50 protein-coding genes, 1 other RNA gene and 1 pseudogene (2 of these 52 cut by a window edge) are annotated in these 56,352 nt (G+C 63.6%); 15 read left to right on the forward strand and 37 right to left on the reverse strand.

Features of this window, described 5'->3' with window-relative positions:
• The 17 genes from lpxC to mraZ form a co-directional block, all read right to left on the reverse strand.
• Positions 1-671, reverse strand: the 5' portion of a protein-coding gene (gene lpxC, locus LB541_RS21780; RefSeq protein ID WP_140495231.1) for a UDP-3-O-acyl-N-acetylglucosamine deacetylase. It extends 280 nt beyond the left edge of the window; 671 of the gene's 951 nt are visible here — the first part of the coding sequence; the start codon lies at positions 669-671; the stop codon falls past the left edge of the window.
• A gap of 283 nt (positions 672-954) precedes the next feature.
• A complete protein-coding gene (gene ftsZ, locus LB541_RS21785; protein ID WP_140672397.1) occupies positions 955-2,637 on the reverse strand; it encodes a cell division protein FtsZ in 1,683 nt (560 codons plus the stop codon).
• Between the two features lie 66 nt (positions 2,638-2,703).
• Entirely contained in the window at positions 2,704-4,011 is a 1,308-nt protein-coding gene (ftsA, locus tag LB541_RS21790; protein WP_224619573.1) for a cell division protein FtsA, read from the reverse strand.
• Complete coding sequence (locus LB541_RS21795) at positions 4,008-4,949, reverse strand: cell division protein FtsQ/DivIB (protein WP_224619574.1); 942 nt, start codon at positions 4,947-4,949, stop codon at positions 4,008-4,010. Before LB541_RS21795 ends, ftsA begins: the two co-directional genes overlap by 4 nt.
• Entirely contained in the window at positions 4,937-5,863 is a 927-nt protein-coding gene (locus LB541_RS21800; protein WP_140516593.1) for a D-alanine--D-alanine ligase, read from the reverse strand. Before LB541_RS21800 ends, LB541_RS21795 begins: the two co-directional genes overlap by 13 nt.
• Before the next feature lie 302 nt (positions 5,864-6,165).
• Positions 6,166-7,131, reverse strand: a complete 966-nt coding sequence (gene murB, locus LB541_RS21805; RefSeq protein WP_140495221.1) for a UDP-N-acetylmuramate dehydrogenase — start codon at positions 7,129-7,131, stop codon at positions 6,166-6,168.
• Positions 7,128-8,528 carry a UDP-N-acetylmuramate--L-alanine ligase gene (gene murC, locus LB541_RS21810; protein WP_140495219.1) on the reverse strand — a complete coding sequence of 467 codons (1,401 nt, stop codon included), beginning with the start codon at positions 8,526-8,528 and terminating at the stop codon, positions 7,128-7,130. Before murC ends, murB begins: the two co-directional genes overlap by 4 nt.
• Positions 8,525-9,652, reverse strand: coding sequence for an undecaprenyldiphospho-muramoylpentapeptide beta-N-acetylglucosaminyltransferase (murG, locus tag LB541_RS21815; RefSeq protein ID WP_140557537.1), 1,128 nt, complete (start codon positions 9,650-9,652; stop codon positions 8,525-8,527). Before murG ends, murC begins: the two co-directional genes overlap by 4 nt.
• A gap of 1 nt (position 9,653) precedes the next feature.
• Positions 9,654-10,805, reverse strand: a complete 1,152-nt coding sequence (gene ftsW, locus LB541_RS21820) for a putative lipid II flippase FtsW (protein WP_140648704.1) — start codon at positions 10,803-10,805, stop codon at positions 9,654-9,656.
• Entirely contained in the window at positions 10,805-12,205 is a 1,401-nt protein-coding gene (murD, locus tag LB541_RS21825; protein ID WP_140648703.1) for a UDP-N-acetylmuramoyl-L-alanine--D-glutamate ligase, read from the reverse strand. Before murD ends, ftsW begins: the two co-directional genes overlap by 1 nt.
• A 9-nt stretch (positions 12,206-12,214) precedes the next feature.
• A complete protein-coding gene (gene mraY, locus LB541_RS21830; protein WP_140495211.1) occupies positions 12,215-13,297 on the reverse strand; it encodes a phospho-N-acetylmuramoyl-pentapeptide-transferase in 1,083 nt (360 codons plus the stop codon).
• Positions 13,298-13,321: 24 nt separating this feature from the next.
• Entirely contained in the window at positions 13,322-14,779 is a 1,458-nt protein-coding gene (locus tag LB541_RS21835) for a UDP-N-acetylmuramoylalanyl-D-glutamyl-2,6-diaminopimelate--D-alanyl-D-alanine ligase (protein WP_140685484.1), read from the reverse strand.
• Entirely contained in the window at positions 14,776-16,230 is a 1,455-nt protein-coding gene (locus tag LB541_RS21840) for a UDP-N-acetylmuramoyl-L-alanyl-D-glutamate--2,6-diaminopimelate ligase (protein WP_224619576.1), read from the reverse strand. Before LB541_RS21840 ends, LB541_RS21835 begins: the two co-directional genes overlap by 4 nt.
• 54 nt (positions 16,231-16,284) lie before the next feature.
• Positions 16,285-17,994 carry a peptidoglycan D,D-transpeptidase FtsI family protein gene (locus LB541_RS21845; RefSeq protein WP_140495205.1) on the reverse strand — a complete coding sequence of 570 codons (1,710 nt, stop codon included), beginning with the start codon at positions 17,992-17,994 and terminating at the stop codon, positions 16,285-16,287.
• A complete protein-coding gene (locus tag LB541_RS21850) occupies positions 17,991-18,386 on the reverse strand; it encodes a hypothetical protein (RefSeq protein WP_140495202.1) in 396 nt (131 codons plus the stop codon). The genes LB541_RS21845 and LB541_RS21850 overlap by 4 nt, the downstream gene beginning before the upstream one ends.
• Positions 18,387-18,390: 4 nt before the next feature.
• Complete coding sequence (gene rsmH / locus LB541_RS21855; protein WP_140567380.1) at positions 18,391-19,422, reverse strand: 16S rRNA (cytosine(1402)-N(4))-methyltransferase RsmH; 1,032 nt, start codon at positions 19,420-19,422, stop codon at positions 18,391-18,393.
• Positions 19,419-19,877 (reverse strand): division/cell wall cluster transcriptional repressor MraZ, encoded by a 459-nt coding sequence (gene mraZ / locus LB541_RS21860; protein WP_140495198.1) that lies wholly within the window; start codon positions 19,875-19,877, stop codon positions 19,419-19,421. The genes rsmH and mraZ overlap by 4 nt, the downstream gene beginning before the upstream one ends.
• A 408-nt stretch (positions 19,878-20,285) precedes the next feature.
• On the opposite strand from mraZ, the gene LB541_RS21865 reads away from it, so the two are divergent.
• Positions 20,286-21,401, forward strand: coding sequence for a cystathionine gamma-lyase (locus LB541_RS21865; RefSeq protein ID WP_224619579.1), 1,116 nt, complete (start codon positions 20,286-20,288; stop codon positions 21,399-21,401).
• A 167-nt stretch (positions 21,402-21,568) separates the two neighbouring features.
• Here the strand turns inward: LB541_RS21865 and rnpB are convergent.
• The 5 genes from rnpB to LB541_RS21890 form a co-directional block, all read right to left on the reverse strand.
• An RNA gene (gene rnpB, locus LB541_RS21870) (RNase P RNA component class A) lies at positions 21,569-21,978 on the reverse strand.
• A gap of 65 nt (positions 21,979-22,043) precedes the next feature.
• Complete coding sequence (locus LB541_RS21875; protein ID WP_140580017.1) at positions 22,044-22,760, reverse strand: lytic transglycosylase domain-containing protein; 717 nt, start codon at positions 22,758-22,760, stop codon at positions 22,044-22,046.
• Between the two features lie 211 nt (positions 22,761-22,971).
• A complete protein-coding gene (locus LB541_RS21880; RefSeq protein ID WP_140672400.1) occupies positions 22,972-23,727 on the reverse strand; it encodes an N-acetylmuramoyl-L-alanine amidase in 756 nt (251 codons plus the stop codon).
• Entirely contained in the window at positions 23,724-24,443 is a 720-nt protein-coding gene (locus LB541_RS21885; protein WP_140648697.1) for a J domain-containing protein, read from the reverse strand. The genes LB541_RS21880 and LB541_RS21885 overlap by 4 nt, the downstream gene beginning before the upstream one ends.
• A gap of 152 nt (positions 24,444-24,595) precedes the next feature.
• Positions 24,596-24,805 (reverse strand): hypothetical protein, encoded by a 210-nt coding sequence (locus LB541_RS21890; protein ID WP_140495184.1) that lies wholly within the window; start codon positions 24,803-24,805, stop codon positions 24,596-24,598.
• 235 nt (positions 24,806-25,040) lie between these two features.
• Between LB541_RS21890 and LB541_RS21895 the strand changes: the two genes are divergently transcribed.
• A complete protein-coding gene (locus tag LB541_RS21895; RefSeq protein WP_224619581.1) occupies positions 25,041-26,288 on the forward strand; it encodes a DUF3419 family protein in 1,248 nt (415 codons plus the stop codon).
• A complete protein-coding gene (locus tag LB541_RS21900) occupies positions 26,285-26,950 on the forward strand; it encodes a class I SAM-dependent methyltransferase (RefSeq protein WP_224619584.1) in 666 nt (221 codons plus the stop codon). The genes LB541_RS21895 and LB541_RS21900 overlap by 4 nt, the downstream gene beginning before the upstream one ends.
• A gap of 4 nt (positions 26,951-26,954) precedes the next feature.
• Here LB541_RS21900 and LB541_RS21905 read toward each other — a convergent pair.
• Positions 26,955-28,334, reverse strand: a pseudogene (locus LB541_RS21905) (serine hydrolase domain-containing protein).
• Between the two features lie 316 nt (positions 28,335-28,650).
• Between LB541_RS21905 and LB541_RS21910 the strand changes: the two are divergent.
• Together LB541_RS21910 and LB541_RS21915 are read left to right on the forward strand one after the other, a co-directional pair.
• Complete coding sequence (locus LB541_RS21910; RefSeq protein WP_140516622.1) at positions 28,651-29,445, forward strand: GH25 family lysozyme; 795 nt, start codon at positions 28,651-28,653, stop codon at positions 29,443-29,445.
• Between the two features lie 186 nt (positions 29,446-29,631).
• Positions 29,632-30,810: a lytic murein transglycosylase gene (locus tag LB541_RS21915; RefSeq protein ID WP_224619587.1), complete on the forward strand. Its 1,179-nt coding sequence runs from the start codon at positions 29,632-29,634 to the stop codon at positions 30,808-30,810.
• 108 nt (positions 30,811-30,918) lie between these two features.
• Here LB541_RS21915 and LB541_RS21920 read toward each other — a convergent pair whose 3' ends face one another.
• The gene (locus LB541_RS21920) at positions 30,919-32,139 is read right to left on the reverse strand and encodes an alanine racemase (protein ID WP_140656796.1); all 1,221 of its coding nucleotides are present in this window, start codon (positions 32,137-32,139) and stop codon (positions 30,919-30,921) included.
• A 208-nt stretch (positions 32,140-32,347) separates the two neighbouring features.
• Between LB541_RS21920 and LB541_RS21925 the strand changes: the two genes are divergently transcribed.
• Positions 32,348-33,277: a DMT family transporter gene (locus tag LB541_RS21925; protein ID WP_140567395.1), complete on the forward strand. Its 930-nt coding sequence runs from the start codon at positions 32,348-32,350 to the stop codon at positions 33,275-33,277.
• 372 nt (positions 33,278-33,649) lie between these two features.
• Here the strand turns inward: LB541_RS21925 and metF are convergent, their stop codons facing one another.
• Together metF and LB541_RS21935 are read right to left on the reverse strand one after the other, a co-directional pair.
• Positions 33,650-34,567, reverse strand: a complete 918-nt coding sequence (metF, locus tag LB541_RS21930; protein ID WP_140521221.1) for a methylenetetrahydrofolate reductase [NAD(P)H] — start codon at positions 34,565-34,567, stop codon at positions 33,650-33,652.
• Positions 34,567-35,589, reverse strand: coding sequence for an ArsR/SmtB family transcription factor (locus tag LB541_RS21935; protein ID WP_140495166.1), 1,023 nt, complete (start codon positions 35,587-35,589; stop codon positions 34,567-34,569). The genes metF and LB541_RS21935 overlap by 1 nt, the downstream gene beginning before the upstream one ends.
• A gap of 177 nt (positions 35,590-35,766) precedes the next feature.
• Here LB541_RS21935 and tsaA point away from each other — a divergent pair, with 177 nt between their 5' ends.
• From tsaA to LB541_RS21955, 4 genes are all read left to right on the forward strand, one after another.
• On the forward strand, positions 35,767-36,288 hold the full coding sequence (gene tsaA, locus LB541_RS21940) for a tRNA (N6-threonylcarbamoyladenosine(37)-N6)-methyltransferase TrmO (protein WP_224619589.1): 522 nt from the start codon (positions 35,767-35,769) through the stop codon (positions 36,286-36,288).
• Positions 36,288-36,602, forward strand: coding sequence for a DUF2293 domain-containing protein (locus LB541_RS21945; RefSeq protein WP_140495859.1), 315 nt, complete (start codon positions 36,288-36,290; stop codon positions 36,600-36,602). The genes tsaA and LB541_RS21945 overlap by 1 nt, the downstream gene beginning before the upstream one ends.
• A gap of 131 nt (positions 36,603-36,733) precedes the next feature.
• Complete coding sequence (locus tag LB541_RS21950; RefSeq protein ID WP_140559513.1) at positions 36,734-37,690, forward strand: aminotransferase class IV; 957 nt, start codon at positions 36,734-36,736, stop codon at positions 37,688-37,690.
• 135 nt (positions 37,691-37,825) lie between these two features.
• Positions 37,826-38,665: an SDR family oxidoreductase gene (locus LB541_RS21955; RefSeq protein ID WP_140495160.1), complete on the forward strand. Its 840-nt coding sequence runs from the start codon at positions 37,826-37,828 to the stop codon at positions 38,663-38,665.
• 45 nt (positions 38,666-38,710) lie between these two features.
• Here LB541_RS21955 and LB541_RS21960 read toward each other — a convergent pair whose 3' ends face one another.
• Positions 38,711-39,337, reverse strand: a complete 627-nt coding sequence (locus LB541_RS21960) for an MOSC domain-containing protein (protein WP_140559511.1) — start codon at positions 39,335-39,337, stop codon at positions 38,711-38,713.
• A 180-nt stretch (positions 39,338-39,517) separates the two neighbouring features.
• On the opposite strand from LB541_RS21960, the gene LB541_RS21965 reads away from it, so the two are divergent.
• On the forward strand, positions 39,518-40,084 hold the full coding sequence (locus LB541_RS21965; RefSeq protein WP_140495156.1) for a methyltransferase family protein: 567 nt from the start codon (positions 39,518-39,520) through the stop codon (positions 40,082-40,084).
• Between the two features lie 15 nt (positions 40,085-40,099).
• Here the strand turns inward: LB541_RS21965 and LB541_RS21970 are convergent, their stop codons facing one another.
• The 4 genes from LB541_RS21970 to LB541_RS21985 all read right to left on the reverse strand — a co-directional run bounded on the left by LB541_RS21970 (position 40,100) and on the right by LB541_RS21985 (position 45,171).
• The gene (locus tag LB541_RS21970; protein WP_140521227.1) at positions 40,100-41,221 is read right to left on the reverse strand and encodes a beta-ketoacyl-ACP synthase III; all 1,122 of its coding nucleotides are present in this window, start codon (positions 41,219-41,221) and stop codon (positions 40,100-40,102) included.
• A gap of 221 nt (positions 41,222-41,442) precedes the next feature.
• Positions 41,443-42,258: a trans-aconitate 2-methyltransferase gene (gene tam, locus LB541_RS21975; protein WP_140521228.1), complete on the reverse strand. Its 816-nt coding sequence runs from the start codon at positions 42,256-42,258 to the stop codon at positions 41,443-41,445.
• An 82-nt stretch (positions 42,259-42,340) separates the two neighbouring features.
• The gene (ettA, locus tag LB541_RS21980) at positions 42,341-43,990 is read right to left on the reverse strand and encodes an energy-dependent translational throttle protein EttA (protein ID WP_140495150.1); all 1,650 of its coding nucleotides are present in this window, start codon (positions 43,988-43,990) and stop codon (positions 42,341-42,343) included.
• A gap of 173 nt (positions 43,991-44,163) precedes the next feature.
• A complete protein-coding gene (locus LB541_RS21985; RefSeq protein ID WP_140623110.1) occupies positions 44,164-45,171 on the reverse strand; it encodes a ribonuclease T2 family protein in 1,008 nt (335 codons plus the stop codon).
• A gap of 187 nt (positions 45,172-45,358) precedes the next feature.
• Between LB541_RS21985 and LB541_RS21990 the strand changes: the two genes are divergently transcribed.
• From LB541_RS21990 to LB541_RS22000, 3 genes are all read left to right on the forward strand, one after another.
• Positions 45,359-46,291, forward strand: a complete 933-nt coding sequence (locus tag LB541_RS21990; RefSeq protein ID WP_140672409.1) for an alpha/beta fold hydrolase — start codon at positions 45,359-45,361, stop codon at positions 46,289-46,291.
• Between the two features lie 80 nt (positions 46,292-46,371).
• Complete coding sequence (locus LB541_RS21995; protein ID WP_140664775.1) at positions 46,372-47,544, forward strand: CaiB/BaiF CoA transferase family protein; 1,173 nt, start codon at positions 46,372-46,374, stop codon at positions 47,542-47,544.
• The gene (locus tag LB541_RS22000; protein WP_224619591.1) at positions 47,541-49,190 is read left to right on the forward strand and encodes a thiamine pyrophosphate-binding protein; all 1,650 of its coding nucleotides are present in this window, start codon (positions 47,541-47,543) and stop codon (positions 49,188-49,190) included. Before LB541_RS21995 ends, LB541_RS22000 begins: the two co-directional genes overlap by 4 nt.
• Before the next feature lie 87 nt (positions 49,191-49,277).
• On the opposite strand, the gene LB541_RS22005 is transcribed toward LB541_RS22000, so the two are convergent.
• The 5 genes from LB541_RS22005 to LB541_RS22025 all read right to left on the reverse strand — a co-directional run bounded on the left by LB541_RS22005 (position 49,278) and on the right by LB541_RS22025 (position 54,110).
• Positions 49,278-49,727 carry a CHRD domain-containing protein gene (locus LB541_RS22005; protein ID WP_140521232.1) on the reverse strand — a complete coding sequence of 150 codons (450 nt, stop codon included), beginning with the start codon at positions 49,725-49,727 and terminating at the stop codon, positions 49,278-49,280.
• A gap of 184 nt (positions 49,728-49,911) precedes the next feature.
• The gene (locus LB541_RS22010) at positions 49,912-50,883 is read right to left on the reverse strand and encodes an ABC transporter substrate-binding protein (protein WP_140521233.1); all 972 of its coding nucleotides are present in this window, start codon (positions 50,881-50,883) and stop codon (positions 49,912-49,914) included.
• A 38-nt stretch (positions 50,884-50,921) separates the two neighbouring features.
• Positions 50,922-52,076 carry an ABC transporter permease gene (locus LB541_RS22015; RefSeq protein WP_140739526.1) on the reverse strand — a complete coding sequence of 385 codons (1,155 nt, stop codon included), beginning with the start codon at positions 52,074-52,076 and terminating at the stop codon, positions 50,922-50,924.
• Positions 52,073-52,951 (reverse strand): ABC transporter permease, encoded by an 879-nt coding sequence (locus LB541_RS22020; protein WP_140495135.1) that lies wholly within the window; start codon positions 52,949-52,951, stop codon positions 52,073-52,075. Before LB541_RS22020 ends, LB541_RS22015 begins: the two co-directional genes overlap by 4 nt.
• A gap of 367 nt (positions 52,952-53,318) precedes the next feature.
• Positions 53,319-54,110: an ABC transporter ATP-binding protein gene (locus LB541_RS22025; RefSeq protein ID WP_140495131.1), complete on the reverse strand. Its 792-nt coding sequence runs from the start codon at positions 54,108-54,110 to the stop codon at positions 53,319-53,321.
• Positions 54,111-54,240: 130 nt separating this feature from the next.
• On the opposite strand from LB541_RS22025, the gene LB541_RS22030 reads away from it, so the two are divergent.
• A complete protein-coding gene (locus LB541_RS22030) occupies positions 54,241-54,645 on the forward strand; it encodes a cupin domain-containing protein (protein WP_140495129.1) in 405 nt (134 codons plus the stop codon).
• 328 nt (positions 54,646-54,973) lie between these two features.
• On the opposite strand, the gene hydA is transcribed toward LB541_RS22030, so the two are convergent.
• Positions 54,974-56,352: the 3' portion of a dihydropyrimidinase gene (gene hydA / locus LB541_RS22035; protein ID WP_140495127.1), read on the reverse strand. It continues 73 nt past the right edge of the window; the window shows 1,379 of its 1,452 coding nt (coding positions 74-1,452); the start codon falls outside the window, past its right edge; the stop codon is at positions 54,974-54,976.

Raw genomic sequence — 56,352 nt, forward strand, 5'->3', positions numbered from 1 at the left:
TCACCGATGACCAGCGAATTCTCAAGCGAGGATCCCAGCGCATAGCCGGCGGCCCACAGCCGCTCGACGTCCTTCATGAAGCCGAAGGTGCGGGCGCGCGCGATGTCGCGGCGGAAAATGTCCGCATTGATGTCGGACGCGAACAGCTGCCGGCCGATCGCCGGGCTTTCGAAATCGATCTCGACCTCGAAGCGAGTGCCGTCATAGGGCCTGAACTCAGCCCAGGAGGCGCCGTTCTCGATGCGGACCGGCTTGACGATCCGGATGTAGCGCCGCTTGACCGACAGCGTTTCGATGCCGGCCTGGTCTATGGCCTCGACGAACGCCATGGCGCTGCCGTCGAGGATAGGGACCTCATGGCCGTCGATCTCGATGATGACATTGTCGATGCCGAGCCCGAACAGCGCCGCCATGATGTGCTCGACCGTGGCGATGTGCTCGCCAGAGGGATCACCGAGCATGGTGCACAGGTCGGTTGCGCCGATCTCGGAAAACAGGGCGCGGAACTCGCGACCTTGCCCGTTCTCACTAAAAAGCTGGAAAACAATGCCGGTGTCGGCATCCGCCGGGAGAAAGCTGATGGAAACTTCCTTGCCGCTGTGAACGCCGGTGCCCGTAAGCGACGCGCGCGTCTTCACTGTCGTCTGATAGTCGTGCAAGACAATCCCCATAAGCCCAAAATGCCTAGGTCCGCTTCTCCAGCCCGAGGGGCGCGGCTCTCTTGTAAAAATCGGCTGGCCAGGTCACTTCCCCCGAAATCCCGGCAAACCGACGACGGTAGGCAGCGAAGATAATGTCCCGTCAGGGATAGTCCAAATCACGGTTTCTTACTCTTTGTAACCGCAACCGACATATGGATAGCCTCTTAAGTGCTTGAATTTGCATTCTTTTAAACGTTAACAGGCAAGCAATTCCTTGCTTGCCTGTTAACAATTGTTACAGCCCGTTAACCGCTCAGTTGGCCTGGCGACGCAGGAACGCCGGAATTTCCAGCTGGTCGTCCTCCTGAGTCGCCCTGGCCTGCGGCGTCAGGCGGCCTTGGTCGTCGAGCTGGCCGCGACGAGGCGCGTAGAGCTGCGCGTCCTGGCTTGCCAGACGGCGCACTTCCGGTGCGGCCTGACGCAGCTTGGGCTCGCGCGGCTGCGCCGGCTGCAGGCGTGCAGGCTCTTCCTCGCGGCGCGTCAGGCCGTTGGTCAGACGCTTCAAGAGCCCCATCGGTCCGCTGTTCTCATGGTCGGCCGGGCGGCTCTTGGCGTCGACCTCGGCCTTCACGACAGGCGGAAAGTCCTCGACGCGCGGCATGCGCTGGGGAGCCATCGCGACCGGCTGCTGGACTTCGCGCAGGATCTCGCGCGGCTGAGGCGCCGGCTGCATCTGCTGGACCACGGGCTGCACCATCGGTTGCGGCTGCGCCGGCGGAGCCTGGAAGATCTTGCTCTGCGGACGGAAATCATCCGCATGGGCAACCGGCGCCGGACGGGCTTGCGCCATCGCCGCGGCGTTTGCTTCGGCCAGTTGGATCGCTTCCGCGACCGGATCGGCGGCGCGCGGCTCGTACGCAGCCTGCTGGACCGGCGCGGGGCGGCTTTCCGCCGCGGCAACGGCCGGGCGGGCGGCCGGCTTCTGCGGCGCGGTGCGGATCGAGATCGGCGCGGCGGCGATTTCGGCCGCCGACTTGTCGATGCCGGTGGCGACAACCGAGACGCGGATGACGCCTTCGAGCTCCTCGTCGAAAGTGGCGCCGAGGATGATGTTGGCGTCCTGGTCGACCTCCTCGCGGATGCGGGTCGCCGCTTCGTCGACTTCGAACAGCGTCAGGTCGCGGCCGCCGGTGATCGAGATCAGCAGGCCCTTGGCGCCCTTCATCGAGGTCTCGTCGAGCAGCGGGTTGGCGATCGCGGCTTCCGCGGCCGCCATCGCGCGGCCCTCGCCCGATGCCTCGCCGGTGCCCATCATCGCCTTGCCCATCTCGCGCATCACCGAACGAACGTCGGCGAAGTCGAGATTGATCAGGCCTTCCTTGACCATCAGGTCGGTGATGCAGGCTACACCCGAATAGAGCACCTGGTCAGCCATGGCGAACGCGTCGGCGAAGGTGGTCTTGTCATTGGCCAGCCGGAACAGGTTCTGGTTAGGGATGACGATCAGCGTGTCGACGCATTTCTGCAATTCCTCGATGCCGAAATCCGCCGTCTTCATGCGGCGCTGGCCTTCGAAATGGAACGGCTTGGTGACGACGCCGACAGTGAGGATGCCCTTCTCGCGGGCGGCGCGCGCCACGACCGGCGCCGCTCCCGTGCCCGTGCCGCCGCCCATGCCCGCGGTGACGAAGCACATATGGGTGTTGGACAGGTGATCGATGATCTCGTCGATGCATTCTTCCGCCGCCGCGCGGCCGACTTCCGGCTGCGATCCGGCGCCGAGCCCCTCGGTGACATGCGCGCCGAGCTGGATCAGCCGGTCGGCTTTCGACATGGTCAGCGCCTGCGCGTCGGTGTTGGCGACAACGAACTCGACGCCGCGCAGACCGGCGGTGATCATGTTGTTGACGGCGTTGCCGCCGCCGCCGCCGACGCCGAACACGGTGATGCGTGGCTTAAGCTCGGTGATGTCCGGCTTTTGCAGATTGATGGTCATTGTCTCCGTCCTTTGCCTTTCCTGCCGCTTCGCCGCCGCGGCCACTTATGGGGCTGTCCCCGTCAATTAGAAACTGTCTCTCAACCACTGACTCATGCGATGCAGTTTTCCGCCTGTTCCAGTCATCCTGAGACCGGAAATTCCTTTCGCCGGATGGCTCTCGAAGCTCGCCATCTGCGGATAGATCAACAAACCGACGGCCGCCGAGAAGGCCGGCCCCTTCGCCGCTTCGGGCAGGCCCGCCACGCCGAGCGGGCGGCCGATGCGCACATTGCGCCCCAGGATGCGGCGCGCCGCTTCCGGCAGGCCGGCAAGCTGGCTGGCGCCGCCGGTCAGCACCACGCGCTTGCCCACCGCATTGCCGTAGCCGGACTTGTTCAGCCGGTCGCGCAAAAGCTCGAGCGTCTCGTCGATGCGGGCGCGCACGATACGCGTCATGACGGAGCGCGGAATCTGGAGCGGCACTTCGCCCTCGTCGCCGATCGGCTGGATCGAGACCAGGTCGCGGTCATCGGCGCTGCCGGGCAACGCCGAACCGTGCATCACCTTCAGCCGTTCGGCGGCATCGAGCGAGGTGGACAGTCCCTTGGCCATGTCCAGCGTGACGTGGTTGCCGCCGATGGCGATGGCGTCGCCATGGACGAACTTGCCTTCCGAAAACACCGAGATCGTCGTCGTGCCGCCGCCCATATCGATGCAGGCGGCGCCCAGTTCCAGCTCGTCGTCGACCAATGCCGCCAGCCCGCTGGCATAGGGCGTCGCCACCATGCGCTCGACCGAAAGATGCGAGCGGTTGATGGAGAGCTCCAGGTTGCGCATCGGAGCGGCGTCGCCGGTCAGCACATGCATGTCGACGCCAAGCGTGTCGCCGACCATGCCGCGCGGATCGCGCACGCCGCGCTCAGCGTCGAGCGAAAAGCCGACGGGGAGCGAATGGACCACCTCGCGCTCCGTGTTCAGCGCCTGCTTGGCGCCGGCACCGAGCACCCGCTTGATGTCGGCCTCGTCGGCCTCATGGCCGCCGAGATTGATGGTTGCCGAGAAAGCTTCGCTCTTCAGCCGGCCGGCGGTCATGTTCACGATCAGCGAATCGACCGTCAGCCCGGCCATGCGCTCGGCGGCGTCGACGGAGAGACGAATGGCATGTTCGGCACGATCGAGATCGATGACGACGCCCGATTTGACGCCCTGCGACTTCTGATGGCCGATGCCGATCACCTGGATGCGGTGCGAGCGTCCGCGCAGCAGCTTGCCGTCATCGCACGGCTTCAGCTTCGCCACCATGCAGCAGACCTTGCTCGAACCGACATCCAGCACCGTCAAGGTGCCGGAGCGGCGCGACGAGGCATCGCCTGAACCGCCAAGCCAGCTCATATCTTCGTCTCCGGCTTGCGCTTCAGCGTTTTCGGTTTCTCGTTGAGCGCGGCTTCGCGCTGGGTCACCGCCTCCGGCGTCAGCTGCACGACCAGCCGGTCCGACAGCCGCATATCGACGGCCGCGATATCGCGCGACAACAGCCCCTTGTCGTGGTCCATGCCGACGAGTTCGGCGAGTGCCTGATCCTCGCCATCCTCGGGGAGCTTGACGGTGATGCCATTGTCCAGCTTCAGGTCCCAGCGCCGATCGCCGACACGGACATAGCCCCTGATGCGGGTCGCGAGATCCGGGTATTTTTCGATCTTCGCCAGGAATTCCGGCGCCTTGGCCGGCGCGCTGGCTCCGATCAGCAATGGCAGCAGCACCTGCTTGCCACCCGAGAACGGCGCGATAACGGCACCGTCTTTTTCGATGACGGAGAGATCGCTGCCCTGCTGCCAAAGCGCGAACGCCTGACGCTCCTCGACGCGCACCTCCAACGTGTGCGGATAGACCTTGCGCACCGCGGCGACCTCGATCCAGGGCAAGGTGGCGATGCGTTCCCGCGCCGCCTCGGCATCGAAGCCGATCAGCGACGTCCAGCCGTCGAGCTCGAGCCTGTCGAGAATATCGATCTCGGACGTCTGGCGATTGCCGACCACCTTGACCTGGTCGACGGCAAAGCCGGTCCGGGCGGTGATGCTCTGGACGATGCCGTCGGCATGACCGCCGAGATAGGCGCCATAGGCGCCGCTCGAAGCAATGAGCACTGCCGACATGATCGCGGCGGAGAAGCGCGGCGCCTGGAATTCGCCCTCGCCCAGACGCGCCAGGATACGCACCGGGCGGCGAAGCACGCGCGGCAGCACGAAATGGTCGAACGACAATGGCAGGCTGAACAGCGCCGGCCCGGCCGCGCCCTTCCCCTTGCCCTGCCCCCACTTCAACGCAGACACGAAGCGTCCTCCACCATCCAACTCAACAGATCGCCGAACGAATGCCCTGCCTGGGCGGCGATTTCAGGCACCAGAGACGTCGGCGTCATGCCCGGCTGAGTATTGACCTCGAGCCATACAACCTCGCCATTTTCGGAGTGACGATCGTCATAACGGAAGTCCGACCGGGAAACGCCCCGACAGCCGACAGCTTGGTGAGCCTTGAGCGCCAGTGTCTGTATTTTTTGGTAAATATTCGGTGAAACTTTTGCGGGGCATTCGTGTTTTGATCCGCCCGCGACATATTTTGAATCATAATCATAGAACGAATGGCCCGTCGGGATGATTTCGCAGACGCCAAGCGCCACGTCGCCCATGACGGCACAGGTCAGCTCGCGCCCATGGATGTAGCGCTCGACCATGACGGCATCGCCATATTTCCACTCGGACGAGCCGATGACCTGCGGCGGATGCGACTGCCCCTCATGCACGATCACGACGCCGAAGCTTGACCCCTCATTGACCGGCTTCACCACATAGGGCGGCTTCATCGGATGGTTGTTCTGAATGGCGAAGCGATTGGCGACCTTCGATTCGGCGACGGGAACGCCGGCCAATTTCACGACTTTCTTCGACTGCTCCTTGTTCATCGCAAGCGCCGAGGCGAGCACGCCGGAATGGGTGTAGGGAATGCCGAGATATTCGAGAATGCCCTGAATGGTGCCGTCCTCGCCAAAAGGACCATGCAGCGCATTGAAGGCGACATCGGGCCTGAGATCGGCAAGCACGGAGCCGACGTCGCGCCCAACGTCGACGCGCGTGACTTGATAGCCTTCCGTCTCAAGCACATCGGCACAGGCCTTCCCCGAAGACAGGGACACGGGCCGCTCGGACGAGAAACCACCCAGCAGGACGGCCACATGCTTGTTTTTCATTCCCCGTCATCCCCTCTCACGGCGGATCAAAAACCAAGATTTCCGCAACATTGAGTCCGAGTCTCCCGGCAGGTTGCCCCCCCAGACGGAAAACGCGGGAAACGCGTCGAACGACTCAAATCAGGAAACGCTTTGGAGCAGAGAATCAGAGAGTTGATTCACTGGCAAGTGCTTATGATTCCGAGAGATTCACTTTCTGAGAAAATGGAGGCGAAAACCGTGCTGTTGAGTCTTTGGAGCAACGGTCGCGCGGTCATTCCTGACCCGTTGAAGTTCATGCATCACATGAACTTCAACCGCGGCTAGAGCAGCTGTCCAAGAAACTCCTGCACGGCGTGTCCGGGGCGGAAGTCCCCGATGCGCTTGATCTCCCAGTGCAGCCGGATGCCGGAATGTTCGAGCACCCGCGTGCGCACCGTTTCGCCGAGATATTCGAGTTCGTAGCCGGTCGCTGTCCCGGTGTTGATCATGAAATTGCAGTGCATGGGCGACATCTGCGCGCCGCCGATCAGCAGGCCGCGGCACCCGGCCTTGTCGATCTCTTTCCAGGCTGAGGTGCCTTCAGGATTCTTGAAGGTCGAGCCACCGGTCTTCTCGCGGATCGGCTGCACCGTCTCGCGATGGTTCTGCACCGCGTCCATCGCCGCCTTGATCACTGCCTTGTCCTCGGCAAAGCCCTCGAAAATCGCCGAGGTGAAGATCAGCCCGGACGGTGCCGACGAGTGCCGGTAGGCATAGCCCATATCGGCATTGCTCAGCGTCTGGACGTTGCCTTTGCGGTCGAGCGCACGCACCTCGACGACGCGCTCGCGCGTCTCGACGCCATTGGCGCCGGCGTTCATCCTCAGCGCCCCGCCGATGGCGCCCGGTATGCCGTGGTAGAAATGGAAGCCGCCGATGCCGGCTTCCAGCGCCACCGCGGCGATGCGCTTGTCGGGCGTGGCCGCGCCAGCCTTGATCGATGTCGGCGAAACAATTTCGGTTTCACCGAACCCCTTGGCCGACAGCCTTATGACGAAACCCGGAATACCCCCATCGCGCACAAGCAAGTTCGAGCCGACGCCGACTATGGTCAGCGGTATCTCTTCGGGAACCGCTTTCAGGAAAGCAGCGAGATCCGCCTCGTCCGCTGGCTGAAAGAGCGCCTCGGCCAGTCCTCCGGCGCGGAACCAGGTGATCTTGTCCATCTCGGCATTCGGCGTGATGCGGCCGCGCAGGCCGGCAAGCCGGCCGCCAAGTCTGTCGATCAGCGCCTGGCCCTGCATCATGAGACGGCCAGCTCCTTGGGCAGCGCATAGGCCCATTGCGTGATGTTGCCGGCGCCGAGGAAGACGACGAAGTCGCCGGGCCTGGCCAGATCACGGACAACAGGCGCTATTGCTTCCGGACCCTCGATGTAGCGCGCGTCGCGATGGCCCCCGGCGCGGATGCGCGACACCAGCGCATCCGAGGTCACGCCTTCGATCGGCTCCTCGCCGGCGGCGTAGACCGGCGCCACCATCACCGTGTCGGCGTCGTTGAAGCAGGCGGAGAACTCATTGAACAGATCATGCAGCCGGGTAAAACGGTGCGGCTGGGCAATGGCGATGACGCGGCCCTTGGTGGCGCTGCGCGCGGCTTTCAGCACCGCAGCGATCTCGACCGGATGGTGGCCGTAATCGTCGAACACTTCGACGCCATTCCAGGAGCCGGTTTGGGTGAAGCGACGCTTGACGCCGGCGAAGGACGACAGGCCTTTCTTGATCGCCTCGGCCGACAGACCGAGCTCATGCGCCACCGCGATCGCCGCCGTCGCATTGGAAACGTTGTGGCGGCCGGGCATCGGCAGGCGCAGATCCGATATCGTCGTCTGGCCGCGTCCCTTGCGGTCGCGGATCACCACGTCGAATTCCGAGGTCGCGCCGGCCATGCGATGGTTGGTGAAGCGCACGTCGGCCTGCGCGTTCTCGCCATAGGTGATGACGCGGCGATCCTCGATTCGGCCGACCAGCGCCTGCACCTCCGGGTGGTCGGTGCACATGACGCCGAAGCCGTAGAACGGCACGTTCTCGACGAACTGGCGGAAGGCTTCGCGCACCTTCTCGAAACTGCCGTAGTGATCGAGATGTTCGGGATCGATATTGGTGACGACGGCGATATCGGCCGGCAGCTTGAGGAAGGTCCCGTCGCTCTCGTCGGCTTCGACCACCATCCACTCGCCGTCCCCCATGCGCGCATTGGTGCCATAGGCGTTGATGATGCCGCCATTGATGACGGTCGGGTCGAGCCCGCCGGCTTCGAGCAGCGTCGCTACCATCGAGGTCGTCGTCGTCTTGCCGTGCGTGCCGCCGATCGCCACTGCCTGGCGGAAGCGCATCAGTTCGGCCAGCATTTCGGCGCGGCGCACGATCGGCAGCAATTTCTCCCGTGCCGCCTTCAGTTCGGGGTTGGATTTCTTGATAGCCGTCGAGACAACCACCACTTCGGCATCGCCGAGGTTTTCTTCCCTGTGGCCGACAAAGCATTCGATCCCCTTGTCGCGCAGCCGCTGCACATTGGCGCTGTCGGCCTGGTCGGACCCCTGCACCTTGTAGCCGAGATTGTGCAGCACTTCGGCGATGCCGCTCATGCCGATGCCGCCAATGCCGATGAAATGCACGAGGCCTATGGTCTGCGGCATCTTCATGCGTGCGTTCCCTTCTTAAAATCCGAAACGGTTTTGCGGGACGCAATAGCCTCTGTGAGATCGGCGAGCAACCGTGCGGCATCCGGTTTGCCGACCGACTTCGCCGCGGCAGCCATTGCCGTGAGCCGTTCGGGCTCGGCCATCAGGGCGCCGATCAACGCCGCGATGCGCTCGGGCGAAAGTGAGGATTGCGGCTCCACCTCGCCACCGCCGGCGGCCGCAAGAGCGGCTGCGTTCGCGGCCTGGTCGTGATCGAGCGCATAGGGATAGGGCACCAGCAGCGCCGGTCGCCCGATGACGGCGATTTCCGAGACGGTCGACGCGCCGGAGCGCGACATCACCAGCTGTGCGGCCGCTATGCGCGCCGCCATATCGCTGAAGAAGGGCGAGACCTCGACACCGACGCCAAGCGCTGCATAGGCCGCCTTCACCCGCCCGACATCATCGGCCCGAGCCTGCTGCGTGATCACCAGCCGCTTGCGCAGGGCGTCGGGGAGCAAGGCAACGGCCGCCGGCACCGCATCGGAGAAGAACTGCGCGCCTTGGCTGCCGCCGAACACCAGCAGGCGGAAGGGATCGTTCCCGGCCGAGGCGGCGTAGGCGGTCTTTGCGGCTTCGAGCACCTGTGGGCGGACCGGATTGCCTGTCGTCACCGTCTTGGCGCCGACGGCGCTTTCGTCTTGCGGCAGGAAGCCACCGGCAATCGCATCGACGCGGCTGGCCAGCGCCCGGTTGGCGCGTCCCATCACAGCGTTCTGCTCGTGGATCAGCGTCGGTACCTTGCGCCGCGTCGCGGCGTAGAGCGGCGGCAAGGTCGGATATCCGCCAAAGCCGACCACGGTATCGGGCTTGATCCTGCCGATGATGGCGGACGCCTGGCGCACGCCGCGCCAGATTTTCCAGAAAGCACCAAGCAGGGCAACAGGATTTTTCGAGCCCAGCGTCGCGGACTGGATCGGGTGGATGGCGGCGGCCGGGAAGTGGCCGGCAAAGCGCTCAGCACGGTCGTCGGTCGCCAGATGCACCGTCCAGCCACGCGCGTTCAACTCATGCGCCAGCGCCTCGGCCGGAAACAGATGTCCGCCGGTTCCGCCCGCCGAGAGAAGGATAACACCTCTGGCCATGTCACCCCGCCGGCATGGCGCGCTGCGGCAAGGTAAAGCCAACCTGCTTGCGCTTTTCCGGCCGCTTGCGCGTCAGCGCCAGCACCATTCCCATCGAGATGGCGATGGCAATCTGCGAAGAGCCGCCATAGGAGATGAACGGCAGCGTCATGCCCTTGGCAGGCACCAGTTGCAGGTTGACGCACATGTTGATGACTGCCTGCAGGCCAAACACGGTGACGAGGCCGCCGACCGCATAGCGGGTGAAATCGTCATGCTCCTTCAGCGCCGTGTTGAGGCCGCGCAGCACGATGAAGGCGAAGATGGACATGATGAAGAAACACATGATCAGTCCGAATTCCTCGCCCGCGACCGAAAAGACGAAGTCGGCATGGCTGTCGGGGATGACCCGCTTGACGGTGCCCTCGCCCGGTCCGACGCCGAACCAGCCGCCATTGATCAATGCGTCGCGGCCCATATCGACCTGGAACGTGTCGCCTTCGCCAGTGAGGAACTTGTCGATACGCAGGGCGACGTGCGGAAATACCGTATAGGCGGCAAAGACGCCACCGACGCCGGCGGCACCCAGCACGACGATCCACAGCCATGGCAGCCCCGCCATGAAGAACATGATCCCCCAGGTGCCGGTCGTCAGCATGGTCTGGCCGAGGTCCGGCTGCGCCACCAGCAGCGACACGACCAGCACCAAGAGCAACATGGCGAAGAGATTGCCCGGAATGTCGGGCTGGCGCTTGTGTTCGGCGAACAGCCAGGCGCACATGATGACAAAGGCGGGTTTCAAAAACTCCGAGGGCTGGATCGACAGGCCGGCAAGCGACACCCAGCGCCGCGCGCCTTTCACCTCGACGCCGATGTAGAGCACCGCCACCATCAGTACCAGCATCAGGCACAGCATAATCAGCGCCATGCGCCGGATCTCTCTGGAATCGAGGAAGGACACCGCCAGCATCACGCCGAGCGCCGGCACGGTGAAGATGATCTGCCTGGTCGCGAAGTGAAAACTGTCGAGGCCGATGCGTTCGGCGACCGCGGGACTTGCGGCGAAGGACAAGACTATGCCCAGCCCCATCAGCGATAGGAACGCCGCCAGGAACCAGCGATCGATGGTCCACCACCAGGTCGCAACCGGGCTTTTGTCGAGACGGCTCTGCATTATCGTGCCCCTCCGATGGGTTTGACGCCCTCGATAGCATTCGCAGCTTGCCTGAAGGCTTCGCCGCGGACCTCGAAATTCTTGAACTGGTCGAAACTGGCGCAGGCCGGCGACAACAGCACCACCGCCTCGCCGCCATCGTCCTTGGCCGCATCATGCGCGGCATGCTCGACCGCGGCTGCAAGCGTGCCCGATATCTCATACGGCACCGCCTCGCCCAGCGTCGCCGAAAAGGCCGGCGCTGCCTCGCCGATCAGATAGGCCTTGGCGATACGCGGGAAGAAGCCGCGCAGCGGCTCGATGCCGCCTTCCTTGGGCAGGCCGCCGGCGATCCAGTAGATGCGTGGAAAGCTCGACAGCGCGGGTGCCGCCGCATCGGCGTTGGTCGCCTTGGAATCGTTGACGAACAGCACGTGGTCCTTGCGGCCGACCTGCTCCATGCGATGCGCCAGGCCCGGAAAGCTTTCCAGTCCGGACTGGATCTCGCCGAGGTCGAGCCCGACCTTGAGGCAGGCGGCCACCGCGGCAAGCGCGTTTTGCGCATTGTGCTGCCCGCGCAGCGAGCCGATGCCTTCGAGGAAGGCGACCCGGCTGTAGCGGCCATGCACCGCTTCCATCAAATTGGTGCCATCGGCGAAATAGCCGTCGGTCAGCGGCAGCCGCTTCGAAATGCGGATGACGTGCCGCCCCGCCCGCTCCAGCCGTTCGGCAATCTGCGCACACCAGGAATCGTCGATGCCGACGATCGCGGTCTCGCTGCCGGCAACCAGCCGCTCCTTGATCGAAGCGTAATGCTGCATGGTGCCGTGACGGTCGAGGTGATCCGGCGTCAAATTGAGCAGGATGCCGGCCGTCGGATTGATCGATGGTGCGAGGTCGATCTGGTAGGACGAGCATTCGACGACATAGTGCCGGTCGGGTTGCGGCGGATCGAGCGTCATCACGGCGCGGCCGATATTGCCGCCCATCTGCGTGTCGCGGCCGGAAGCCTTCAATATATGCGCCGTCAGCGCCGTGGTCGTCGACTTGCCGTTGGTGCCGGTGATGGCGATGAATGGGGCTGCTGGCGCGCCGAGTGTCCGCTCGCGGCAGAAAAGCTCGACGTCGCCGATGATCTCGACACCCGAACCGCGCGCCAGTTCCACCGTCCAGTGCGGCTTGGGATGCGTCAGCGGCACGCCGGGCGACAGCACGAAAGCTGAGAAACCGGCCCAGTTGGCGCCACGCAGGTCGGCGGTTGCAATACCCGCTTCGGCCGCCTTGGCGACACTGCCTGGATTATCGTCCCAGGCGAGCACCTCTGCACCGCCCTCGATCAACGCGCGTGCCGTCGCGATCCCCGAGCCGCCGAGCCCGAAGAGCGAAACACGCTTGCCTGCAAAGGATGCGGCGGGAATCACGGGGCGCGCCTATCTGAGCTTGAGGGTGGAAAGGCCGACCAGCGCCAGGATGACGGCGATGATCCAGAAGCGGATCACCACCTGGCTTTCGGTCCAGCCGAGCTTTTCGAAGTGATGATGGATCGGCGCCATCAGGAACACACGCTTGCCGGTCATCTTGAAGTAGCCGACCTGGATGATGACGGACAGGATCTCGACCACGAACAGACCGCCGACGATGACCAGCACGATCTCGTGCTTGGTGGCGACCGCAACGGTGCCGATCAGCCCGCCCATGGCCAGCGAGCCGGTGTCGCCCATGAAGATCGCCGCCGGCGGCGCGTTGAACCAGAGAAAGCCGAGGCCGGCGCCGATGACAGCACCAAGCACAACAGCCAGTTCGCCGGTGCCGGGCACGAAATGGATCTGCAGATACTCGGCGAACACAGCATTGCCGGAGAGATAGGCAATGACGCCGAAGGACGCCGCCGCGATCATGATCGGCACGATCGCCAGGCCATCCAGGCCGTCGGTGAGGTTCACCGCATTGCCCGCTCCCACGATGACGAAGCAGGAGAACGGAACGAAGAACCAGCCGAGATTGATCAGGAATTCCTTGGCAAAGGGGAATGTCAGCGACGAGGAGAACGGCGCCTGGCCATTATGCATGATCGCCCAGGCGGCGATGCCGGCGATGACGAATTCGAGCGCCAGCCGCGCCTTGCCGGAAAAGCCGAGATGCGACTGCTTCGTCACCTTCAGATAGTCGTCGTAGAAACCTATCGAGCCGAAGCCCAGCGTCACCAACAGCACCACCCAGACATAGATGCTCGACAGGTTCGCCCACAGCAACGATGAGCCGATGATGCCGGACAGGATCATCAGTCCGCCCATGGTCGGCGTGCCGGCCTTCTTGAAATGGGTCTGTGGCCCGTCGGCGCGGATCGGTTGGCCCTTGCCCTGGCGCAACCTGAGCGAATTGATGATGGTCGGCCCGAAGATGAAGACGATCAGCGCCGAGGTGATCAGCGCCCCGCCGGTACGGAAGGTGATGTAGCGGAAGACATTGAAGACCGAGATCTTGTCCGCGAAATCGACGAGCAGTGTGAACATGCGCTTTTCGTCCCCGACTTGACCCTAGGTCTGTTTGCCGATTGTCGTTTCAGCCGGGAACTTGCCCAGCAACGCATCGACCAGCTTTGCAAAGCCGATGCCCTTCGACGATTTGATCATCACCACGTCGCCTGGCCTCAGCGCGGCAAGCAGCACCGGCTTCAATTCTTCGGCGCCGGCGCGGTATTCCGTCCTGATCTCGCCCGGCAGCGCTTCCGCCAGCGCCCGCATCTCCGGCCCGCCGAGAAAGACGGTCTGCGTGCCGGTGCCGACGATGAGACCGGCAAGTGCAGCATGCAGCTTGGCCGAATACTCGCCTAGCTCCAGCATATCGCCCAGCACGGCGATGCGGCGGCCTTCGCCCGTCACCGGCGTCGCGTTGAGCAGCGCCATGGCGGCCGCCATCGAGGCGGGGTTGGCGTTGTAGCTTTCGTCGATCAGCGTGATCGGTCCACCGGGGTGGCTTGAAGTCGGGCCGCCGGGATGATGCAGCACATGGCGTTTGCCGCGGCCGCGCTCAGCCGAGAGATCGGCCAGCGCCAGGGCAACCTTGTCGAGATCGGCGCCGACCAGACGGGCCGCGCCGAGGACCGCCAGAATGTTCTGCACCATGTGGCGGCCGGGCGCGCCGATGCGAGCCGTCACCTCGTGACCGCCGATCCTGGCGGCAATGTCGGAATGATCGGCATGGACCTCGCATTTGACCAGTCTGAAGGTTGAGCGCGCGTGCTCGCCGAACCCATAGACATGCTCGACGCCGGCGGCGTGCGCCATCTTGTCGAGAAGCTTGAAACGCGCGTCGTCGCGGTTGAGGATCGCCGCGCCGCCAGGTTCCAGCCCTTCGAAAATTTCGGCCTTCGCCTTGGCGATCTCGTCCAGATTGCGGAAGAAGCCGAGATGCGCCGCCGCGATCATGGTGACGATGGCGACATGCGGCCTTACCATCTTGACCAGCGGCCTGATCTCGTCGGGATGGTTCATGCCGATCTCGAACACGGCATAGTCGCAATCGGCCGGCATGCGCGCCAAGGTGAGCGGCACGCCCCAATGGTTGTTGAACGACTGCGCCGAGGCATGCACCTTGCCGACCGCCGACAGCACGTGGCGCAGCGCTTCCTTGGTGGTCGTCTTGCCCGCCGAACCGGTCACCGCGATGATCTTGGCCTGGGAACGGTCCCGCGATGCGACACCGAGCTTTTCCAGCGCCACCAGCACGTCCTCGACGACGATCATCGGCGCCGTCAGCCGGCCAAGCGACGGCAGCTTGCCTTCGGCCACGACCAGCACCCCGGCTCCGGCCTTGATGGCGGCGGTCGCGAAATCATGGCCGTCCATCGCCTCGCCCTTGATGGCGAAGAAGGCGTCGCCCGGCTGAAGGCTGCGGCTGTCGATCGAAATGCCCGATACGCCGTCCGGCATCGGTCCGATCGGTCGTCCGTCCATGGCGGCGACCAGCGTCTCGGATGTCCACAGCAAATTCATGCGGCACGCTCCAGCAGCGCGGCACGGACTTCTTCGTGGTCGGAGAAATGCAGGGTCTCGGTGCCGATCGTCTGGCCTTCCTCATGACCCTTGCCGGCCACGATCAGCGTGTCCCCGGCATGCAACATGGCAACGGCCTCGTGGATCGCCGCGCGCCGGTCACCGATCTCGATCGCGCCGGGAGCGGCGGCAAGGATCGCGGCCCGGATCGTCTCCGGCACTTCCGAGCGCGGATTGTCGTCGGTGACGATGACGACGTCGGCGAGCCGCGTCGCGATCTCGCCCATGATCGTCCGCTTGCCGCGATCGCGGTCGCCGCCGCAGCCGAACACGACGATGACCCGGCCGGTAGTGAACGGGCGCACCGAGGCAAGCACGTTTTCCAGCGCGTCCGGCTTATGCGCATAATCGACATAGACCGGCGCGCCGTTTGCAGTCGTCCCGACAAGGTCGAGCCGGCCGGGTGCGCCCTTGAGTTTCTCCAATGCCTTCAAGGCCTTGGCGACTGGCGTTCCCGTGGAGATGGCAAGCCCGGCCGAAACCAGCGCGTTGGCTATCTGGAAATCGCCGGCCAGCGGCAGGTCGATCTCGTAGAGCATCCGGTCGGCCTCGACCTCGGCACGTTGGCGGTGGCGCTCATGCTCGACCCGCTTCAGCGTCAGGAAATCGCCGTGGCGGCCGACCGTCAGCACGCCGAGCCTTGCGGCCTTCGCCGCCTGGATGGTTGGCGCCGACCACGGATCGTCGGCGAAGATCACGGCCGGCGCGCCCTTCGGCAGCAGCGCATCAAACAGACGCAGCTTGGCCCGGTGATAGTCCTCGACCGTCGGATGGTAGTCCATGTGGTCGCGGCCGAGATTGGTGAAGCCGCCGGCGGCCAGCCTGACGCCGTCGAGACGGCGCTGGTCGAGACCATGGCTGGAGGCCTCCATGGAGGCATGGGTGACGCCGGCGTCCGCCAGTTCAAGCAACAGCTGATGCAAGGCGACGGGATCTGGCGTCGTCAGCGAGCCATAATCGTTGCGGCCCGGCGCCACCACGCCGGTGGTGCCGATCGAGGCCGCGGCAAAGCCGGCCTGCTCCCAGATCTGCCTGACGAAAGCGGCGACCGAGGTCTTGCCGCTGGTGCCGGTGACGGCCACCATCGTCTGCGGCTGTTTGCCGAAATAACGGGCCGCGCTCAGGGCCAGCGCCAGGCGCGGGTCATCGACGGCCAACACTGGAACCGGCAGTCCCCCAAGGGCGCTGTCCTTGCCCGCGACGATGGCGGCAGCCCCTCGTGCGGCGGCGTCCGCGGCATAGGCGGCGCCATCCGCCTTGCTTCCAGCGAGCGCGAAAAAGACGACGCCGGGTTTTACCTGGCGGGAATCCGAAGAGATGCCGGTAACCTCCAGATCGGCGGAAGCTGTTCCTTCGACTGGCAGGATACCGGTTAGATTTTTGAGCTTCATCGAGTTCCGTTCACCGCAACAAAATAGCGCGCAGTTGCCGGCGCGCCCTAAGAATCATTGATAGGAAACCAGCGTTGCACCATTTTCATGGCTGAAATCTGGCTTCACGCCAAGCATGGCTGCGGAACGCCTGATGATATTGCCGGCCATGACCCCGGCATTCGCGGCCGCGACGTCCGTCATGCCCGGCTTTTCCGGGTGCGGAGCATCGGCAATCGTAAACACGAGATATTGCGGATCGTCCATCGGGAATGCGGCGACGAACGTATTGAAATTCAACTCCTTCGAGTAGCGGCCATTGATGACCTTCTCGGCTGTTCCGGTCTTGCCGCCAACGCGGTAGCCGGGGACCCTGGCATTTCTGGCCGAGCCCTTCTCGGCGTTGAGCATGTAGAGATAACGCATGCCCTCGACCGTTTTGTCGGCTACCACTTTCTTGGCCGCCGCCATCGCGTCCTGCTGGCTGCGGACCAGGAATGTCGGCTCCATCAGATATCCGCCATTGATCAGCGCCGCGCAGCCGACAGCCGCCTGCAACGGCGTCGTCGACACGCCATGACCGAAGGCGATGGTGAACGAGTTGACCTGTTTCCAGACCTTCGGCTCAGTCGGACGGGCAACTTCCGGCAGTTCGGTCTGCATCTTGTCCAAGATGCCAAGACGATGCAGGAATTCGCGGTGCGCCTCGATGCCGACCAGTTCGGCCTCCCTGGCCGATCCGATGTTGGATGAATAGAGGAACACCTCCGGCAACGACAGCACGCGGTTCTTGCCGTGGAAATCGTGAATGGCCTGATGGCCGACCCGGATTGGATGCGAAGCGTCGAAGCGGCTCGCCATCGTCGCCTTGCCGGAATCGAGCGCCATGGCCGATGTGAAGCTCTTGAAGGTCGAGCCCATCTCATAGAGCCCCGCCGACATCCGGTTCAGCCGGTCCTTGTCTTGTGCATTGTAGGGATTGTTCGGATCAAAATCCGGCACCGAGGCCATGGCCACCACTTCGCCGGTCTTGACGTTGAGCACGACGGCGCCCGCGCCCATGGCGCGATAGCGCTCCAGGCCGGCGGCAATCTCGTCGCGCACCACATGCTGGACGCGCAGATCGATCGAGAGCTTCACCGGCTTGAGATCCTTCGCCACCGCCAGGCCCGACGCCTGCAGATCGCTCAGGCCCTGCTCGTCGATATATTTCTCCATGCCGGAGATGCCTTGATTGTCGATATTGGTCAGGCCGACAATGTAGGACGAGGTTTCACCACTGGGGTAGAAACGGCGCTTCTCGGTGCGGAAGCCGAAACCGGGAATGCCGAGCTGCATGATGTCGGCCTGCTGCTTGGGCGTCAGCTGCCGCTGCAGCCAGACGAAGCCGGCGCCGCTCTTCAGCTTATGGTAGGTCTGCTCGTAATCGATCTCCGGCAGCACCGTCGACAGCTTTTCGATCGCCTCGTCGGCGTCGACGATGCGGCGCGGCTCTGCAAACAGCGATGCCGTCTTGATGTCCGTCGCCAGCACCTCGCCGTTGCGGTCGACAATGTCGGGTCGCGAGGCCGTCACCCGGCTCTGCGGGCCGCCCGACATGTCGGGGGTCTGGAAGCCGAGATAGACAAGCCGCCCGGAAATGATCGAGAAGATACCGAAGAACACCGCCATCGTCATGACGATGCGCGCCTTGCCCTTGCCTCCGGTCGCCTTGCGGGCGCCATCGACCACGATTGAACCGTCTTCGCTGGCCCTGGGGCGACGTTTCAGCAGTTTGCCGATCATTGGGCGATGCCTCCGGTCACGATGGGATCCTTGCCGTCCGAGGGTGTGTTGCCGGAATTGTCTGCCATGCCGCCTTGGCGCCCGTTCAGGATGTCCTGGATGTCGAGGGTTTTGGCTGGCAGGTCGCCGAGGCCGACGATCTGGTGCGCGCTGACCGGCTCCAGTTCAAGCTGCGACTTGTAGAGCTCGGCGAGCTTCTGTAGCCGCGATGGCTGGGTGAGCAGGCTCCAGTCGGCCTTGAGCAGGTCGATCGTGTCCTCCTCGTAGCGTATCTCAGCATGGATCTTCTGCACTGCAGCCAATTGGTCCTCGGCCTCGCGCTTGGTTTTGTAGGTCAGGGCCGCCGCCGAGACCATGACGGCGATGAGGACGATGTCGCTGGAACGAAACACGTGCTTACCTCTCCCCCGGCCGCTCGATGCCGGGAAGTTTTGGGCCGGGAAGTTTTGGAAGGCCGAAAATCGAAAAATCGACGGCACGCGCCGGCGCATCGGTGCGGATGGCGGCGCGCAGCCTTGCCGAGCGGGCGCGCGGGTTGGCCGCAGTCTCGGCATCACCCGGCGTCACGCCGCCGCCGGACTTGCTGAAGGTGGCACTGCGTGCCCGTGCCTCCGGCATGTGGCGCGAGCCGCTCGCGGCGTCGGAGCGATCGGCAATGAAGCGCTTGACGATGCGGTCCTCCAGCGAATGGAATGTCACCACGGCAAGTCGTCCGCCCGGCTTCAGCGCCCGCTCGGCGGCGAACAGCGCCTTGGCCAACTCACCGAGCTCGTCATTGACGAAGATGCGCAGCGCCTGAAAGACGCGGGTGGCGGGATGGATCTTGTCCTTCGGCGCCCGGCCGATATGCGTCTCGATGGCGTCGGCAAGCTCCAGCGTGCGCTCGAACGGACGCTTTTCGCGACGCGCTTCGATCATGCGCGCGATGCGCCCGGCGTGGCGCTCCTCCCCGAGGAAGCCGAAGATGCGGGCAAGATCGCCCGGCTTGAAGTTGTTGACGACATCTGCGGCGCTGAGGCCCGCCTGCGCCATGCGCATGTCGAGAGGCCCATCGACGCGGAACGAAAACCCGCGCTCCGCCTGGTCGAGCTGCATCGAGGAAACGCCGATGTCGAGCACGACGCCGTCGGCACTTTCGACATGCTGGTCCAGCATCGAGAATGGCGCCTGCACCAATCGCAGGCGGCCGCCTGATTGGGCTTCGAGATTGCGACCAGCCGCTATGGCATCCGGATCGCGATCAATGGCAACCACGGACGCGCCGGCCGCCAGGATGGCCTTGGTGTAGCCGCCGGCGCCGAACGTGCCGTCGACGATGACGTCCCCTTCCGCTGGCGAGAGCGCCTGCAACACTTCGGCAAGGAGGACCGGAATGTGGCGGGCCGGTCCGCCAACGGCGTTGATATCATCGCCGTGGCCCACCGTCATTCCGGTCGCTCCCCAGGCTTCGTCCCCTGCCGAAGCTGCAAAAGCCGGGCCCGCGCCTGCGCTCCGTAGGCCGCAAGCCGTCCCGGCTCCCAGATCTGAAAGAAATTGCCGCGCCCGACAAAGGCTACTTCCGCCGAAAGGCCGGCATGTTCGCGGATGAAGTCGCTGATCGTGATGCGACCATCCTGGTCCAGCTTCAGGAATGTTCCGTCGCCATGGCAGAAGAACGACATGTCGTCCGCCGTCTGCTGGAACGGATCCTCGAGCGCGATGCGCTGCTCGTAGCGGTCGAGCAGGTCGGGCCCGCCGACATCCATGGCCGGCAGATCCAGGCAACGCAGCGCGTAGAGATCCGAATAGCCGCGTTTCTGAACGACGGCGCGAAAATGCGCAGGAACGGACACCCGCCCCTTCGCATCGATCCTGCTCACCGTGTTCGACAGAAACCGGTCCATCACACGTCACGGCCGCTTGCGCCGCCGCACCCCTCTTCGTCGTGTTGCACGCGCCACCGCTACGCGTTCCCTGCCCTGAACCCGCCTCCGTGACAGGGGCGAAAACCGGCAAACGCGCAGCCGCCGCGGCTGCCCGATTGGCGTACGCTTCACTCTGACGCGGAACGAAGGCTTTGGTATCGATATGGGATATCATGGGGTGTTATGGGCGTCAACGGGAACAGGCTTCACAACATGCAGTCGCGACCGATGGAAGCGGCTTTGAAAACACGTCTCGTCTTTATGGATCATTAAGCCTAACGAAGCGTTTAGAGCCGCTTGGCCCAACCGGACGCGCCTTGTCGCGAGCTGTTGCCGGGCATAGCGTCTCACCACACGTCCAGGGTCACCAAGAGGGTTGGAATGTCGATGTCTGAAACAGCACGGTCGCGCGCCGCGGCTCTTGCCCACCTCCGTCGCAACGCACTTGCCGTCGGCGATTCCATCCCCCTGCCACTCACCATGGCTGCCATCTTTCACGCGCCTGGCGACGCCACCGGTTTCAACCAGTATGGCCGTTTCAGCAATCCGACCTGGGATGCGGTAGAACATATGCTGGCGCATCTGGAAGACGCGCCCTGCGTCGCCTTTCCTTCCGGAATGGCGGCGATTTCGGCGGCATTTTTCGCTGTCCTCAAGACCGGCGACCGCATTCTTCTGCCTTCGGATGGCTATCACACGACAAGGGCACTGGCCGAACGCTTCTTGAAACCACTCGGCATCGCCTACGATGTGAGGCCAACCTCGACCTTCCTCGATGGCGGTTTCGAAGGCTATCGTCTCGCTTTCGTAGAGACGCCCGCTAATCCGGGGCTGGACATATGCGATATCGCGGCGGTGGCTGCGGCCGCACACAAAGCGGGCGCACTGCTTGTCGTTGATAATACGACCATGACGCCTTTCGGCCAGCGCCCGCTCGACCATGGCGCGGATATTGTCATGGCCGCGGACACTAAGGCGCCCAACGGCCACTCCGACGTGCTGTTCGGCCATGTCGCGAGCCGCAACGCCGACATCATCGCCGCGGTGACGGATTGGCGCGAAACGTCCGGCGGCATTCCAGGGCCGTTCGAAGCGTGGCTTGTGCATCGTGGCCTCGAAACGCTCGACGTGCGCTTCGACCGCATGTGCTCCTCGGCGGAAGTGATCGCGCGGCGCCTGCAAGGTCACCCGGCGATCACGGGCCTGCGCTATCCCGGCCTGGAAGGCGATCCTTCGCACAATCTTGCCCGTGCCCAGATGGAACGCTTCGGCTTCCTTGTTTCCTTCGAACTCGCTTCGGAGCAGAAGGCCGAGAATTTCATCAACAACTGCGAATTGATGCAGGCCGCGACATCCTTCGGCGGCGTCCACACCTCCGCCGAGCGGCGTTCGAAGCGCGGCGATGCGGTATCGCCCGGCTTCGTTCGCCTTTCTGTAGGCTGTGAGCCGGTGGAAGAGCTCTGGAAGGCGATAGAGGCGTCGCTGGACAGGATCGGCGGCTGACCGGATCGGTTATGATCCAAGGTCCTCGGCTTCGATATTGCGATGACCGTGCAGCACGCGAAGAATTTCGATCGCGTCCACCGGCGACCAATCAAAAGACCTGAATCGACAGGCGCGCCGGAGGGCGCAACCTGCTGATCTCAAAGAACTTTCTCGGGTAGCTTAAAACTGCCAGCTGGCCTATAAGCCGGGTTCTGTATGGCCCTCGCCCCTTGCGGCGCGAGAACGTGGCGGCCATTCATCTTGGGCGCATATTGCCATGCGCCTCACGCAACCTACCCGGACGGTGAGCCGGAAACAGCCCTCGAGGGTTTCCCCTCGCACCGCCCCTATTCGGTCTTGCTCCCGGTGGGGTTTACCGTGCCGCTCCTGTTGCCAGTCGCGCGGTGGGCTCTTACTCCACCCTTTCACCCTTGCCCCGACCCGGCAAAGCCAAGTCGTGGCGGTTTGCTTTCTGTGGCACTTTCCCTGGGGTCGCCCCCGCCGGCCATTAGCCGGCACCGTGTCTCCATGGAGCCCGGACTTTCCTCACCCGCGGCCTTTCGGCTTTTGCTGGTGCGGCCGCCCGGCCAGCTGGCCAGGCGTATAAAGGGGTTCACGCCACAAAACGCAACCAAAAAAGCCGGTTACGACCGGTTCTTGTCACGCCGGCGACCCGACAGCCGCCAGTTGCACCTTGACCTTGCTGCAATAGGCGGCCGAGACCGGGTTCATTCGGGTGGCGCCGTGGCCGGCATTGTATTTCAGGATCGTGCCGCACGTCGTGCCGCCGCCGAGATCCCGCGCCATGGCAAGATACTTCATGCCGTATTTGATGTTGGTGTCCGGATTGAAGAGCCCATTGGCCGAGCCGCTATAGCCCATCATCCGCGCCGTCGCCGGCTTGATCTGCATCAAGCCGATTTCGCCGGCGCCGCCGACGAGGTTCGGCCGATAGTTGCTCTCGATCTTGATCACGGCGTGAGCGAGCGACGCCGGCACGCCATAGCTTGCGGCGTAACGCGCCACGATGGCCGAATACTGATCGCCACTGGCCACCGCTGCCGTCGAGGCCACTGCTTCCTTGATCCCGATCGATGCCGTCGTCGTTTTATCAACGGCCTTGCGGCCTCGCCTGGTCTTCTGTTTTGTGCTCGGCTTCTTGGCCTTGGTCCAGCTCGCCTTCTCCACTTTCGCGGAAGACCGCTTCGCCGCCCTCACATCCTTGCTGCTTTTGGCCGAAATGGCCTTGCCCTTGGCGGTCGCTGCGACGAGCCCCTGATCGGCCCGTGGGCTCAGCGGCGCGGCGCTCGCCGCCCCGAAGGCAAAAGTCATTACGCCGGCAGCAAGAGCTGCCGTTACAACGGTCAATTTCTGCATGTGATCCTGTTCTGTCTGAACGCGCGAAGATTTCCGCGCGGCATTGCTTGATTAATGTCGGATCATCCGGGGGGTTAGACATCCGACAAGCTGTACGGATCGCCCTTTGAAGCCCGAATTGCGCGCAATGAAGGCGGGGCAAGTCACTTTAAGTGACAGTTTGTAACTTAATGTCGGAAAAGCATTACTTGGACGGCATCCTGACCCAGGGTCAAGTTGGGTGGGAAGCGAGCAGCCGTTGAAGCGTGCGCATCGTCGATCCGTCCGCCACTCCATCGATCCGGCGTGGCCGGAAATGACGCTGGAAAGCCTCGACCACGACCCGCGTCTGCTGGTCGAAAACACCCGTTATTTCGACTCCATAGCCGTAGAGCGCCAGCATCGATTGCAGCGCCTCGACATCGGCGCCAGCGTCGCCGGTCTTCAGCACGGCGCCGCGCCTGATCGGTGCCGCCGCCACCAAGTGGCCGACGCCGGCCTCGAACAGGGCCCGCCAGGGAAACTTCTCGCCCGGATCGATCTTGCGCCCCGGCGCCACGTCGGAGTGCGCCAGCACCCGCTGGGGGGCAATCGCATGCCGGTTGGCAATTCCGGCACACAAGCCGATCACCGCATCGATCTGTCGCTTGGGAAAACCGGGATAACCCAATGAATGCCCCGGGTTGACGATCTCGATGCCGACGGAACAGGAGTTGATGTCGGTGCGTCCGAACCACGAACTCTTCCCAGCATGCCAGGCGCGGTCGCTTTCCCGGACCATCTGCACGATATGGCCGTTCTCATGCACCAGATAGTGCGAGGAGACTTCGCTGGCCGGGTCGCACAGCCACGCCTCGGCCCCGGCGCCTGTCGGCATGCCGGTATAGTGCAGCACGATCATCTCGGGCTTCAGCGTCTCGCGCCGTGGCCCGAAATTCGGCGATACCCTGACCTCGGCGCTCGGCTCGTCGGGCAGGAAGCCGCTCATGCGTGCCGCAGGCCCCGCTCGATCATCTCGTAGGCGGTGTTGATCGCCGCGAGCCTCGTCGTCGCGATCTTGATGAATTCCTGCGGCAGGCCGCGCGCGATCAGCCGGTCGGGATGATTGTCGGAAACCAGCTTGCGGTAACGTTTCCTGACCTCCTCGAAAGGCTTGCCGCGCTCGATGCCGAGCACGACATAGGGGTCGGCCGCACCAAGGTTGACGTGCCTGGAGAGGATCGCCTCGTAATGCACCTCGTCTATGCGGAAGATTTCGGCGATGCGGTGCAGGAATTGGCCTTCACGCTCATGGATCAGTCCGTCGGCCTTGGCGATATGGAACAGGCCGTCGAGTATATCCTCCAGCATCATGCAGTTCGAATGGCCGGAGCCACAAAGCTGCGCCATGCGCTCGGCATAGGTCTCGAAGCCGGCAACGTCACGTTTGGCCAGATCATAGAGCCGCGCCACGTTGCGCGTCTCCTTTGGCGGCACCTCGAATATTTCCTGGAAGGCGCGTATCTCATCCTGGGTGACGACCCCGTCGGCCTTGGCCATCTTGGCCGAGAGCGCAATCATCGCCACCGAGAATGCGACGCGACGACGCAAATCCGCATCGCCGGAAAAAACGGTGCGCACGGCTTCGACCACGTCGGCAACGCCCGACGAGGCTGAAGACGAAATCCGCGTGATGAAGTCGCCGAGGCGGTCCCAAATCGACATGGCCGCTTCTTAGAGCCAACCGGTCCCCGCTATCAAGCCAATAACGGCCTGCATCATACCTCCGGCGGCAATCGATCTCGTATCGGAACCGCTACCCGCCTGGCGAAAGGCCGACAAGACGTCGGCCCTCACCAGAACACAGGTACTATGGACTACTGCGCGGGCGCAGGAGCGGGCGTTGCCGGAGCCGGCTCGGCAGGCTTGGTCGAATTATCCGCGGGCGCCGCGGGCTTCATCGGCTGCTCGGCCGGCGGATTGGTGCTCTGGGTGGTGGTGTTATCCGTCCCCGTGCCGCTGTCGCTGCATGCAGCAACGCCGAGCAACGCAAGCGCGGACACCGACGCAAGAATGAGTTTTTTCATGATATCTCTCCTTCAACACACGCTCACGTTGCAGTGAACGGTCGAGAAGGAAATGCATCACTCAGCCATGGGTTTCGTAACGATGCGTTTCCGCATGTAACATCGCTCGCATCCTGCCCTTGCGCCTCCCCAGGGGTGAAACAGCTTTGCGCTCCCCTGTGCGGGTCGCTGTCATCCACCTGTCATAGCCGGACGTTACCCGCTTGCGGCAAAGCAAATGGGGAATCACCTTGCCATGACGGACGTTTCCGCAGATCTGGTCTTTCGCCGCGGCAAGGAAGTTGGAAAAGCGGTCTACCAGAACCGCCCCCTGTCGAAGGCAGGAATTTCCGAACGGCTGTTCGCCTTCCTGTTTTCGGGCCTGGTCTATCCGCAGATCTGGGAAGATCCCGATGTCGACATGGACGCAATGCAGCTTGGCGAAGGCCACCGCGTCGTCACCATTGCCTCCGGCGGTTGCAATATCCTGGCCTATCTCACCCGGTCGCCGGCCAGGATCGACGCCGTCGATCTCAATGCCGCTCACATAGCCCTGAACCGCATGAAGCTGGAGGCGGTGCGCCACCTGCCTTCGCAGGGCGACCTGTTTCGCTTCTTCGGTGCCGCCGGCAACAACCACAATTCTCAGGCTTACGACCGCTTCATCGCGCCGCATCTCGATCCGGTCAGCCGCCACTATTGGGAGCGCCGCAACTGGCGCGGCATCAGGCGCATCGCCGTCTTCGACCGCAATTTCTACCAGACCGGCCTGCTTGGCCTGTTCATCGCCATGGGCCACCGCACGGCTAAATTCTTCGGCGTCGACCCCGCCGGCATCATGCAGGCCAGGAACATTGGCGAGCAGCGCCGCTTCTTCCACCAGGAGCTGGCCCCGGTGTTCGAAAAGCCGCTTTTGAAATGGGCGACCTCGCGCAAGGCCTCGCTGTTCGGCCTCGGCATCCCGCCGGCGCAATATGACTCTCTCATCACGTCCGGCGACGGCACCATGGCCAGTGTGCTGAAAGCCCGGCTGGAAAAGCTCGCCTGCGACTTTCCATTGAAAAACAACTATTTCGCTTGGCAAGCCTTTGCCAGGCGCTACGCCCAACCCGGCGAAGCCGCCCTGCCCGCCTATCTTGAAAGGCAGAACTATGAGGCCATTCGCGGCAATGTAGACCGCGTCGCCATTCATCATGCCAATCTGATCGAATTCCTGGCAGGCAAGGACGCGGGTTCCGTCGACCGTTTCATCCTGCTCGACGCGCAGGACTGGATGACCGACGACCAGCTCAATGCGCTGTGGTCGGAAATCACCCGCACCGCCTCCGCCGGCGCGCGTGTCATCTTCCGCACTGCGGCCGAGCCAAGTCTGCTGCCGGGCCGCGTCTCCGCTTCCCTGCTCGACCAGTGGAGCTACGAGAGCGATGCCTCGCGCGAATTCTCCACCCGCGACCGCTCGGCAATCTATGGCGGCTTTCATCTGTACGTGAAGCGCGCCTCATGAGCACTACCGAGCTGCCGGCCAATCACGCCGAACTGATGGACGGTGTCTACCGCTGGCAGCGTCACATCTACGACCTGACCCGCAAATATTATCTGCTCGGCCGCGACCGGCTGATATCAGGGCTGGACGTTCCGCCGGGCGGCACGGTGCTGGAGCTCGGCTGCGGCACCGGGCGAAACATCATCCTCGCCGCCCGCAGCTTTCCCGGCGCGCGCTTCTATGGCCTCGACATTTCGGCAGAGATGCTGGAGACCGCGGGCACCGCGATTGCCCGCGAAGGCCTGTCCGATCGCGTCATGCTGGCAAGGGGCGACGCCACGGAGTTCGACGTAAAGGCGCTGTTCGGCCGCGACAGCTTCGACCGTGTCTTCGTCTCCTATTCATTGTCGATGATCCCAGGCTGGGAAAAGACGGTCTCCGCCGCGCTGGCAACGCTCGCTTCGGGCGGTTCCCTGCACATCGTCGACTTCGGCCAGCAGGAAGGCCTGCCGGACTGGTTTCGGACCCTGCTTCGCGGCTGGCTCAGAAAATTCCACGTCACGCCCCGTGAAATGTTGCGCGAGGTGCTGGAATCGGAATCGCGAAAAATCGGCGCAACCTTCCGTTTCCGCACACTTTATCGCGGCTACGCCTGGCTGGCGGTGGTCCGGCCGAGCAGCTGATTGGCTAGCGCAGCGCCTTCACCAATGCCCCGACCATGGTCTGCGGCCTGTAGCCCAGCTTGGCCGGCGTCAGGCCGAGCCGCACCACCACTAATTGCTCGGATGGAATGATGGCGACGGTCTGCCCATCATGCCCCTCCATCCAATAGGTGTCCTTGGGCAGGCCCGCCGCCACGCCGGCACCGGGGTTTTCCTCGTCGCCCGGCGCCTCGATCCACAATTGCCCCTTGCTGTAGACTTTCGAGGCCGACGCAGGTTCGCGCATTCAGTCGACGAAACCGGCCGGCAGTATCTGGTTGCCGTTCCAGACCCCGCCCTGCAGCAGGAACTGGCCGAAGCGGGCCCAGTCATGGGCGGTGGCGTAGAGATAGGATGAGCCGACGAACGTGCCCTGTTCGTCGGTCTCGAGCACGGCGCTGTGCATGCCCAGCGGCTCGAACAGCGCGGTGCGCGGCCACGTCAACGCCTTGGCCTTGTCGCCGACCGCATCCTGCCAGAGCCGCGACAGCATCACCGCCGTTCCGCTCGAATAGGAGAACACCTTGCCCACCTCGCCCGTGAGCGGCTTGGCTTCGGCAAAGCCCGCCATGTTGGGTTCGAGATAGAGCATGCGCGTCACGTCGGCGACGTCGCCATAGTCTTCGTTGAATTCCAGCCCGCTCGACATCGCCATCATGTCGGCAAGGCTGATCGCGGCGCGGCCATCGGCCTTCCACGGCGCGAAAAGGCCCTGGTTGGTCATCGCCATCTTGCCGTTCTTGACCAGCGTGCCGACTATGGCGGCATTGACCGTCTTGGTCATCGACCAGCCGAGCAACGGCGTTCGGGCGGAAAAGCCCTCGCCATAGCGTTCCGCCACGACGCGGCCGTTCTTGACCACCACCACGGCGCGCATGCCGGCGCCGGTCATGGCGGCATCGTCGACGATCTTCGCCACCTCCGAGTTCTGCGAGGCTTCGACCCGCTCGCCTTCCGGCCACAGCGCATCCTGTCTTGCCGCCGAGGGTTCGACATGGATCGCCGTGCGCCGCGCCTTGCCGACATCGCCATCCGGAACCGAGGCGCAGCCCAGCCCGTCGCGAGAAACCGCGATGCTCTTGCCGAGGAAGCCAAGCAGGCCGGCGGAAACTGTGCCCCGGTTCTTGTCGACCGAGACCCGCATCAGTTTGAGCAAGGGATGACCGGGCGCCTGCACATCGACGGCAAGCACCTCGTTGGCATCGCGCCCGGCGACGAAAACGTTCGAGCAGACGATCTTTGCCGAATAGCCCGAGCCGACCCGGATCAGTTCGGGCGGCGCGAAATAGAGCCACCCAAACAGCGCCACGACCGCCAGCACCACCAGGCCGAGCAGCCGTTTGACGATCTTGGCAATGATCCGCATCTTTCCCGCCCCCGAATCCAGGCTCGATCCATGTCATCGATTTGCCGCCATTGCTTCCGCAAAATCATGGGCCTTGTCGAGCGTCGTCAACCTGATATCAACCATGATCGGCGATCACAGGTGCATGTCGCCCAACAGCGCGCCGCGTTTTTGGGATCACGGCAGGAAACAAAATCAAAGCGCGCCGAAAAAATGCGCGTTTTGGCGATATACCGGGCGATGCTGTGGGGCGATCGTCCGGCGGGGGCCAGACCAAGCGCCGGCCATCAGTGCACAGACCCATCAGCAACCGGCTGCAACCGGCTCGGGAGTTGCAATGCGCCGTCTCGCGGCCCTTTTCATGCTGACGCTGCTGGGCGCCTGCTCGACCGTGGAGGATCTGTCGCCACTGTCGCCATCCAGCACCCCTTCGGTTGCGGTGCGCGCGCCCCGCTTCGCCGATTCCAAGCCGCATGAATGGGACAGCGGCGCGCCCTGGAATTACGCAGTTCACGGCACCGACGTCTCAAAATACCAGACCTCGGTCGACTGGCCGACCGCCAAGGCCAGCGGTATTTCCTTCGCTTTCATCAAGGCGACGGAGGGCGGCGACCGTTTCGATGATTATTTCAACGAGCATTGGGCGCGCACCAAAGCCGCCGGCGTTCCTCGTGCCGCCTATCATTTCTTCTATTTCTGCACTCCGGCGGCGGTACAGGCGCGCTGGTTCATCCGCAACGTCCCCGTCGACCGTTCGGCCATGCCGCCGGTGCTGGACATGGAATGGAACCCGAAATCGCCGACCTGCAGGCTGCGCCCCGACCCGGCCACCGTGCGCGCGGAGATGACCACCTTCCTCGAAATCGTCGAGCGGCATTACGGCAAGAAGCCGATCATCTACACGTCGGTAGACTTCTTTGAAGACAACGAGCTGTCGACCTTCCGCGGTTATCCCTACTGGCTACGCTCCGTCGCCGGCCACCCGCGTCAGAAATATGGCAGCCACCCCTTCACCTTCTGGCAGTATACGGGAACCGGCATCGTTCCCGGCATGATCGGCAAGTCCGATATAAACGTCTTCAACGGCAGCCAAGCCGCCTGGGACAAATGGTTGAGGCAGAACACCCGTTGACACCGTGTCAACGGGTGCCAAGCCGCCCGGAGGAAGGGTTGCTGCAGAACACCCGTTGACACCGGGCCTGCCGCCTGCTTTCGACACGGCCGGCGGCCAAGAGTGCAACCGCCGGTATTCCGGGGCGACGCGCATCCAGATGGACAGCAAGGCCGCCCGGGAATCCTGAATGTCGAAAGGAAGTCTATGCGACTGCGTCCCCAAGCCCTCGCGGTGCTGTTCCTGTGCGCCACGGCCTTGCCGGCGATGGCGCAGGAATGTGGCGGCGACTTCGAAACCTGGAAGCAGGGCGTGGCAGCGGAAGCCAAGGCGGCGGGTGTCGGCCCTGTCGGCCTCGAAGCGCTCGAGGATGCCAGCTTCGACGAGAGGGCCCTGGCGCGCGACCGTGCGCAGGGCGTCTTCACCCAGACCTTCATCGAGTTCTCCAACCGGATGATCTCGGCCTACCGGCTGAAGCAGGGCGCGGCGAACATGAAGAAATATGCCGATATCTTCGCCCGCGCGGACCAGCAGTTCGGCGTCCAGGCGCCGGTCATCACCGCCTTCTGGGCGCTGGAGACCGATTTCGGCGCCGTGCAGGGCGATTTCCATACGCTCAGCGCGCTGGTGACGCTTTCCCATGATTGCCGCCGCCCGCAGCTGTTCCGGCAGCAGCTGGTGCCGTTACTGGAATTGATCGACCATGGCGTGCTGCCGGCCGACGTCAACGGCGCCTGGGCTGGCGAGATCGGCCAGACGCAGATCCTGCCTTCGGATTATCTTGCCCGCGGCGTCGATGGCGACGGTGACGGCAAGATCGACCTGCGGGGCAGCGTGCCGGACGTGATTATGACCACGGCCAACAAGGTGCTGTCGCGCGGCTGGAAGCGCGACGAGCCCTGGATCCAGGAAGTGCGCGTGCCCGACGAGATGCCTTGGGACCAGACGGGCCGCACCAACAAATTGCCGCTGACGCAATGGGCGCAGTGGGGCGTCACCAATCCCGACGGCTCGCCGCTGGTCGACAAGGGCCTGAAGGCCGGGCTGGCGCTGCCCATGGGCCGCAAGGGGCCGGCCTTCCTCACTTACGAAAATTTCGACGTCTATCTCGAATGGAACCAGTCCTTCACCTACGCGCTGACCGCGGCCAATCTTGCCGCGCGGCTGGCCGGCGCGCCGCCGATCGACCCGCGCAATCCCGAACCGGGGCTCAACAACGAGCAAATGAAGGCGCTGCAGACCAAGCTGGAAACCAAGGGCTACGATGTTGGCACGGTCGACGGGATCTTGGGCACCAACACCCGCGAAGCGATCCGCAAGGAGCAGACGCGGCTGGGACTGCCCGTGGACGGCTGGCCGACGCCGGAGCTTTTAGCGAAGCTGTGAGTAGTAAGTAGTAAGTAATGACGGAGCCATTTCCCTACTCTCTACTCTCTACTCTCTACTCTCTACTCTCTACTCCCTACTCCCTACTCCCTACTCCCTACTCCCTACTTAATCCGCCATCGTCTCCAGACTCGCCAATCCCACCGGCGCGTCGCCCTCGTCGAAGGACGTCGCCACCTCGACGAAAGTGTCGGGATAGAAGCCGTTGAAACGGGTTCTCAGCGACAGCGAATAGGCGCCGATATGGCCGATCTCGATCCAGTCGCCGGTGTCGACGGTTTCCGGCAGCCAGAACGGCCGCGACAATATGTCGACGGAATCGCAGGTCGCGCCGCAGACCTTGAACGGCACGATGGTTTTCTCGTCGCCATTGCGCGTGCGGATCGCCGGATCGGGAATGAAGCGCGCCGGCAGCGTGATCTTGCCGGTCCATGAATCCGACAGCGACGCCCAGATGCCGTCATTGATGTAGAGCCGCTTGCCCTTGCGCAAAAGCACCCGCACGATCAGCGACAGGCAGCGCGCCACGATCACCCGGCCGGGCTCGGCCACCAGCGGCATCTGGTCGAACTGGTATTCCTTGAGGTCTCCAGAAAGCCGCGACATGATCTGGCCGAGCGACGGCATCGCGACTTGCTTGCGGTTGGGATCATGCCCGTATTCGGCCGGAAAACCGCCGCCGACATCGAGACCGGCCAGGTCGAAGGTCAGCCGGTTGCGCACCCAATCGGTGGAAGCCAATGCCCTTTCGTAGGTGTCGGGGTCCTCGATCTGGCTGCCGACATGGAAGCACAGGCCGACCTTGTAGCCGGTACGGTTCAGCCGCTCGGCGAGCTCGACCGCATAGGCCGGCCCGGCGCCGAACTTCTTCGACAGCTCGTAAGCCGCATGGCCCTTGGTCTGCACTCGAACGAACACGCTGATTGCGCCCGGGTCAATGTCGAGTGCCCTGACCACCCGCGTCAGTTTGGTGATCTCGTCTTCGTGGTCGAGCGCAATGACGCGGATGCCGTATTTCTCCAGCGCCAGCTTGATGTCCGACTGCGCCTTGACGGGATGCATGTAGAGCATCTCGGCATCGGCCGAGACCGCGCGCACGGCGGCGAACTCGCCGGGCGAGGCCACGTCGAAGGCGGAGACGCCGGCCTCGACCAGCGTCTTCAGCACGATCTGCTCGCCATTGGTCTTGACCGCATAGGCCGTCTTGCCGGGGAACATGCCCATGAACTGCAAGGCATCGGCCTTCAGCACCTGCGGGCGGAAGCAGTAGACCGGATCGTCCGGGCGAAGCGCCAGTGCCGCCTCGCGGGCATTCTCGAATCGCTGCATGGACGAATCCTTGACCTAGCCTGCGCACAATTAATCCAAGCTAGCGGCCAATGAAAACAATTCTGTGTCTCTTGCGCCTGGCGGCAGGGCGCTAGGCTTTGTCGGGGGAGACAGGCCATCGGGCAGGTTTCGGGTGGTTCTTGCCTGCGAACCCGATATGGCTTCTGTCTGGCTGCCTGCATTCGGCCGTCCGGGGAGGACGCATCACATGGCAATAGCCGCGACATCAGCACCGCGCGGACCGATGGCGCTCAAGGAGTGGGCGCAGCTTCTGCTGCTCGGCGCGATCTGGGGCGGCTCCTTTTTCTTCGCCCGCATTGCCGTGGCGGAGCTTCACCCGCTGGTGCTGGTATTGTTTCGCGTCGCCATCGCGGCACTCGCTTTACAGCTCTATCTCTTCCTGCGCGGCCCATCCTCCCGCCTTGCCCTTCCTCATGCAGGACTGTTCTTCCTACTGGCCTTCACCAACAACGTCGTGCCTTTTTCGCTGATCTTCGCCGGCCAGACCGAGCTTGGCGCCGGCGTCGCCTCGGTGCTCAATGCGACCACGCCGTTCTGGACGCTGATCCTCGCCAACGCCCTGACATCGGACGAGAAGCTCTCCTGGAACAAGCTGGCCGGCATTGCGCTTGGCGTCGCCGGCACGGCTGTGATGATCGGCCCCGGCCTGGTTGCCGGCCTCGGCGGCCCGGTCTGGGCCAAATTCGCGCTGATCGGAGCATCGTTGTCCTACGGCGTCGCACTGATGGTCGCCCGTCGCTTCAAGGGCGTGCCCTCGCCGGTCATTGCCACCGGGCAGCTGACCGCCTCGACCATCATCATGATCCCGGTCGTGCTGCTTGCGCACGGTCCCGCCGGCCTATTCTCGGCCTCCCCGCCCGTCTGGGCGGCGGTGCTGGCGCTGGCGCTGCTGTCCACCGCCTTCGCCTATATCCTCTATTTCAACCTCGTCGCCTCGGCCGGCGCCACCAACGCCTCCCTGGTGACGCTGATCGTGCCGGTCAGTGCCATGCTGCTCGGTTTCCTGTTCCTCGGCGAGCGGCTGGAATTGTTCGAAATCGGCGGCATGATGCTGATCGGTCTCGGCCTGGTGATCATAGACGGGCGCCTGTTCATCCGCAGGGTAGCGCTGCCATGACATGCCAACGACACGAAGCCGCCATAATTTATTCACAGGTTCGTATCTGGTTTTTGCCTAGAAGTTTCAACGCCTAACGGCGAAAACGAGGTCGCAAACTCCACAATCGCGTCGCAATGCAGCACATTTTCCGCTTGCCTGTGGCACAAATGACCCTAGACTCCGGCCATAGCTCTTTAAGAGGAGGCTATGTCATGGGACTTACGAGGCCAATCAACGCATTGATGATCTGTGCTGCGTTTGCATTCATCGGCGCCCTCATTATAGGCGTTCTTCCCTGAACCCGCCAAAAACGGGGAAGACCAGCACCCAATAATCAACCAGTTTGAAAGGCCGGGTTTTTACCCGGCCTTTCTGCATCTCAAGCCCGGTTCAGGCGGCTGCGGAGCCAGCCACTTCCGCCTCATGCGAGCGGATGCCGATCATGTGGCAGACGGCAAAGACGAGGTCGGCCCGGTTCATCGTATAGAAGTGGAAATCGCCCACGCCCCGCTCGACCAGGTCCAGCACCTGCTCGGCCGCCACCGCCGACGCGACCAAGGCATGCGTCTGCGGATCATTCTGCAGGCCGTCGAAACGTTCGGCCAGCCATGCCGGCACCAGCGCGCCGCAACGTGCCGAGAAATTGGCGACCTGGGTGAAATTGTGCACCGGCAGGATGCCCGGCACGATCGGAATGTAGATGCCGGCTCGACGCGCGCGCTCGACATAGCGCTCGTAGAGATCGTTGTCGAAGAAGAACTGGGTGATCGCCCGCGTCGCGCCATTATCGACCTTGCGCTTCAGCATGTCGATGTCGGTGGCGAAGTCGGGGCTTTCCGGATGCTTTTCCGGATAGGCCGAGACCGAGATGTCGAAATCGCCGGCGCTCTTCAGCGCACCGACCAGCTCGGCGCCATTGGCATAGCCGTCCGGGTGCGGACGATAGGCGGTGCCGACGCCCGCGGCCGGATCACCGCGCAGGGCGACGAACCGCTTCACACCCATCTCGGCGAATTCCTGGATCACCGCATCGACCTGAGGGCGCGGGGCGTCGACGCAGGTCATGTGCGCTGCCGGCGTCAGGCTGGTCTCCTTCAGGATGCGGCCTACGGTGCGTGCCGTGCGCTCCCGAGTCGAACCGCCGGCGCCATAGGTCACCGAGACGAATTTCGGCTTCAGCGGTTCCAGTCGGGTGACCGTGTCCCACAGCCTCGCCTCCATCTCATCCGACTTTGGCGGGAAGAATTCGAAGGAAACCCTGACCTTGTCGCCAATGTCGGGGCGGCGGGAAAAGCGGAACTGGTTCATCAGGCGATTTCCCCTATCGAACTCACTTTGGTCTGCTGGCTGTCATTGGCAGGATCGGCGATCAGCAGGCGCCGGTCGCGGCCAAGCCAGAGCTTGACCGTGAGCCTGGCCTCGGTGCCGCCGCGCGGCTCGAACTCCTGGGCATCTTCGAGATCAAGGCCCGCTTCGGAGAACCACTCGCCGATCTGCCGGTCGGAAAAGCCGAGGCGCATATGCGCGTGCTCGTCGCGCAGGAATTCCAGGGTATGCGGCGCGAAATCGACGATCACCAGCCGTCCGGAAGGGCGCAGCAGCCGCGCCGCCTCATGGATGGCGCGCGCAGGATCATCGAGATAATGCAGCACCTGATGGATGGTGACGAGATCGAAGGCGTCGCGCTCGACCGGCGGCGAGAAGATGTCGCCCTGCCGCACCTGAGCATTGGAGACGCCGGCCTTGTCGAGGTTGGCGCGCGCGACGGTCAGCATCTCGCGCGACATGTCGATGCCGATGCCGCGCCGGTAGAGCGGCGAGAATATCTCCAAGAGGCGTCCGGTGCCGGTGCCGAGATCGAGCATCGACTGGAACGGCCGCTTGCCGACGAGCTTCATGAGGGCTGCCTCGACCGCACGGTCAGGCACGTGCAGGGAGCGGATATGGTCCCAGCTTGCCGCGTTCTGCGAAAAATACTCCGCCGCGCGGTCCTGCCGCTTGCGCTTGACCGAGGCCAGCCGCTCGAGATCGCGCTCGACCTGCGGATCGGCGCCGCGAATGCCGGCGACCAGCCGCAGCACGAAGTCGCGCGCGGAATCCGTATCCGACAGCCGGAAGAAGGCCCACGACCCCTCCTGGTAACGACCGATCAGCCCGGCCTCCAGGAGCAGCTTCAAGTGGCGTGACACGCGCGGCTGCGACTGGCCGAGAATCTCGGTAAGATCGGACACGGTGAGATCGCCGCGCGACAGCAGCGCCAGTATGCGCAAGCGGCTCGATTCGGCCGCCGCCTTCAATGTGTCCACCATGGTGTCGAGCGCGACATGCATCAGCGTATTCTCTTTGAAAAAGATATAAACATATGTTTATGTCGATTTTCACAGCCTGGCAAGCGCTATGTCGCTTCCGGACAAGAAAATGCCGCAGGCGTGATTTCTCGGTGCATGTCGCCCAAAAAAGTGTAGCGGTTTGGGGCAAAGACATGCGCCAACAAAAAGATGGTTGAAATGACTGGACGGCGTGAGATGTTCGAGGCGCGGGAGGGCGAGCAGAGGCTGGAGATCGATCCGGCGCTGATGCCGGCGGATGGCGGCATTGTCTTCATAGGCCGCATCGCCTCGCCATGGACGACGCGCGAAACCTGCCCCAAGAACATGCGCACGGCGCGTGAGACCCGACAGCCGGCAGCGCTGACGATCGACCCGCCCTACCGCGCCGGCCTGCAAGGGCTGGAGCGCGCCAGCCATCTCGTCATCCTGTCGTGGCTGCACCACGCGCCGCGGACTCTGATCGTGCAGAAACCGCGCCATGCGGCTGAAGCAAAAGGTGTATTCGGTCTGCGCTCCCCTGCCCGACCGAACCCGATCGGCCTGCATGTGGCGAAACTGGTTGCGCTCGACCTCGCCACCGGGCGCATCGAGATCGACGCCATCGACGTGCTCGACGGCACCCCGGTGGTCGACATAAAACCCTATTTCGCATCGACCGATGCCTTTGCCGAGGCGACCATCGAAGGGCGCGACGAATGATGAAGGCGCCGACCGGCCGCCGCCGCGCCGTCGCCAAGGCGTTGACCGCGCTTCTGCCGCTGGCGCCCTATGCCGATATGGAGAAGATCCGAGCGGATGCCGGCTCCGTCCACATGAAGACCTTGCCGCCGACCATTGCCGTGTGGCTGGCGACGGTTGCCCATATCCGCCACGCCCATACCGACTACGAAAAGCTGCTCGCCGAAGGTTATGACCGCGACTCGGCGCGTTTCTTCGTCATCGAGCAGACCAATGTCGTGCTTACCCGCTGGCGCGCCACCCGCCTGCTCGACGCCGACGACGAGGATGATTGAAGCTGTTGCCGGTCCGGCACGGCGCTCGGTAGCATGGCTGGCAGCTTTTCACTTCGAGGACGAACGACGCCGGATGACTGGCTCTATGCCCTCTGCCTGACACCGATAGCCTGTGATGCAAGGAGGTGCCGATGAGCCAGACCGCACAGGATACACGGCCGCTGCCTGTGGTGAGCGATCGCCACGTCGACCCGCATGCTTATCCCGACGGCATCGCCTTCCTCGACGGCCAGTACCTGCCGATGTCGCAGGCCAAGATCTCGGTGCTGGATTGGGGATTCCTGCATTCCGATGCCACTTACGACACGGTGCATGTCTGGAACGGCTGCTTCTTCCGGCTTGACCTGCATCTCGACCGCTTCTTCGGCGGACTGGAGAAATTGCGCATGACGATCCCGTTCGACCGCGATGGCGTGACGGAGATCCTGCACAATTGCGTGGCACTGTCGGGACACAGCGCCGCCTATGTCGAAATGCTGTGCACGCGCGGCGCTTCCCCTACTTTCAGCCGCGATCCGCGCCAGGCGATCAACCGCTTCATGGCGTTTGCCGTGCCGTTCGGCTCGGTCGCCAATCCCGAGCAGTTACAGCGCGGCCTCAATGTCGCCATCAGCGACAAGGTGCGCATTCCGCCGGCCTCGATCGACCCGGCGATCAAGAACTACCACTGGCTCGACCTGGTGCGCGGCCTTTACGATGCCTATGACCGCGGCGCCGAGACAGCGCTCATTCTCGACTTCAACGGCAATGTCGCCGAAGGTCCGGGCTTCAACGTCTTCTGTATCAAGGACAACAAGCTCTCGACGCCGGCGATCGGCGTGCTACCCGGCATAACCCGCCGCACTGTCTTCGATCTCTGTGCGCTGGAAGGCCTCTTCGCCACCCCGGCGGACGTCAGTGTCGCGGCATTGCGCGAGGCCGACGAGGTCTTCATCACCTCTACCGCCGGCGGCATCATGCCGGTCACGATGATCGACGGCAGCCCAGTCGCGGACGGCAGGCCCGGCGCGATTACCGGCCGACTGATGGCGCTCTATTGGGACAAGCATAAGGATCCGGCCTGGTCGAGCGCTGTACGCTACCCCTGACCGGTCGCCGCTCCCGTCCAAATAATTCCGCCACCGCCTCTGGAAAGTCGCGGGACGCACCGTATATGGCACAAAGCGGAGAGGCCTCCACTTATCTCTGAAAAAATTCCAGCTTGCACGGGCAAGGACTTCATCATGACAAACAAGGTTTGGTTCATCACCGGATCGTCGAAAGGTTTTGGCCGGGTCTGGGCCGAGGCCGCGCTCGCTCGCGGCGACCGCGTCGCGGCAACCGCCCGCGATGCCGGCACACTCGCCGATCTCGTCGAGAAGTATGGCGACAACATCGCGGCGATAAAGCTCGACGTCACCGACAAGAAAGCCGTCGATGCCGCAATCACCGGGGCGCACAAGCGCTTTGGCCGGCTCGACGTCGTCGTCAACAATGCCGGCTATGGCCATTTCGGCGCCATCGAGGAGGTCAGCGAGCAGGAAGCCCGCGACCAGATCGAAACCAATGTGTTCGGCGCGCTGTGGGTCACCCAGGCCGCCTTGCCGATCATGCGGGCGCAGCGCTCCGGCCACATCATCCAGATCTCGTCGATCGGCGGCGTCAATGCCTTCGCCTCGCTTGGCCTCTACCACGCCTCGAAATGGGCGCTGGAAGCCTTCAGCCAGTCGCTGAGCCTCGAGGTCGCGGAGTTCGGCATCCATGTCACGCTGGTCGAGCCCGGCGGCTTCTCCACCGACTGGGCCGGTCCGTCGGCCAAGGTCTCCAAAGCGCTGGACGCCTATGCGCCCGTCCGCGCTGCCATGGCGGAGCGCCGCAGCCGCGCCGTGGCCGGCGATCCCGAGGCCACCGGACCGGCGATGCTGGCCATCGTCGACGCGGCCGAGCCACCTCTCAGAGTATTCTTCGGCGACGGCGGGCTGCCGATGATCAAGCAGGAATACGCCAACCGCATCGCCACCTGGGAAAAGTGGGACCATGTTTCGGTCATGGCGCAAGGCGCCAACAAGAACCGCAAGGCCTAGTCCGGGTCGCTCAGCCACGCCGTTTCGAGCGGCGTGGCTACCTCGTCAGGCGCGATAAATCCACTGCTCGGGCACCCGCACGGAGATTTCCTCGCCGGACCTGACGATTCCGGGCTTCTCGACCCAGCCTACAAGGCCCCGCAGCCGCTTGGCCACTTTCGGAAAGAGCAGCGCGGTGGCGTCATGGTCCGCCGCCCGGACATGCTCGGCGATCGATTGCCCGGCGACGCGGCATGGTTTGTTCTGGGCATCGATCTTGATCGTCACGCCGCCCTGGAAGAACAGCAGCGAGCCGGATGGCAACATCGAAAGATGCGGCACCCCTTCGATCAGCAAATTGGCGCCGATCCACTCGGGCTTGATCTCCTCTAGGCCCATGCGTTCGGCGACCAGCGCGAGTTCGTCCGCCGCCACCAGCGACAACTGCCTCTCGTTGCGCATCTCGGTGCCGCGCGGATACCAGGGTTCGCGCCCGCCGGAGCGTCGCGCTATCCCGGCATGAAAATCGCCGGCTATACCGTCGAAGCCCATCTGCAATTTCTCGACCGCCTTGGTTTCGAAATGGTCGAACGGAGCGGCATAGAGCGCCACCGCCCTTGCCGCCAGCTTGCGGCCCGGCACGATGTCGACCGTCAGGTCCGCCGGAAAAAGCTCGAAGTTGGTTTCCTGCATCAGTCTCGTCTAGAGGCCCTGCGCAATGCGGTCCAGTCGAAAGCGCTGATGATCCGATCACGCCGTTTGATGCCGATCACGACTTTCTTACCGGAAACGCCGTTGCGGTCCTCAGCGCGCCGCATTGCCGCCGCGCCGCCGGCATAGACGATGGCGCCAGATCGGGAGGAGGTTCGGGTCATGCAGGTGGGACACGCCGTTGCCGCGCTCTGGTTGTTCTGGCTGGTATCGTGGATCCTTGCCGCTTCATGGGCCGATCCCGTGCGCAAGCGGGCGGATTTCAGGGCGGAGGCGCGATATCGGGTTCTCTGGCTCGCCGGTACCGTCCTGCTGTTCGTTCCGGCGCACGGCTATGTGGGTCGGCTTCGGCTCTGGACACCGACGCTCACCCAAGCCTGGATTTGCGTCGCCCTGATCGCCATCGGCATCGCCTGTGCATGGTGGGCCCGCCTGCATCTCGGCCGGCTGTGGTCCAGCACGGTAACGGCCAAGGCCGATCATCGCATCATCGACACCGGCCCTTACGCGCTTGTCCGTCATCCGATCTATACGGGCCTGCTGCTTTCGATCCTCGCCACCGTGGCCGTCAAGGGCACGGTATGGGGCGTCGCGGGCGCCGCCCTGCTGCTTGTCGGGATCGTCATCAAGGCGAGGCTGGAGGAAAGTTTCCTGCGCGGCGAGCTTGGGCCCGCCTATGACGACTACGCGCGCCGCGTGCCGATGCTCGTTCCCTTTTCGCCGGCCTGAAGCGGCAAGCGCGTCCTACAGCATCCGCAGCAGCGCGCCGCCGATCGAATACCCCGCGCCGAAAGCGCAGATCAGCCCGAAGTCGCCCGCCTTCATGTCGGCATGGTTCTCCGACAGCGCGACGATGGCGCCGGCGCCCGCCGTGTTGCCGAGACGCTCCAGCACCATGGGCGCGCGGTCATGATCGACCTCGTGGCCGAATGAGAGTTTCAGGATCATGGCGTTCATGCGCGCATTGGCCTGGTGCAGCCAGAAGCGTCGCACCGCCTGCGGCGTCAGGCCGTGCTCGGCCAGGAACTCCACGATGAATTTGTGCCCGGCGACGGTGACTTCCTTGAACACCTTGTTGCCGACCTGCTTGATCAGATTGCCCTCCAGATCGATCCTGTAGGGATCGTCCTGTGCGGTGCGGGTGTGGTAGCCGAGATTGGTGCGGATGTTGTTCGACATCTGCGTCCAGATGCGCGTGTCGAGCACTTCGAAACGTCCCGGCCGTTTCTCGCCGAGTGCCAGCCCTTCGACCACCATCGACACCGAGGCGTCGCCGAAGATGAAATGCGTCTGCCGGTCGCGGAAATTGAGATGGCCGGTGATGATCTCGGGCGTCGTCACCAGGATGCGCTTGTGGGCGCCCGCACGCACGAGATTGACCGCCATGTGAAGTGCCGCCGCGGCGGATGAGCAGCCGAGCCCCATGTCGAAGCCCGCCCCCTTGGTGCCCAGGGCCTGCTGCATCTCGATGGCGATCGCCGGATAGGGCCGCTGGTGGTGCGAGGCCGAGCAGATCACCAAATCGATATCGGACGGCTTCAGCCCGGCATGATCGAGGGCCTTGCGGGCCGAAGCTATGCCGAACTCGGCCTCCAGCGACAGCGCATCGTCCGGCCGCGCCGGAATGCGCGGTGCCATACGGGTCGGGTCGAGTATGCCTTCGCGCTCGATCACATGACGGCTGCGCACGCCCGAGGCGTGGACGATGAAGTCGCTGTCCGATTTCTGCAGCAGCGGCTGGTCCGTGCCCGACCGGCGCGCGTTTTCCGTGTCGACCCAGCTGTTGAAACTGGCGACCAGTTCCTCATTGCTGATCTCAGGCTCGGGGATTTCGACGCCGATACCGCTGATGATGACGCGATGCATGTCCAGTCCGTCCCATCCGCAGGCGTTCAGGGGCTTTGATGTGGGCGTAAGGGAGGCCCGGCGCAACCCTTGTCGCATTGAGCCGGTTTATGCCAGCTTAAACCGGTTCCCGCGTCCCCTCACCATGCGCACAGTTTGGTGTTAGTCTGTGAGTTGTTCCAGCATGCGCCGTCGTCGCGGCTGCACACGAACTGCCCCGGCTCCTCATCGACGTTGGTCGTTCAAGCCCGCTTGGCGACAATGAAAATGCGCGGGAAACGCAACAGCACCTTGCCATTTGCGGTCTTCTTATAGGCCTTGGCGATCTTGGCCGTGTAGCTTTCGAGGAACAGCATCTTCTCGTCCGCATCGAGCGGGTCGACAAAAGGCTTCAAGCCCGTCGACTTCACCCATTCCACGATCGCCCCGGCGTCGGCCAGCGGATGGTTATAGACCGTGTGCCAGATGTCGAGCCGGTCCGAGAGCGGCGACAACAGATCATAATAGAACGACACCGGCGGCAGCGGCGCGCGCGCCGCCCCTTTCAGCTTGGCTGCGAACGGCATTTCGGCGGCAGTCTCGCGCATCAGCCTGTGGGAATCCTCGCCCATATTGTCTGGCATCTGCACGGCGAGCGCGCCGCCGGGCGCAAGAAAACCCATCAGCCGCTGGAAGACATCAGGATGTTCCGGCAGCCACTGGAACACGGCATTGGCGAAGATCACATCGACCGGTTGAGCCGGCGCCCATGTCGAGGCATCGGCAAGGTCGAAGCTGACATTGGGCAGGCGTGCCCTAGCCTTCTCGATCATGTCGGGAGACGTGTCGAAGCCGCTCACCTGTGCATCCGGCCAGCGCGCGACCAGAAGCTCCGTCGAATTGCCCGGCCCGCAGCCTATGTCGACAACCCTGCGGGGGAAGTCGACCGGCACCTGCGCCACCAAGTCGCGCGCAGGACGCGTGCGCTCGTCCTCGAACTTCAAATATTGGGCGGCGGACCAATCGGGCTTTGCTGGGCTGTTCAACGGTAAGACCTCGCGGCGGTTGCCACCTTCCATGACCGGCGCGACAAGCCGGCTATCCCAATTGGATGACGATCCCGTCGTCGCCGACCCGGAACCGCCACTGCAATAACGGCCCTTACCGCGTCAGCCTCTTATGCGTCATGCGGTGCGGGGCCGCCGCCTCCGCGCCCAGGCGGCGAAGCTTGTCCTTCTCATACTCCTCGAAATTGCCTTCGAACCATTCGACATGCGCGTCGCCCTCGAAGGCGAGCATGTGGGTCGCCATGCGATCGAGGAACATGCGGTCGTGGCTGATGATGACAGCGCAGCCGGCATAGGCTTCCAGCGCGTCTTCGAGCGCGCTCAGCGTCTCGGTGTCGAGGTCGTTGGTCGGTTCGTCGAGCAAAAGCACATTGCCGCCGCCTTTGAGCATCTTGGCCAGATGTACGCGGTTGCGTTGGCCGCCCGAAAGGTTGCCGACCTTCTGCTGCTGATCGCCGCCACGGAAGTTGAAGGACGAGCAATAGGCGCGGCTGTTGACCTCGTGCTTGCCAAGCTTGATGACTTCGGCGCCACCGGAGATTTCTTCCCACACCGTCTTGTTCGGGTCCAGCGCGTCACGGCTCTGGTCGACATAGCCGAGCTTGACCGTCTCGCCGATGCGGATCGACCCCGCATCAGGCTTTTCCTGGCCAGTGAAGGTCTTGAACAGCGTCGTCTTGCCGGCGCCGTTCGGGCCGATGACGCCGACAATGCCGCCCGGCGGCAGCCTGAACGACAGGTCCTCGATCAAAAGCTCATCGCCGAAGCCCTTGGTGAGCCCTTCAACCTCGATGACGACATTGCCGAGGCGCTCGCCCGACGGAATGACGATCTGCGTGTCGGTCGGCTTGCGATTCTGCGACTGCTCGACCAGTTCCTCATAGGCCTTGATACGGGCCTTGGACTTGGTCTGGCGCGCCTTCGGCGAGGATTGGATCCACTCACGCTCGCGCCAGATCGACTTCTGGCGGGCGTCGTCCTCGCGGCCTTCCTGGATCAGGCGTTTGGCCTTGGCGTCGAGATATTTGGTGTAGTTGCCCTCGTAAGGGATGCCACGGCCGCGATCGAGCTCGAGGATCCATCCCGTGACGTTGTCGAGGAAGTAGCGGTCGTGGGTGATGATCAGCACCGAGCCCGGATAGTCGCGCAGGTGCTTTTCCAGCCACGCCGTGGTCTCGGCGTCGAGATGGTTGGTCGGCTCGTCGAGCAAAAGCAGGTCGGGCTGTTCCAGGAGCAGCCGGCACAGCGCCACGCGGCGGCGCTCGCCGCCCGACAGATTGGTCACCTCGGAATCGGCCGGCGGGCACTGCAGCGCGTCCATCGCCATCTCGACCTGCTGCTCGAGGTCCCAAAGGTTGAGCCGATCCATCTCGTCCTGGAGCTTGGCCGACTCGTCTGCCGTCTCGTCGGAATAGTTCATCATCAATTCGTTGTAGCGCTCGATGATGGCGGTCTTCCTGCCGACGCCGTCCATGACGTTTTCACGCACGGTCTTGCTGTTGTCGAGCTGCGGCTCCTGCGCCAGGTAGCCGACCGTGGCGCCTTCGGCCAGCCACGCCTCGCCCTGGAACTCCTTGTCGAGCCCGGCCATGATGCGCAGGATGGTCGACTTACCCGAACCGTTAGGACCGAGAATGCCGATCTTGGCGTCCGGGTAGAAGGACAGATGAACGTTATCGAGCACCTTCTTGGTGCCGTAGGCCTTTGACAGGCCTGACATGTGATAGATGAACTGGCGTGCCACGCGCGCTTTCCCTGAAAAACTGACTGATTTGTCGATCTGAATGGAGGTTGGCCGCTATGTAGGCGATGCGGAGCCGAACGGCAATCGCTTTCGCCGCATCGAACCGATCACAGGCCGCACAACAACGGGCGTTGGCGCCCCGGCCTGCCTGCCGGCTGGAATGAGCTCAGGACCTACTGGAACCCGATTGCGTCGACGGTTCCGGTCGGGCAACCGGCCTTGTTGGTCGGCACCGAGGCCAGCAGCAGGTCCTTGAGCGAGCTGTTTGGGCCGATCGGACCGGCAAGGCCAAGCGTCAACTCTCCGATCAGCCGCCGGCCGCTCGACGGATCGATGACGCAGGAGACGCGCACGCGATCGCCGGCGCCGGCGCCAAAGGCCTGGTCGAAGGCGCCGCGGATCTGATCCGCCGTCAGCTTGCCGCCGATGTTCTTGGCGAAGAGATCGCGCACCGCTGAGCCGTTCACCGCACGCATCAGGCCGAGTGCGTCGGAAAAGTACTCCTGCTGGTTCTTGCCGTAGCAGGTGCCGTGCTTGATCCATTCATGCCGCTCCAACTGCGAAGCGGTGCCCGGCATAACCTTGTCGAGTTCCGCGCGCGTGCCGGCGTCCAAATCGACAGGCGGAAGATCCTTCCAGTGCGCCGGACTGTCGTTGGCCTTGTCGCTGGCCGGTACCTGGCAATAGAAGTTCCCGTTCGGCTGAGGCCACAGGCCGTGCAAGGTGAAGTTGCTGGCATCGAATTCATTCGGGTTTTGTGCCTTGCATTCGCTCTTGCTGGACTTGGTCTCGCAAAAAGCCGGCTGCCAGCTCAGCGCGAAGACATATTCGGGTTTTCCTGACGCCGCCGGCTTGCCCGGCCCGCCGGGGGTCGCCGGCAGCGTTGCTGCGCTGCTGCCGGAGAGATGTCCGCAACTGACCTTCACCCAGCGCCGATCCGGATCTGCGCCCGGCACCAGAATGAGATAGTGCGTCGGCGCATCCTTGTTGCCCGCCAGCAGTTGATAGCTCTGTCCGGCATCAGTCGAGACATTGCCGGGATTCTTGCCGTTCTTGATGGCTTGCGTCGCCGGACAGGAGGCGTCGGCAACGAAGGTGCCACTCATCCTGACGTCGGCATGGGCCGCACCCGTTAACGATGCCGCCAACATGGCCAATCCGAAAACAACAGCAATGCGCATGGGGAATCCCTGGATGAAAAAGGTGGGCGACAGACTGAAGCTGTCTCCATGTCAGAATTGCGATATTCCACCGGCCAGATGCAAGAAACATCATCGCGAGAAATCCGGAATGGCGGATTGACGCTGAACCGGCCCCGGCGCAAACAAGGCCGGCGCCACCGAGGCGGGCCAGGGTGGAAATCACTGAATGTCATTCAGCCAGCAGCGCATGGTCCGTTCGCCGACCGGCGCCGACCTCAATCTTCTGGTCCGGCAGGCCGACGGCCATCCGCGCGCCGTCATCCAGATCAATCACGGTCTGGCAGAACATGCGGCGCGCTATGATCGTTTTGCCGATTTCCTGGGCGCGCGCGGCTTTAGCGTCTATGTTCACGATCATCGCGGCCATGGCGCAACGAAGGCGCCCGACGCACCGCTGGGCAGGTTCGCGCATGAGGACGGCCCCGCCAAGGTCATCGCCGATGTCGGCGCCATCCATGATCTCATCGCCGGGGAGCAGCCGGGCCTGCCCGTCATCCTGTTCGGCCATTCGATGGGCGCGTCCGTGGCGCTGAACTTTCTCCTGGCCCATTCGAACCGCGTTCACGCCGCCGCCATCTGGAATGGCAATTTTTCAGCTGGCCTGCTCGGGCAGGTGGCGCTCGGCATCCTTGCATGGGAAAGGATGCGGCTCGGCTCGGACGTCCCATCGCGCCTGCTGCCGAAACTCACCTTCCAGGCCTGGGGCAAGGCGGTGCCCAACCACCGGACCTTGTTCGACTGGCTGTCACGCGACGGGGCCGAGGTCGACAAATACATCGCCGACCCGCTATGCGGCTGGGGCGCCTCAGTGTCGATGTGGCGCGATGTCGTCCAGATGGCGCTCAATGGCGGCAGGGACGCAGCTTTTGCCGGCGTTCGGCGCGACCTGTCCCTCAGCGTCGTGGGGGGCGAAAAAGACCCTGCCTCGGATTATGGCAAAGGGATCATCCAGCTTGCCGGACGCATGCGCAAAATGGGCTTTTCGAATCTCGTTTCAAAGGTTTACAGCGAGACCCGCCACGAAAGCCTGAACGAGGTGAATCGCGACATCGTCATGGACGATTTCGCGGCATGGGCCGAGACGATCCTGACGCGATGAAGCGTTGGCCCATTGCAAGAGCCGTGACAGCGGCAATCTCTGTTGATAGAGGCTTCGGTTCCGACCAATTCTGGTGATTTATGGCTGAGCCCCCGCTGAAAGGCGTCCGCGTCGTCGAACTCGCCCGCATCCTTGCCGGGCCTTGGGCCGGGCAGTTGCTTGCTGATCTCGGCGCCGACGTCATCAAGGTCGAAAGCCCTGACGGCGGCGACGACACCCGCAAATGGGGCCCGCCCTTCGTAATGGGCAAGGATGGCGAGAACCTGTCGGCCGCCTATTACCATTCCTGCAATCGCGGCAAGCGCTCCATCGCCATCGATTTTTCGACACCGGAGGGCGCCGAAACCGTGCGCCGGCTGGTGGCAACGTCTGACGTGCTGATCGAAAACTTCAAGCTTGGCGGCTTGAAGAAATACGGGCTCGACCATGAGAGCCTGCGCAAGATCAATCCGCGCCTCGTTTATTGCTCGATCACCGGCTTCGGCCAGGACGGTCCTTACGCGCCGCGCGCCGGCTACGACTTCATCATCCAGGGCATGGCCGGCATGATGTCGATCACCGGCGAGGCGGGACGCGAGCCGCAGAAGGCCGGCGTCGCCATCTCGGACATCTTCACTGGCCTCTATTCCGTCATCGCCATCCAGGCGGCACTTCGCCACGCCGAAAAAACCGGCGAAGGCCAGCACATCGACATGGCATTGTTCGACACCCAGATCTCGGCGCTCGGCAATCAGAACCTCAACTATCTCGTCTCCGGCAAGTCGCCTGTGCAGATGGGCAACGCGCATATGAACATCGCGCCCTACGAGGTGCTGCCGGTCCGGGACGGTCACATCATCCTGGCGGTCGGCAATGACGGCCAGTTCGCCAGGTTCTGCGCGGTGGTCGGGCTGGACGAATTGCCCGGCAATCCCGATTTCGCCACCAATCCGGCCCGCGTCGCCAACCGGGCGGCGCTACGCGAGCGGATCGTCGAGGCGCTGAAGACCAAGGATCGCGACCCGCTGCTGGCCAAGCTGGAAGCGGCCAGCGTGCCGGCGAGCCCGATCAACACGATCGGACAGATGTTCGCCGACCCGCAGGCGATCGCGCGCGGCATGCGGCTCGATCTCGACGACGGCCATGGCAATCTTCTGCCCTCGGTTCGCGCACCGATGATCATGTCCGAAACACCGCTCGTCTATGAGCGCCCCTCGCCCCGCCTGGGCGAACATACTGACGAAATCCTTGCCGAACTGGAGAGAGCAAAATGAAAACCGGCGGACAATTGATCGTCGACGCGCTCGAGGCCAACGGCACCGACCGTATCTTCTGCGTGCCAGGCGAATCCTACCTCGCGGTGCTCGACGCGCTGCACGATTCGGCGATCCGCACCATCGTCTGCCGCCAGGAGGGTGGCGCCGCCATGATGGCCGACTGCCAAGGCCGCCTGACCGGCAAACCCGGTATCTGCTTCGTCACCCGCGGCCCCGGCGCCACCAATGCCTCCGCCGGCATCCATATCGCCATGCAGGATTCAGTTCCCGTGATCCTGTTCATCGGCCAGGTCGCCAGCCACGCCAAGCAGCGCGAGGCCTTCCAGGAAGTGGACTATGTCAGGTTCTTTGGCGACATCGCAAAATGGGTGGTAGAGATCGACGATGCGTCGCGTATTCCCGAATTCGTCACCCGCGCCTTTGCCGTGGCGACCTCCGGACGCCCAGGTCCCGTCGTCATCTCGCTGCCGGAAGACATGCTGACCGGTGTCGTCGATGCACCGGCCGCGATCGCCTACACCCCGGTCGAGACCAGCCCCGCCGAAGCCGAACTCGACCGGCTCGAGGCGCTGCTCAATGCCGCCAAACGACCGATCGCGATCCTGGGCGGCACACGTTGGGATTTCCAGGCTGTTCAGGAAATCACCCGCATCGCCGAGGCGTGGTCGCTACCGGTCGGCTGCTCCTTCCGCCGCCAGATGCTGTTCGATCATCTGCACCCGAACTATGCCGGCGATGTCGGCATCGGCATCAACCCGAAGCTGGCGACAGCAATCAAGCAGGCCGATCTGGTGCTGCTGATCGGCGGCCGCATGGGCGAGATGCCGTCCTCGGACTATACGCTGCTGAAGAGCCCCTACCCTGACCAGACGCTGGTCCATGTCCACCCCGATGCCGGCGAACTAGGCCGCGTCTACCGTCCAACGCTGGCGATAAATGCCTCGCCCGCCGCCTTCGTGCGCGCCTTCGCCAAACGGAAGGGACCGGCATCGCCGGGCTGGGCGGCGGAGACGGCAAAGCTGCATGCCGCCTATCTCGACTGGTCGACGCCGCCGGAAAGCGGTCCGGGCGCCGTCCAGATGGGGCCGATCATGACCTATCTCGAAACGGTGCTGCCCGACGATGCCATCCTGACGAACGGCGCCGGCAACTACGCCACGTGGGTGCACCGCTTCCATCGCTTCCGCCGCTTTGTCACACAGGGCGCGCCGACCTCAGGCTCGATGGGTTACGGAACGCCGGCGGCGGTAGCGGCCAAGGCGCTTTATCCGGATCGCACCGTAGTCGCTTTCGCCGGCGACGGCTGCTTCCTGATGAACGGGCAGGAATTCGCCACCGCCGTGCAATACGGGTTGCCGATCATCGTCATCGTCGTCAATAATGGCATCTACGGCACCATCCGCATGCACCAGGAGCGTGAATACCCCGGGCGGGTGGTGGCCACGGACCTCAAGAATCCGGACTTCGCCGCCCTGGCGCGTGCCTATGGTGGCCATGGCGAAACGGTGGAGAAAACCGCCGACTTCGCCCCTGCCTTCGAGCGTGCTCGCGCCAGCGGCAAGCCGGCAATCGTCGAGATCCGGCTCGATCCGGAGGCAATCACCCCGACCCGAACGATGACGCAGATAAGAGACAAGGCCTGAAAGTCGGTTTCCGGCAGGAGAAAGGGCGGCGCTGTCCCGCAAAGCTTTCGCAAGCAAATACGGGCGCGCGCCCCGAGCGACGTCGCGTTACATCGCCGCCGCCGCCTTTTCGATCTGACCGCGGATCTCGCCGTCCTTGTTGGCCGCGGTGTGTATGTTGACGTAATATTTGCCGGCCTCCAGATCGGTCACCTGCGTATCGGTCAATGTCGCCGATCCCTTGATCGGGCTCTTGAGTTTTTTGAACGGGATTACGGGGTCCGCATTTTCCCCCTTCGCGGCCGGGCCATGAATATGTGCGGCCGTCGCCGGCCCGCTGAGGCCGGAGTATTTGACGTTCCAACTGAGTTTCTTCTTGGCGGTGTCAAAGGTGAATGTGGCGGTTCCCTTGCCCTTGGTAGTGACGGGTGGGCTCTGCTGGCTGCCATCGAGCGTCGCCTTGAACTTCATCATGTCGGCCAGGGCCGGCGACGCGAACAGGAAAGCGGTCGAAATGGCCAGCGCCGAAAGCGTCGGCAAGACGGTCTGTGTGCGCATGAAGAACCTCCGATTGGCTGTAGCATCCGCCGTGGCTCCCCGCACGCGCATGCCTCCGACGCAACGCTCGGCCGCCCCAATGTATCCAGGCACACGCTTTTGTGATTTGGCCGCATGAAAAAGGGGCGGTCGCCCGCCCCTCCAACATCGTCCATCAAGCCCCGTCACGAGGCCGCTTTGAGGCCTACTTGATCGCCTTGTCGGTGATCGCGGTGGTATAGGCGCCCTTCGGCTCCTTGGTGATGATCTTCTGGTCGAGCAACGCCTTGGCGGTACGCTCATAGGTCGCTGGGTCGAGCTTGCCGTCGGCATTGTCGATGAGCTTGGCGACTTCGCTCATCATACGCTTCTGGTGGTTCTCGTCCTGGCCGCCACCGTCCATGACGATCTCGGCCGCTTCGTCATTGTTGTCGACGGCGTATTTCCAACCCTTCATCGAGGCGCGCACGAAACGCACCATCTTGTCCTCGAAGGCCGGATCCTTGAGCTTATCCTCCGAGGCATAAAGCCCGTCCTCGAGCAGGTCGTTGCCCATCGCCGAGTAGTTGAACACGGTGAGCTGCTCCGGCTTGTAGCCGGCGTCGATCAGCTGCCAAAATTCATTGTAGGTCATGACCGAGATGCAATCCGCCTGCTTCTGAATCAGCGGCTGCACGTCAAAGCTCTGCTTGAGAACGGTGACACCATCCGGGCCGCCATCGGTCTTGAGGCCAAGCTTGTTCATCCAGGCGTAGAACGGATATTCGTTGCCGAAGAACCAGACGCCGAGCGTGTGGCCCTTGAAGTCGGCTTCGGTCTTGATCGGGCCGTCTTTCGGGCAGACCAGTTCCATGCCGGCCTTCTTGAACGGCTGGGCGATGTTGACCAGCGGCACGCCCTTTTCGCGGGCTGCCAGCGCGCCGCCCATCCAGTCGACGATGACATCGGCGCCGCCGCCGGCGATCACCTGCTCGGGCGCAATGTCGGGACCGCCCGGCTTGATGTCGACGTCGAGACCCTCGGCCTCGTAGAAGCCCTTCGCCTTGGCGACGTAATAACCGGCAAACTGGGCCTGCGTGACCCATTTCAGCTGCAACGTCACCTTGTCGGCAGCCATTGCCTGGAACGCGGCCAGCGACATCGCGCCGGCCAGTACAGGAATAATCAGTCTTTTCATTTTTTTCCCTCTGGAGTTAGTGCCCAAACCCACCGCCCCTATCCACCACGGACAGAGGGATGCCAAAACGTGACGGCTCTTTCGACAAGAGCGACCACCCCATAAAAGACCGAACCCGCAAGGGCTGCAACTGCGATTTCGGCCCAGACCATGTCGATGTTCATCCGTCCGACTTCGGTCGAGATGCGGAAGCCCATGCCGACGACGGGCGTGCCGAAGAACTCGGCGACGATGGCGCCGATCAGCGCCAGCGTCGAGTTGATCTTCAGCGCGTTGAAGATGAAGGGAGCGGCGGCCGGCAGCCTGAGCTTGATAAGCGTCGGCCAGTAGCCCGACGCATAGGTGCGCATCAGGTCGCGCTCCATATGGCCGGACGCGGCCAGACCGGCGACGGTGTTCACCAGCATCGGGAAGAAGGTCATGATGATGACGACAGCCGCCTTGGACTGCCAGTCGAAGCCGAACCACATCACCATGATTGGCGCCACGCCGATGATCGGCAGCGCCGAGACCATGTTGCCGATGGGCAGCAGGCCGCGCCGCAGGAATGGCACCCGGTCGGCGAGAATCGCCGTGACGAAGCCGGCGCCGCTGCCCACGACATATCCGAAGATCACCGCCTTGAAGATGGTCTGCCGGACATCGGCGCCAAGGATCGGCAGCGAACTGGCGATGCGCGCGCCGATGGCGCTCGGCGGCGGCAACAGGATGAACGGGATGCCGGCGCCACGCGTCACCGCTTCCCAGATGATCAGGATCCAGGCGCCGAAGATGGCGGGGATGATCAGGCGCAGCGCCGTGCGCATCCAGCTTGCGGTGGGGTGCAGTCCCGATAGCACCGCGACGCAGCGCCAGCCAAGCAGCCAGGCGGCCGTGAGCAGCACGAAATACGGCGCCAGTGCCGTGCCTTCGAAACCAGCGATACCTGAGATCAGCAGCCAGGCGACGAGGTGGGCGCCGACAAACAGTACGACCGCTTCCACAAAGCGCGAAATCCTGATCATCGAGACCAGGGCCGTCAGCATGGCAAGGCCAAACATCAGGCCCTTCGTTCCGAGATAGGGATAGTTGGCGCTGGTTGTCGGGTCCGCTAGCGCCGCCGCTTCCGGCTTCGACATGGCGCCGAGTGCGACCGCCATCAGGCACAGCACGATGGCCAGCACAGCCTGCCAGGAAGGCTTCAGCCGGTTCATGCCGGCCTCCCGCCCATGGCGCGGTCGACGAGGCGCCCGGCAATGCCGACCACCATGACCAGCAGCGCGGCCACGATCGAGCCCGCGACAAGCGCCGACCAGATGTCGATGGACTGGCTGTAATAGGCGCCAGCGAGCAGCTTGGCGCCGATGCCGGCGACGGCGCCCGTCGGCAGTTCGCCGACAATGGCGCCGACCAGACTGGCCGCCACCGCCACCTTCATCGAGGTGAACAGGAACGGCACCGAGGCCGGCACGCGCAGCTTCCAGAAGGTCTGCGCACGGCTGGCATTGTAGGTGTGCATCAGGTCGAGATGCATGATCTCGGGCGAGCGCAGGCCTTTCACCATGCCAACCGTCACCGGGAAGAACGACAGATAGGTCGAAATCATCGCCTTCGGGATCAGGCCGGTGATGCCGATCGCCGCCAGCACCACGATGATCATCGGCGCCACCGCCAGGATCGGGATGGTCTGCGAGGCGATGATCCATGGCATCAGGCTGCGGTCGAGCGTCGCCACATGTACGATGCCCACCGCGATGATGATGCCGAGCGCCGTGCCGAAGGCAAAGCCCAGCAGCGTCGAGGACAGCGTCACCCAGGCATTGTAGACCAGGCTGCGGTTCGAAGTGACGTTGCGCAGGAACGTGTTCTCGAAAAAGTTCACCGCCACCTGGTGCGGCGCCGGCAGCGTCGGCTTCGGCTGCGAGAGCGTCTTGCCGATGAACTCGACGGTGCCGGGCGTTTCGTTGGCACGTTGGTCGAGATCGCGCTGGAACGGCGTGTTGAGTATGACGGCGAAGACGTACCAGAGTACGACCACGCCGGCGAGGATGGAGGTTACCGGGATGACCTTTGAGCGGAAGGTGTCCATCTAGCGCCGCCCTTCTCCTCTCCCCACCGGGGAGAGGGTGGCCGGAGCGAAGCGGAGGTCGGGGGCCCTTGCCTTCGTCATCCTAGGGCGAAGCAAGGAGCGAAGCGACGCGGCGCAGACCCTAGAATTCATGCCGTTACCTCTCCGCTCCGCGACCATTCGGAATATGGCTCCCTCCGCGCCGCTTAGCCTGCCGAATATTCTCGACTGTTTGCGCCTTTCGGCAGGCGTCACGGCATGGATCCTAGGGTCTACGTATGCCGCTTCGCGGCTACTCCGCCCTAGAATGACGAAGGCGTAGGTGGCCGCTCCTTCGTGAGGTGGAGGCGCCTTTCGGGGCGCTGCCGCCAGTCCATCCTGCCCCCGCTCAATCATCATAGCTGTGCCCTGCCCTTAAGCCGTCTCGCACCCGTGCGGCGATCGCCAGGAACTCCGGCGTCTCGCGGATGTCGAGTGGCCGCTCCTTCGGCAGCGTCGATTCGATGACGTCGCTGACGCGGCCCGGACGCGGCGACATGACGACGATGCGCGTCGATAAATACACCGCCTCGGGAATGGAGTGCGTGACGAAGCAGATGGTCTTGTTGGTGCGCGCCCACAATTGCAGCAATTGCCCGTTGAGATGGTCGCGCACGATCTCGTCCAGCGCGCCGAACGGCTCGTCCATCAACAGAAGGTCGGCATCGAAGGCGAGCGCGCGAGCGATCGAGGCGCGCTGCTGCATGCCGCCGGAAAGCTGCCAAGGATACTTCTTCTCGAAGCCGGAAAGGTTGACGAGATCGAGCGTGCGCCTGATCCGCTCTCCCTGCTCCGCCCCGGACAGACCCATGATCTCCAGCGGCAGCGCGACGTTGCGCTCGATGGTGCGCCAGGGAAACAGGGCGGCGGCCTGGAAGACATAGCCGTAGGCGCGTTTCTCGCGCGCCTGTTCTGCTGTCATGCCGTTGACCGAAATGGTCCCCGAGGTCGGCTTCTCAAGATCGGCGATGACCCGCAGCAAGGTCGTCTTGCCGCAGCCCGACGGCCCGATGAAGGAAACGAACTCACCCTTGCCGATGGTCAGGTCGACATTGGACAGCGCCTGTACCGGCCCGTCATTGGTCTGGAAGGTCAGGCCAAGCTTGCTTGCCGCGACGACGGCTGGCGAAATCCCCGTCATCGGCCGCGGCCTGCCTGTTCCTGCCCCTTTAGTGCCGGCCCGATTCCGATTGCTTTTATCGCGATGTTGTTTTCCACTCGCCCAGTCCCATTGGTCTTGTTCCACTCATTCGACGCCCGGAGTTTCCCCGATGTCGCCTCAACCCACTTGCCATCTTATCCGCCCTGAAAGCTCTTATGAAGGCAAGCAGGGATTGACCTATTTCGCCGGTATCGCCACCGAGTCGGTCGGCTCATCTGGTATCTGCATGCATGTGCTCACCATGCCGCCCGGCGCCCGCGCTAAGGCGCATCTGCATGAGAACCATGAAACGGCGATCTACGTGCTCTCCGGCGAGGTCCATACCTGGTACGGCGACCGGCTTGAGAACCACATCGTCGCCAAAGCCGGCGACCTCTTCTACATTCCGGCCGGCGTGCCGCATCTGCCCGCCAATCTGAGTGGGGCCCCGTCTTCGGCCGTCATTGCCCGCACCGATCCCAAAGAGCAGGAAAGCGTCGTCCTGCTGCCGGAACTGGATGCATTGGTCGCCTGAAGCCGGCCTTGCGGGGCTAAGCGCCCATCGGCCAATTGCTTGAGGTTTGCGCTGCCCCTCATCGCCCTGCCGGGCACTTCTCCCCGTATAGGGACGAGGAGAAGGACGATTTCGCGAAGGATTTCGCCGATTTCCAGCGTTGCCGGAAAGGGCGCCAAGATTGCGTTCAGTTCCCTTCTCCCCGTCCCTATACGGGGAGAAGGTGCCGGCAGGGCGATGAGGGGCAGCACCAACTTCGGCAATCATCAGCACCCGGAAACTTCCCCGCAGACGGTGCCGTCCTTGTCGGCGATCATCAGTTTCTTGGCGCTTTTCGAGCTGCGCAAGCTCAAACCCCAGTCGCCGGAATGCCTGTCCGCTCCACCTTGCGCGGCGCGGTGATCTCCTTCCAGGTCGACAGTGCCCGGTTAACCGCCGCGTTCGGCTCGCGGCCAACGAACTGGCCATGGCCAGGCTTGGCCTTCACCTCGGTCTCCTCGATCGACAATTCGCCACGCGAGAAGACATAGCGCGGCAGGCCTGTCACTTCGACGCCTTCGAAGACATTGTAGTCGATGACCGACTGCTGCTTCTTCGAAGAAATGATCTTCTTGCGCTTGGGATCCCACACGATGATGTCGGCATCCGCGCCTTCGACAATGGCGCCCTTTTTCGGGTACATGTTGAGGATCTTGGCTATGTTGGTCGAGGTTACGGCGACGAATTCGTTCATCGTCAGCCGCCCGGTGTTGACGCCCCTGGTCCACAGCACCGGCATGCGATCCTCGAGGCCGCCCGTGCCGTTCGGGATCTTGGTGAAATTGCCGACGCCGAAGCGCTTCTGGTCCGTGGTGAAGGCGCAGTGGTCGGTCGCCACCACCTGCAACGATCCCGCCTGCAGGCCGGCCCACAGCGAATCCTGGTGTAATTTGTTGCGGAAGGGCGGGCTCATCACGCGGCGCGCCGCATGGTCCCAGTCCTTGTCGAAATACTCACTCTCGTCCAGCGTCAGGTGCTGGATCAGTGGCTCGCCGAACACCCGCATGCCTTTCTGACGCGCCCGGCGGATGGCCTCGTGCGCCTGCTCGCAGGAAACATGCACGACGTAGAGCGGCACGCCGGCCATGTCGGCGATCATGATGGCGCGGTTGGTCGCCTCGCCTTCCACTTCCGGCGGGCGCGAATAGGCGTGCCCCTCCGGGCCATTGTTGCCGGCGGCAAGCAGCTTCTGCGAGAGCGCCGCGACCACGTCGCCATTCTCGGCATGCACCAGCGGCAGCGCGCCGAGCTCGGCGCAGCGCTGGAACGACGCATACATCTCGTCGTCGTCCACCATCAGCGCGCCCTTGTAGGCCATGAAATGCTTGAACGAGGTGATGCCCTTGTCGACGACGGTGGCCATCTCGTCGAACACCTGCTTGCCCCACCAGGTGATCGCCATGTGGAAGGAATAATCGCAGGACGCCTTCGAGGTCTTGTTGTCCCACATCTGCAAGGCCTCGAGCAGCGACTGCTGCGGCGACGGCAGGCAGAAATCGACCACCATCGTCGTGCCGCCGGCTAGTGCCGCGCGCGTGCCGGACTCGAAATCGTCGGCCGAATAGGTGCCCATGAACGGCATTTCGAGATGAGTATGCGGATCGATACCACCTGGCATGACATAACAGCCGGTGGCGTCGAACTCATGGTCGCCGTGTAGGTCGGAGCCAATGGCGACGATCTTGCCGT

This window comes from Mesorhizobium sp. BR1-1-15, assembly GCF_020165475.1.
GTDB lineage: Bacteria > Pseudomonadota > Alphaproteobacteria > Rhizobiales > Rhizobiaceae > Mesorhizobium.

What these genes read in the sequence shown, in the direction of transcription:
- ftsZ (WP_140672397.1), bottom strand. Translation starts at nt 2,637, where the DNA reads ATGACCATCAATCTGCAAAAGCCGGACATCACCGAGCTTAAGCCACGC.
- ftsA (WP_224619573.1), bottom strand. Translation starts at nt 4,011, where the DNA reads ATGAGCTGGCTTGGCGGTTCAGGCGATGCCTCGTCGCGCCGCTCCGGC.
- LB541_RS21800 (WP_140516593.1), bottom strand. Translation starts at nt 5,863, where the DNA reads ATGAAAAACAAGCATGTGGCCGTCCTGCTGGGTGGTTTCTCGTCCGAG.
- murB (WP_140495221.1), bottom strand. Translation starts at nt 7,131, where the DNA reads ATGATGCAGGGCCAGGCGCTGATCGACAGACTTGGCGGCCGGCTTGCC.
- murC (WP_140495219.1), bottom strand. Translation starts at nt 8,528, where the DNA reads ATGAAGATGCCGCAGACCATAGGCCTCGTGCATTTCATCGGCATTGGC.
- murG (WP_140557537.1), bottom strand. Translation starts at nt 9,652, where the DNA reads ATGGCCAGAGGTGTTATCCTTCTCTCGGCGGGCGGAACCGGCGGACAT.
- ftsW (WP_140648704.1), bottom strand. Translation starts at nt 10,805, where the DNA reads ATGCAGAGCCGTCTCGACAAAAGCCCGGTTGCGACCTGGTGGTGGACC.
- mraY (WP_140495211.1), bottom strand. Translation starts at nt 13,297, where the DNA reads ATGTTCACACTGCTCGTCGATTTCGCGGACAAGATCTCGGTCTTCAAT.
- LB541_RS21835 (WP_140685484.1), bottom strand. Translation starts at nt 14,779, where the DNA reads ATGAATTTGCTGTGGACATCCGAGACGCTGGTCGCCGCCATGGACGGA.
- LB541_RS21840 (WP_224619576.1), bottom strand. Translation starts at nt 16,230, where the DNA reads ATGAAGCTCAAAAATCTAACCGGTATCCTGCCAGTCGAAGGAACAGCT.
- LB541_RS21845 (WP_140495205.1), bottom strand. Translation starts at nt 17,994, where the DNA reads ATGATCGGCAAACTGCTGAAACGTCGCCCCAGGGCCAGCGAAGACGGT.
- rsmH (WP_140567380.1), bottom strand. Translation starts at nt 19,422, where the DNA reads ATGACGGTGGGCCACGGCGATGATATCAACGCCGTTGGCGGACCGGCC.
- mraZ (WP_140495198.1), bottom strand. Translation starts at nt 19,877, where the DNA reads ATGGACCGGTTTCTGTCGAACACGGTGAGCAGGATCGATGCGAAGGGG.
- LB541_RS21865 (WP_224619579.1), top strand. Translation starts at nt 20,286, where the DNA reads ATGTCTGAAACAGCACGGTCGCGCGCCGCGGCTCTTGCCCACCTCCGT.
- LB541_RS21875 (WP_140580017.1), bottom strand. Translation starts at nt 22,760, where the DNA reads ATGCAGAAATTGACCGTTGTAACGGCAGCTCTTGCTGCCGGCGTAATG.
- LB541_RS21880 (WP_140672400.1), bottom strand. Translation starts at nt 23,727, where the DNA reads ATGAGCGGCTTCCTGCCCGACGAGCCGAGCGCCGAGGTCAGGGTATCG.
- LB541_RS21885 (WP_140648697.1), bottom strand. Translation starts at nt 24,443, where the DNA reads ATGTCGATTTGGGACCGCCTCGGCGACTTCATCACGCGGATTTCGTCT.
- LB541_RS21890 (WP_140495184.1), bottom strand. Translation starts at nt 24,805, where the DNA reads ATGAAAAAACTCATTCTTGCGTCGGTGTCCGCGCTTGCGTTGCTCGGC.
- LB541_RS21895 (WP_224619581.1), top strand. Translation starts at nt 25,041, where the DNA reads ATGACGGACGTTTCCGCAGATCTGGTCTTTCGCCGCGGCAAGGAAGTT.
- LB541_RS21900 (WP_224619584.1), top strand. Translation starts at nt 26,285, where the DNA reads ATGAGCACTACCGAGCTGCCGGCCAATCACGCCGAACTGATGGACGGT.
- LB541_RS21910 (WP_140516622.1), top strand. Translation starts at nt 28,651, where the DNA reads ATGCGCCGTCTCGCGGCCCTTTTCATGCTGACGCTGCTGGGCGCCTGC.
- LB541_RS21915 (WP_224619587.1), top strand. Translation starts at nt 29,632, where the DNA reads ATGCGACTGCGTCCCCAAGCCCTCGCGGTGCTGTTCCTGTGCGCCACG.
- LB541_RS21920 (WP_140656796.1), bottom strand. Translation starts at nt 32,139, where the DNA reads ATGCAGCGATTCGAGAATGCCCGCGAGGCGGCACTGGCGCTTCGCCCG.
- LB541_RS21925 (WP_140567395.1), top strand. Translation starts at nt 32,348, where the DNA reads ATGGCAATAGCCGCGACATCAGCACCGCGCGGACCGATGGCGCTCAAG.
- metF (WP_140521221.1), bottom strand. Translation starts at nt 34,567, where the DNA reads ATGAACCAGTTCCGCTTTTCCCGCCGCCCCGACATTGGCGACAAGGTC.
- LB541_RS21935 (WP_140495166.1), bottom strand. Translation starts at nt 35,589, where the DNA reads ATGCATGTCGCGCTCGACACCATGGTGGACACATTGAAGGCGGCGGCC.
- tsaA (WP_224619589.1), top strand. Translation starts at nt 35,767, where the DNA reads ATGACTGGACGGCGTGAGATGTTCGAGGCGCGGGAGGGCGAGCAGAGG.
- LB541_RS21945 (WP_140495859.1), top strand. Translation starts at nt 36,288, where the DNA reads ATGAAGGCGCCGACCGGCCGCCGCCGCGCCGTCGCCAAGGCGTTGACC.
- LB541_RS21950 (WP_140559513.1), top strand. Translation starts at nt 36,734, where the DNA reads ATGAGCCAGACCGCACAGGATACACGGCCGCTGCCTGTGGTGAGCGAT.
- LB541_RS21955 (WP_140495160.1), top strand. Translation starts at nt 37,826, where the DNA reads ATGACAAACAAGGTTTGGTTCATCACCGGATCGTCGAAAGGTTTTGGC.
- LB541_RS21960 (WP_140559511.1), bottom strand. Translation starts at nt 39,337, where the DNA reads ATGCAGGAAACCAACTTCGAGCTTTTTCCGGCGGACCTGACGGTCGAC.
- LB541_RS21965 (WP_140495156.1), top strand. Translation starts at nt 39,518, where the DNA reads ATGCAGGTGGGACACGCCGTTGCCGCGCTCTGGTTGTTCTGGCTGGTA.
- LB541_RS21970 (WP_140521227.1), bottom strand. Translation starts at nt 41,221, where the DNA reads ATGCATCGCGTCATCATCAGCGGTATCGGCGTCGAAATCCCCGAGCCT.
- tam (WP_140521228.1), bottom strand. Translation starts at nt 42,258, where the DNA reads ATGGAAGGTGGCAACCGCCGCGAGGTCTTACCGTTGAACAGCCCAGCA.
- LB541_RS21985 (WP_140623110.1), bottom strand. Translation starts at nt 45,171, where the DNA reads ATGCGCATTGCTGTTGTTTTCGGATTGGCCATGTTGGCGGCATCGTTA.
- LB541_RS21990 (WP_140672409.1), top strand. Translation starts at nt 45,359, where the DNA reads ATGTCATTCAGCCAGCAGCGCATGGTCCGTTCGCCGACCGGCGCCGAC.
- LB541_RS21995 (WP_140664775.1), top strand. Translation starts at nt 46,372, where the DNA reads ATGGCTGAGCCCCCGCTGAAAGGCGTCCGCGTCGTCGAACTCGCCCGC.
- LB541_RS22000 (WP_224619591.1), top strand. Translation starts at nt 47,541, where the DNA reads ATGAAAACCGGCGGACAATTGATCGTCGACGCGCTCGAGGCCAACGGC.
- LB541_RS22005 (WP_140521232.1), bottom strand. Translation starts at nt 49,727, where the DNA reads ATGCGCACACAGACCGTCTTGCCGACGCTTTCGGCGCTGGCCATTTCG.
- LB541_RS22010 (WP_140521233.1), bottom strand. Translation starts at nt 50,883, where the DNA reads ATGAAAAGACTGATTATTCCTGTACTGGCCGGCGCGATGTCGCTGGCC.
- LB541_RS22015 (WP_140739526.1), bottom strand. Translation starts at nt 52,076, where the DNA reads ATGAACCGGCTGAAGCCTTCCTGGCAGGCTGTGCTGGCCATCGTGCTG.
- LB541_RS22020 (WP_140495135.1), bottom strand. Translation starts at nt 52,951, where the DNA reads ATGGACACCTTCCGCTCAAAGGTCATCCCGGTAACCTCCATCCTCGCC.
- LB541_RS22025 (WP_140495131.1), bottom strand. Translation starts at nt 54,110, where the DNA reads ATGACGGGGATTTCGCCAGCCGTCGTCGCGGCAAGCAAGCTTGGCCTG.
- LB541_RS22030 (WP_140495129.1), top strand. Translation starts at nt 54,241, where the DNA reads ATGTCGCCTCAACCCACTTGCCATCTTATCCGCCCTGAAAGCTCTTAT.